This window comes from Dactylosporangium sp. NPDC005572 (assembly GCF_040605515.1).
GTDB lineage: Bacteria > Actinomycetota > Actinomycetes > Mycobacteriales > Micromonosporaceae > Dactylosporangium.
In genome coordinates this window covers 1-57,671 of record NZ_JBEXCY010000039.1, presented here as the reverse complement: position 1 = coordinate 57,671, position 57,671 = coordinate 1, and the positions used below count along the sequence as shown (strand labels likewise).

Sequence of the window (57,671 nt, the reverse complement as noted above, 5' to 3'; positions counted from 1 at the left end):
TGAGGAAGAGCGTCGAGGAGATCAACGCGGCGGCCGTGGAGCGCTGGGGCCGGAGTCTGTCCGAGGAGCGCGACCGGCGATTGGACGTGCACACCGGGGTGTCCGCCCGCCGGCTCCAGGCACTGCGCGGCCACGTCACGCGGGAACTGCTCACCGAGCTCATGCCTGACGCACGTGGCAGGCAGGCACCCGCTCAGCCAGCGCCAACCCAGGCAGAGCAACGGAGTGAAGAAGGGAGCTCCCGAAGGCAATAGGCGTACCGCCACCGGCGGTCTTTGAAGAGAGGAAGGGGAAAATGCGAACCTGCGAGGGACGGACCCGATCAAGAAGGTCACCCTGGCGGACGGAACGGTCCGCTACCGGTTCGTCGTCGATGTGGGCCGGAAGGCGGACGGCCGGCGGGACCAACGGACCTACACCTACGACACCAAGAAGGGAGCCAAAACGGAGCGTGCCCGGATCATTAGCGAGGTCGCGAAGGGCACGTACGTCCGTCCGAACCGGAGCCTGACCGTTAAGGGCTACTTGGTCGACGACTGGTTGCCGACGAAGGCCGGGAAGAAGCCGAGCACGGTCAGCTGCTACGAGACGGCCTTGGTCCAGGTCATCGCCGAGTACGGCGATCTGCCGTTGCAGGCGCTGGATGTGCCGCATCTGGAGCGGTTGAAGCGGCGCATGCTGTCTGGGGAGCTACGGCGCGTGGGCAAGCCCGGCGAGCCGCTATCACCCCGCACCGTCAACCTCATGCTGACGGTGCTGACGATGGCGCTCAAACCCGCGCTGCGGCGGGGGCTGGTGGTGCGCAACGTGGCCGAGATCGTCGAGCGGCTGGAGTCCGATCCGGACGCCGGCGCCGACCGCGGCGAATGGCAGGCAGACGACGCCAGGCGATCCCTGCGCTTTGTCTCATCGCACCGGCTGTACGCGGCGCTCGTGTTGTCGCTGCTGGGTCTGCGGCGCGGGGAAGTAACCGGGCTGCGCTGGGACGACATCGACCTGACAGGCGACCAGGCGCTGGCCCGCAACCGGACGCGCTCCATCGGGGAGCGGTCCATCTCCCCCTCGTCGACGAGCCACCGGAAGAACTGCTGCAGCCCTTTGTGCTTGTTCAGCGCGGTCGCGGCGGCGCGGGTCTCGATCATCCAGGCCTGGAACGCCTCGATGTGCGCCTTGGTGCTCTCGGTCGGGTCCTCGGCCGCGTCGTCGGCGTCTGGATCGGGTGAGTGCTGGGCGAAGTAGCGGCCGAGCTGGGCTGCGGCAAGCAGGTAGTTGTAGCGGGTGGTCTCCGGATGGTTCGCGGCGCGCAGGGTCCGGTCCCAGTCGCGAAGGTAGCCGGCCCACTCCCGGGCGAGGCCTTCGGTAAGCTTTTCGATCTTGAGCAGGGGCATCTCGTCACCCGTCGAGTCAAGGGGTCCAACAACGGCGTGCTCGACCTCGACTAACGGCTCAGACACGAAAAGAGGGCCTCCGCAAGTCTGTGACCTGCGGAAACCCTCGCGCTGTCGGGACGGCGGGATTTGAACCCACGACCCCTTGACCCCCAGTCAAGTGCGCTACCAAACTGCGCTACGTCCCGGTGCTCCCGCAGCTCTCGCCCGCGGCAGCCAGCACACCATACCGTATCCCCCCACCGCCCCGCGCAGCAGTATCCCGCACCCCGCCTACGCTCGGTGGGGTGCGGATTGATCTCGTCACCCTTGTTGTCCCTGAGTATGACCCCGCCATCGAGTTCTTCGTCGGCGTCCTGGGGTTCGAGCTGGTCGAGGATGTTCCCTCGGTTACCACCGACGGGCGGCCGAAGCGGTGGGTCGTGGTGCGGCCGTCCGGAGGCGGGGCCGGGCTGCTGCTTGCCCGGGCCGACGGGGAGCACCAGGAGCGGCGGGTCGGTGACCAGACCGGCGGACGGGTCGCGTTCTTCCTGCGTGTGGACGACTTCGACAGCTGGTACAACACCCTAATAAAGAATAATGTTCAGTTTGTCCGAGAGTCGAAGACCGAGAGCTACGGCACCGTCGCCGTGTTCCGGGACGTTGCCGGGAATCTGTGGGATCTGATCGGCGCCTAACGGGAAACCAGCACCTGACACCGCAAGGGTGAGGCCCCCGACCTGCGCGGGACGGTGGCGTACAAGCTGGTCAAGGCCGGCTACGAGGTCATCGGAACCGGCACGGACTGGCCGTCGCCGCGTGCTGCCGTACCTGGCGATTCCGGACATCATCATGCAGGGGCAGGACGGGCTGAGGCGTTGCAGGACGGATCCCGAGACCGCGCTGATCCCGGTCACGGCGGGCGCCGTGCACCATATGTCGAGCAGTGCCCAGTCGCTGCCGCGGGTACGCCCGTCGATCCGCCTACCGGGCACGACCTGGGATAAAGCTTCCGCTGGTGACCGGCGCGGCGCTACCCTGGGCCGCGAACCGCTCATATCTGCACTGGCACAGCCGAACGGATCCGACGGCCAGGAAAGGCGGTGACGGCGGCCGGTGGAGCAGACGGGGCGCGGCATGCGCGGGCTGGCGGCCGTGTACGGGGTGCTGCTGGCCGCGGCCGTCGCCTGGGGCGTCGCCCGGTTCGCCGGGGCCGACCCGCCGACCGTGTTCGGGTGGTTGCCGGGAGCGGTCGGGATCGCGATCGGCGCCGGGTATCTCCTGCGGGCCTCGCGCACGACGAGTCTCTCCCCCGCCGGGCGGCGGTTCTGGCGGTCGTTGGCGGTGGCCGCGTTCCTCATCGCGCCAGCGACGAAGCCGCTGACCGAGGCCAGTCTCGGCGGGCGGCGGACCGGGCCGGTGCTGACCGGGGCCGTCGTGCTGCTGAGTATTGCGCTTCTGCTGGTGCTGTTGGCCCTGTTGCGCCTGCCGACGCGCAGTCGCAGCCGGGGCGACTGGCTGCGACTGGGCCTGGACGCGGCGACCGTGCTCGTCTGTTCCGGGACATTTCTCTGGTACTTCGTGCTGCGCCCGCTGGTCGAGGCGGACGCGGAGCTGCCGAAGGTGCTCGGGATGCTCATCCTGAGCCTGTTGTGCCTGCTCGCCGTGCTCGCCGTCGTGAAGCTCACCCTCGTCGGCACGGGTGCGGTCGACATGGTGGCGCTGCGCACGCTCGGCGGGGTGGTGCTGCTCGGTGCGGCCGGGTCGGCGCTGGTGCCCGTGCTGCAGGACCCGCGCCTCGCCGGGGTATCCAACACCATCACCACCCTGGAATCGGTGCTCGTCGCTCTCGCCGGCGTCGTGCAGGCCCGCCGGGCGGTGCCGATGGCGCCGCCGCCCGAGCGGCGCCGGCCGTACAGCGTCCTGCCGTACCTCGCCGTCGCGGCCGTCGACGCGCTGCTCATCGGGGTCGCCGCCCGGGGGGAGAGCTCGGTCCCGGTCGTGGTCGGTGCCGTCGCGGCGACGGCCGCGGTCGTGGTGCGCCAACTGCTCGCGTTCCGGGACAACGACGCGCTGCTGGGCTCGCTGCGGGAGCACCAGCGGCTGCTGCACGAGCAGGCCACGCACGACACATTGACCGGGCTGCCGAACCGGGCGCTGTTCAACGCGCGGCTGGAGTCGGCGCGGATGGCGGTGCTCGTCGATCTCGATGATTTCAAGGCGGTCAATGACACGCTCGGCCATCCGGTTGGCGACGCGCTGCTCGTGGAGGTCGGGCGGCGGCTGACGGCGGCGGTGCGCGGCGAGGACCTGGTCGCGAGGCTGGGCGGTGACGAGTTCGCGGTACTGCTGCCGGACGCCGAATGCGACGGTGTGGCGGAGCGGATCCTGGCCGCGCTCGGCGAGCCGGTGCGGGTGCACGGGCACGTGCTCACGGCCGGGGCCAGCGTCGGGGTCGCGGTGCGGGAGCCGGATGAGGACGCGCATGCGCTGCTGCGCCATGCCGACATCGCGATGTACGCGGCCAAGCAGCGCGGAAAGGGCCGCTCGGCGCGGTACACGCCGGATCTGGCGGGGCTGCTGACGACGCCGGAGGCGGAGACGCGGGCCCGTGAGCTGCGCCGGGCGCTCGCCGCCGCCGACGGGGCGTCGCCGGTGACGCTGGAGATCGGCCGGGCGATGCTCGTCGCGCCCGGGTTCGCGAACGACCTGACGAAGGTGCTGGCCGAGGCGGGTGTGCCACCGACCCGGCTGACGCTGGCGATTCCCGCCGCGCAGCTGGCCGACGATGATGTGGTACGGGCGGCGCTCGCCGAACTGCGCGCCCACGGCGTGGGGCTGGCGCTGGACCATACCGGCACGCGGAAGGTACGACTGGACCTGCTGGCGGCGCTGCCGTTCACGCGCGTGGTCCTCGATCCGGCGTTCCTGGGTGCCGGCGGCCGGGAAGGTGCGCTCGCCGACGCCGTCGTGCGGTTCGCACAGGACACGGGTGTGGAGTGCACGGTCGCCGATGCGGAAACCCTGCCAGCACAGACGGAGAGCGCTCTCCAAAATTCGTCGTGACCTCTTGACAGCCGGGCCCCGGGGCGTGAGGCTCACTCTTTGGAGAGCGCTCTCCCACACCGCCCCGAGATGCTCCGCGGCCACCGCCATGCGGCCCGGAGCCTGACCCCCACCGGCCGGACCACCGCACCCTCGCGGTGGCGCTGGCGCCTGCCCTGACACCGGGAGCACAGCATGCGAACCGCCGTACCGCCGACGGCCCTCCGCCACCGGCGCCGAACCCTGCTCATCTCCGCCGTCGCCACATTCGTGCTGCTCGCGACGTACGCGGTGACGACCACCCTCTCCGCCAGCGCCGCCGACACGCTCATCTCGCAGGGCAAGCCGGCCCTGTCGTCCTCCGACGAGAACGGCGGCACCCCCGCATCGGCGGCCGTCGACGGCAACACCACCGGCACCCGCTGGTCCAGCGCGGCCGCCGACCCGCAGTGGCTGCGGGTCGACCTCGGCGCGACCGCGAGTATCTCCCAGGTCAAGCTGTACTGGGAGGCCGCCTACGCCACCGCGTTCAAGATCCAGACGTCGCCCGACGGCAACACGTGGACCGACATCAAGACCGTCACCGGCGCGACCGGCGGCACGCAGACCTACGACGTGACGGGCAGCGGCCGGTACGTGCGCATGTACGGCACGACCCGCGGGACCGGCTACGGCTACTCCCTGTGGGAGTTCCAGGTCTACGGCTCGTTCGGCACCGGCCCCACCGCGGGCCCGTGCAACACCGCCGTGAACGCCGCGCAGGGCCGCCCGGCCGACGCGTCGAGCACCGAGAACGCCGGCGCGAACCCGGCCTCGGCCGCGGTCGACGGTAACGCCGGCACCCGCTGGTCGAGCGTGTTCGCCGACCCGCAGTGGCTGCGCGTCGACCTCGGCTCGGTGCAGAGCATCTGCCAGGTGACGATCAACTGGGAGGCCGCGTACGGCAAGGACTTCCAGCTGCAGACGTCGACCGACAACGCGAACTGGACCACGATCAGGACGGTCACCGGCGGTACCGGCGGCAACCAGGTGCTGTCGGGTCTGTCCGGCTCGGGGCGCTGGCTGCGGGTCTACGGCACGGCTCGCGGGAGTGGCTACGGCTACTCGATCTGGGAGCTGGTCGTGAACGTGGACGGCACGGTGCCGACGTCGAACTCGCCGTCGCCGTCGACGTCTCCCAGTGGGCCGCAGCTGCCCGGCGGCGGTGACCTCGGCTCGAACGTGATCGTGTTCGACCCGTCGATGTCGAGTGCTTCGATCCAGGCGAAGCTGGACGAGATCTTCACCCAGCAGGAGCAGGCCCAGTTCGGTCCGGGCCGCTACCAGTTCCTGTTCAAGCCGGGTTCGTACAGCGGGCTCAACGCCCAGATCGGTTTCTACACGTCGATCAACGGCCTCGGCCAGAACCCGCAGGACGTGCAGATCCACGGCGACATCACGGTCGACGCCGGCTGGTTCGGCGGCAACGCCACGCAGAACTTCTGGCGCTCCGCCGAGAACCTGTCGATCTACCCGGTCAGCGGTGTCGACCGCTGGGCCGTCGCGCAGGCGGCGCCGTTCCGTCGCATCGATGTGCACGGCGGTATGACGCTCGCGTCGCCGAACTGCGGCTGGGCGTCCGGTGGTTACATCGCCGACAGCCGGATCAGCGGCAACATCAACCCGTGCTCGCAGCAGCAGTGGTTCACCCGGGACAGCACGATCGGCAGCTGGAACGGCTCGGTGTGGAACATGGTGTTCTCCGGCGTGCAGGGTGCCCCGGCGACCAGTTTCCCGAACCCGCCGTACACCACGGTCGCGCAGAGCCCGATCAGCCAGGAGAAGCCGTACCTGTACGCGGACGCGAGCGGCGCCTACCGGGTCTTCGTCCCGTCGCTGCGGACCAACTCCAGCGGCGCGACCTGGATCAACGGCCAGACCCCGGGCACGTCACTGTCGATCAACCAGTTCTACGTCGCCAAGCCGGGCGTCACGGCCGCGACCCTCAACCAGGCCGTGGCGCAGGGCCTCAACCTGCTGTTCACGCCCGGCGTCTACCACCTGAACCAGACCGTCAACATCAACCGCGCGAACACGGTCGTCCTCGGCCTCGGCTACGCCACCATCGTGGCCGACAACGGCGTGCTGCCCATGCAGGTCGGCGACGTCGACGGCGTCAAGATCGCCAGCCTGCTCTTCGACGCGGGCCCGACGAACTCCCCGGCGCTGCTGCAGGTCGGCCCGGCCGGCGCCACCGGCAACCACGCCGCCAACCCGAACCTGCTCTCCGACGTGTTCCTGCGCGTCGGCGGCGCCGGTCCGGCGAAGGTCACCAACGCGCTCGTGGTGAACAACCACAACACGATCATCGACCACATCTGGTCGTGGCGCGCCGACCACGGCGACGGGGCCGGCTGGACCACCAACCCGGCCGACACGGGTCTGGTCGTCAACGCCAACAACGTCATGGCCTACGGCCTGTTCGTCGAGCACTTCAACAAGTACAACGTCATCTGGAACGGCAACGGCGGCCGGACGATCTTCTTCCAGAACGAGCTGCCCTACGACCCGCCGAGCGCGGCCGCCTGGTCGCACGACGGCATCGTCGGCTACGCCGCCTACAAGGTCGGCAACAACGTCACCTCACACGAGGCGTGGGGCCTGGGCAGCTACTGCGTGTTCACCAGTGATCCTTCCATCGCCGCGTACCACTCGTTCGAGGTACCGGTGAACCCGAACGTCAAGTTCCACAGCGTGCTGACCGTGTCGCTCGGCAAGGGCTCGATCACGCATGTCATCAACGACACCGGGGCGGCGGCGCAGGCCTCGAACGTCGTACCGTCCAATGTGGTGAGTTTCCCGTAGGTCCGGCTCGGTAGCAGGGCGGGGGCCGGTCGCGGTCCCCGCCCTGTGCCGTTCGGCCGTCACACCGGCGGCCGGTCGAGCGGGAACTCGGCGAGCAGGCTGGTGCCGTGGCCTCGCCAGCTGTCGATCGTGATCCGGCCGCCGAGCGCCTCGACGCGGTCCTTGAGGCCGAGCAGGCCGGTGCCGCGGGAGAAGTCGGCGCCGCCGGTGCCGTCGTCGCGGACCTCGAGGTGCAGGGCCGAGCCGGCGGTGTCGACGGTGTCGACGGTGACCGTCACCTGCGAGGCGTGCGCGTGCTTCGCGGCGTTGGTGAGCGCTTCGGCGACCACGTAGTACGCGCTGACCTCGACGTGCTCGGGCAGCCGGACGTCGGTGCGCACGTCGAGGTGGACCGGGACGGGGCAGCGGCGGGCGAGCGTGCGCAGTGCCGTGCCGAGGCCGCCCTCCGACAGGATCGCCGGGTGGATGCCGTGGGCGACCTCGCGCAGTTCGTCCAGCGCCCCGGTCACCTCCCGGACGGCGTCGTCGAGCCGGGTGGCGAGCGGGTCGAACCCGGCGGGCAGCGCCTCCTGGGCCGAGCGCAGGTCCAGGGCCAGGGTCACGAGGCGCTGCTGGGCGCCGTCGTGCAGGTCCCGTTCGATGCGCCGGCGGGCATGGTCGGCGGCGGCGACGATGCGGGCCCGTGAGGTGGTGAGCTCCGCCCGGCTGTCGGCGTTGGCGATGGCGGTGGCGACGAGCTCGGTGAAGTCGGCGAGTCGTTGCGGCTGGAGCCGCCGATCGCGGGACCCGACGGTGATGGCGCCCCAGACCCGGCCCTCGACGACGATCGGGCTCGCGACGGTCGCCGCGTGCAGCTCGGCCGGGGGTCCGTGCCGCCCCATGACGGTTGTCGATCCGTCGGGCTCGTGCCGTACGATCACCGCCTCCTCGGCGCCGAAGAGCGCGCAGATCTCGTCGGCCACCGCGGTGAACACTTCTTCGGGCCGTGTCCCGCGGGCGACCAGGGTCGCCACGCGCCGCAGTGCGGTCTGTTCGTCGGCGATGCGGCGGAAGTCGCCGTACACCTTGATGTTGTCGAGCGACACCGCGAGCTGGCCGGCGATGAGCCGCACCGCCTCCAGCCGCCCGGCGGTGAACGCGCCCCGGATGAGCCGGTTCTCCAGCAGGAGCATCGCCCGCAGCGTGCCGCGGCTGACGATCGGCACGGCGAGCAGCGCGCAGTAGGCGACGCCGGTGAGGTACGGGTCGCGGGCGAAGCGGTCGTCGCGGGTGGCGTCGTCGACGACGAGCGGCTCGCCGGTCCGCTGGGCGTAGCGGACCACGGACATCGGCTGCGCCCGGTCGCCGCCCGGCGCCGGCCGCAGCCAGTCCTGCCGGTCCTCGCTCCACAGCAGCAGCTGCACGTCCGTGGCGCCGGTCATCGCGCTCACCACGCTGGTCACCCGCGAGTGCAGCCGCTCCAGGTCGGTCTCCGAGCTCAGGGCCTGCGAGGCGGCCAGGATGCCCAGCAGGTCGAGCGTCCCGGTCGTCATCACGGCCCGCTGCTCGCCGGTCTCGGCGGGCGACGGTGGCTGCGGCCCCCGCGCCGGGTACGCCCAGTCGAGCTGGTCGACCTTCGCGGTGGCGCCCCATTCGAGGTACGCCTGGCGTGCCTCGGTGAGCAGGGCGCGGCCGGTGTGTTCGAGGCCGTGGGTGAGGTGGAACCGGGCCGCGCGTTCGGTGATGAGCGCCCGGTGCCAGGGTCGTTGCCGGTCGGCCGCGGCGCGCAGGGCCGCGTCGTAGGTCAGGGCGGCGGCGTAGAAGTCCCCGACCGCCCAGGCCCGTTCGGCCTCGACCAGCCGCAGCAGGTGCAGGAAGTTCCCGGGCGCGTCGGCGGCGCGGGCGGCCAGCCAGTCCGCCACGTCGGCGAGCTCGGACAGTACCGCCGTGCGGTCGCCGTCGTCGCGGTCGCGGGCCTGCCGGGCGAGGGCGAGGCCGCGCAGCAGGTAGGCGGTGTCCGTCGGGTACGGGCCGAGGCCGGTGTGCAGCAGCGCCATCGCCGCGGCGCTGTGGCGGGCCAGGCCGGCCCCGTCGTCGAAGATGGCGGCCGCGGTACCGCGGGTGAGATGCTCCGGCAACGCCACGGTCGGCTCCTCGGTGGCGACGTCGGCGACGTGCTCGCCGCGCAGCACCCCGACCAGCCACCGGTAGCTGTCCAGCACCCGGCCGGTCAGTTCGTTGCCGGTCCGCCGGACGAATGCGCGCCCGGCCTCGACCTCGGCGGCGAGCTCCGCGAGCGTCGGCGCGACGTCGATCAGCTCGGCCACGATCTGGTAGTAGGTGTAGCCGGCGAAGGCGAGGTCGCCGCCGGAGATCAGTTCCTCGCGGGCCTGCTGGCAGGCCCGCACGCCGTTTTCGGCCGACTCGAACCAGTGGCACTGCGCGGCGTACAGGACACGCGCCCGCGCGGTGCCGGGCTCGTAGCCGCGCGCCGCGCTCTCGGCCAGCAGCCGCCCGCCGGCCCGGTACCCGGCGGCGAAGTCCCCGAGCAGGACCGCGGCGGTACAGGCGACCGTCGCCGGTCCGATCAGGGCGGGGTGCGGGCCGTGCTCGTCCCAGATCCGCAGCGCCTCCAGCCCGAGCCAGCAGTGGGTCGCGTAGTCCTCGCCGAAGTAGGCGGCGGCGATGACCGCGTTGAGCACGTGCGCGGTGGCGAGCAGCGTCGGGTCCGTGAGCTCCGCCCGGTCCGGGTCGGTGGGCCGCTCCAGCCAGTCGTGCAGGTACCCGAACTGGCGGTCGAGCTCGGCGGGGAGCCGGTCGGCCGGCGGCACGGCGGTGCCCAGCGCGCGCAGCGAGTCGACGCCGAGCCGGACCGCCTCGGCGAAGCGGGTGCGGTGGGTGAGGCTGCTGATCTGTATGCCGGTCGCGGACGCCCGGTCGACGACGTCGGGGCGCAGCCGCTCGATCGTGCGGTACTCCTCGTCCGCGTCGTCGAGCTGCCCGAGCCCGAACAGTGCCGCGTGGCGGGCGGTGTGCACCTCGGCCAGCACGTCGGTGTCCGCCGGGTCGATGAGCGGCAGGGCCGCCGCCAGGTTGGCGTCGACCGCCGCCTGGTCGCCGATCGCCGCGGCCTGGGCGGCGGTCCGGCGCAGCAGGGCCACGACCCGGCGCCGTTCGGCCGGCTCGCGGACCGCGTCGATCACCGGCAGGTAGTGGTCCGCGGCGACGGCGGCCAGCTCCGGGACGGGCGCCAGCCGGCGGGCGATGGCGAGCCGCACGGCGCGGCGGTGCCGGTGGGTCATCGACCGCAGGACGGCCTCGCGGGTCTGGTCGTGCCGGAAGCGCACCGCCGCCTCGAGGCCGGAGCCCATGACGAGCAGCCCCTCGTCGAGCGCGGGGAGCAGCGAGCGCTCCACCGCGTCGGCCGTCGCCCCGGTCGCGGTCTGCAGGAGGCGGACCTCGGCCCGCCCGCCGAGGCACGCCATCGCCTCCAGCACGTGCTTGGAGCGGGCGGGCAGCGCCGCGAACCGCGCCGCCAGCAGGCCCGTCGGCTCGGAGCGGTGCAGGTGCTGTCGCGTCGCCGCGTCGTCCCACTGCCAGCCGTCCGGCCCGGCGGTCAGCACACCTTCGGACCGCAGCACGTTGAGCAGCTCCACCGTCCGGTGCGGGTTGCCGGCGGTGTACGGGCGGATCGTCGCGGCGAGCCCGGCCGCCCGCGCCGGGTCCACGTGCAGCACCTCCGCGACGAGCGCGCCGAGTCCGGGTTCGTCCAGGTCGGTCAGTTGCAGGTGGCGTACCGCGGGCAGCTCCCGCCAGCGGGCCAGCGCCGGTGCCAGCGCCGGTGCGTCATCGTCGCGGTACGTGCCGACGAGGAGCAGACCGTCGACCGGTTCGGCGCAGAACAGCTCGTCGACGAGGCCGAACGCCATCGGCGCGGCCCACTGCAGGTCGTCGATGAACACCACGAGCGGGCGCTCCCGGGAGGCCACCGCACGCAGGACCTCCGCGGTGGTCTGCTCGACCCGGGCCCGCGCCGTGAGCGGGTCCCCGGTGTCGGGCGGCACGCCGAGCAGCGTCGCGAACTCCGGCAGCATCGCCGTCAGCAGCCCGGCGTTCGTCCCGGCCGCCTCGAGGATGCGCCCGCGAACCTTCGCGAGCGTCTCCTCCGGCTCCGCCAGCAGCAGCCGGCCGAGCGCGTGGAACGCCTGGTGCAGGGCGTTGAACGCGGGGTCGCGGCGGTACTGGTCGAACTTGCCCGCCACGAACCAGCCGTCCCGCCCGGCGACCAGCGGCCGCAGCTCGTCGACCAGCGCCGTCTTGCCCACCCCGGCCGGTCCGGCGACGAGCAGGCCGCGGCACCGGCCGGCCGTCGCGTCCTCGAACGCCGCCCGCAGCGCCGCCACTTCCGGGTCGCGACCGACCAGGCGCGACGGCGGCAGCAGCCGCAGCGGTACGTCGTGCGCGCCGATCCGCAGCCCGGCCACCGCGTCCGGGCCACCGGCCAGGAGCCGCTCCAGGTCGTGGACCACGCCGTCGGCCGTCTGGTAGCGGTCGTCCGGCTCCTTCTCCAGCAGGTGCATGATGATCTCGGACAGCGGGACCGGCACGGCCGGGTTCACCCGCGCGGGCGGTACCGGCACCCGGGCCAGGTGGTCGTGGGTGAGCCGGAGCGGGTCGCCGGCGCCGAACGGCGGGGCGCCGGTGGCCAGCTCGTACAGCGTCGCCCCCAGCGCGTACAGGTCGGCGCGCTGGTCCACCGAGCGGCCGGTGCGCCCGGTCTGCTCCGGCGCCAGGTACGCCAGCGTGCCGACGATCTGGGTGTGGTGGGTGAAGTCGGGCCGGATCTCGGCGAACGGCGTCGCGAGGAAGAAGTCCACCAGGCACGGGGCGCCGTCCGGGGCGATGAGGATGTTCGCCGGGGTGATGTCGCGGTGCATCACCCCCCGGTGGTGGATCGCCGCCACCGCCCGGGCCAGCCGGGTGGCGAGGCCGAGCAGCTCACGCGCGGCGAGCGGCTTCGCCAGTCCGGCCAGGGTCGTGTCACCCGCGTCGACCATCGTGACCGCCCCGGAGTGCGGCGCGGCGTCGACCAGCTGGGCGACGTCCGGCACCCCGCGGAGCCGCTGCAGCATCGCGGCCTCGTGCTGCACCCGCCGCGGCGCGTCCGGGCCCAGCGGTTCCTTGCGGATCAGCGCGTGCCCGGCGGCGACGACCCGGGTGACCCTGGTGTGCTCGCTGTCGTGCACGACCTCGGCCCGGCTTGCGCCTGTTCCCATATGGTGCCTCCACACGCCTCTCGCGCTCGCTACCCCGATTTGTGCGATCTCGAACGGCCGACCGCCACCGCCGGGTCACTCGCCGCCGCGGCGGTCGCCTGGACGTCCGCCAGCCCTCACTCAGCCAGAAGGCGTTTTTGTCGTACCCCTGGTGCAGACTGCGTGGCGTGGACCTGACGTTTGCGTTCGCCGTCCTCCTTGGACGGTCCGACTTCCCCGCCGGCTCCTACGACGCCTACTACGGCGGCGACACCCTCGACGAGTTCCTGCTCCCGGCCCGCTGGCTCACCCCGGCCGCCCTCGCCTCCTCCGCCCCGGTCGCATTACCGGCCGTCGACGCCTGCTATCTCGACGACGACCATGAGGCCCTCGCCTGGGAGTTCGACCTGGCCAATTCGCTGTTCGCGGTCGAGTGGGCCGACGACGTGCTGCCGGCGGCGTTCCTCGCCGACGTGCGCTCCGCCGACGCCGGCATGCTCGTGCGCGGCGCCGACCTGGGCGAACTGCTCCCCCGCCACGGCCTCGACCTGACGGCCCGCTCGGCGAAGCGGCTCAACTACCACATCTCCGCGCTGCTGCGCCTGGCCACGGACGGCACCCTGCACGACGCCATGCGCATGGCGACGTTCACGCACCGCCTGCCGGCCCTGGCCTCGTTCGCCTCGGGAGGGATGCGGCGGGTCGAGGAGGGCTGGGAGACGGCACTGGCCGCGGTCGAGCCGCCGGAGCTGCGCGACCACCTCCGCCTGCACTGCCTGGAGCCGTTCTGGTCGCGGGACGCGGGCGCCTGCTATCTGGGCGCCGACGAGTGGCCGACCGGCACGACGGCCCTCGACGGCCGCCGCAAGCTGCTGGCGGGCTGGGAGTTCGGCGAGTCCCAGTCGGGGGTGGCCGTGGTCGCCTAGTAGGCCTGACAACGTATGACGTGTCGGTCTCGGCGTCGATGCTGCGTTGGCTGCGCGGGTGGCTGCGGCGTTCGCCGCGCTCGCCCGAGCGATCTGACCGTGGAGCCCAAACACGGGCGTTCAACGACGTCCGTCGATCGACAACGCAACTGTGCCCGGCAGGCTACGCTGTCGCGGTGACTCCGGGGAGTTCCCTCAGCGAGGATCGGCCATGGCGCTGGATGTCGTAGCCAGGCCGCGGGTGCTGCGGCACTCAGCCGGTTCCTGGTCGACGAAGGAGCCGAAGGGCTGCGCAGGGTGAGCCCGCCCGCCTCGGTGGTTGCCGCCATTCCGAGCCCGGCCCAAGGCGTCTGGCACCTCGGGCCGCTGCCGGTGCGGGCCTACGCCCTCTGCATCGTGATGGGCATCATCGTTGCGGTGTGGCTCACCGAACGCCGGTGGAGGCAGCGCGGCGGCCGGCCCGGTGTCGTCCTGGACATCGCGGTCTGGGCGGTCCCTTTTGGAATCATCGGTGGTCGGCTGTACCACGTCGTGACGTCGTGGCAGCCGTACTTCGGCCCCGACGGCCATCCGATCGAGGCACTGTACATCTGGGAGGGCGGCCTGGGCGTCTGGGGTGCCATCGGCCTCGGCGCGCTCGGAGGCTGGATCGGCGCCCGGCGCGCCGGCGTGCCGCTGCCACCGCTGGCCGACGCGGCGGCTCCGGGCATCGCGCTGGCGCAGGGCATCGGTCGCTTGGGAAACTGGTTCAACAACGAGGTGTACGGCGGCCGCACCGACCTGCCCTGGGGCCTGCGGATCCACCAGTGGGACCAGTCCGCCGGCCAGGCCGTCCTCGGCCCGGACGGCCGAGGTCCTGGGGACGTTCCACCGTTACCTCTCAGTGCGCTGTAGTGAGCGTGCGATTGGTAGTTCTACCTTGCGGTGGAACGGTCCCGGTCTGACCGACTGGTGTCGTGCCGGGTTCACGCTTCTTGGCCTCCTGCCCGCGTACGCGGGTCTTGTGGTTGGCTCCACGTGCTGTCACCGGGCCACTCCCGGCGGTTGTTACCTCAGCTGCTGACTCTGCTTCCGCGGCGGTGGCGAGGGCGGCGAGGTTGTGTGCGGCGTTGAGGTCCCGGTCGCGGGTCAGGCCACAGGTGTCACAGTGGTATTCGCGTTCGGTCAGGGCCAGTTTGGTTTTCACTGCGCCGCAGCCCGAGCAGGTCTTCGAGGACGGATACCAGCGGTCAGCCACGACCAGCCGCCCGCCATTCCAGGTGGTCTTATAGGCGAGCTGCCGGCGCAGTTCGGCGAACCCGGCGTCGGCGATATGCCGGGCGAGGCGCCGGTTGGCGAGCATGCCCGACACGTTGAGATCCTCAACCACAACCGTGCCATGCTCCCGTGCGAGTCGGGTGGTGAGTTTGTGCAGGCCGTCGCGGCGCAGGTTCGCTACCCGGGCATGCGCCTGGGCGAGCCGGTCCGCGGCGCGCCGCCACCGGTTTGACGGACGCTGGCCGGTCCTGCGGTCGGGTCCGGCCTTGCGTGACAGCGCCCGGCCGAGTGCCCGCAGCCGGTCCTGCGCGCTGGTGAGGTGGCGTGGGTTCGCCACCAGCTCGCCGGTGGAGAGGACGGCGAGGTGTTTGATGCCGACGTCGACACCCACGGTCGAGCCTGACCGGCACGGTGTCCGGTCAGCGCGTTCGACCTCGACGGTGAACGCTACGTGCCAGCGTCCGCCGTCCCGCCGCACTGTGGCGGACATGATCCGCGCCGTGCCGTTGGTGACGCGGCGGGCGAGTTTCCGGGCGGACTCGTGCAGCTTCAACCGGCCCAGCCGGGGCAGCACCACATGCATGCGATCAGGGTCAATCCGGATGGTGCCGGTGGTGAACCGCACGCTGGGGGTGCTGCGGTGCCGGGACTTGAACCTGGGAAACCCGACCGGCCCACCAGCGCGTCTCCCGTTACGGGAGTCAGCCCAGTTCTTCAACCCACGTGCCAGGGCGTCGAGGCCGGTGCTGAACGCCTCCTTCGAGCATTCGGCCCACCACGGCGCCACCTCGGCCTTCGCCGCGTTCCACACCTTGCGCAGCGCCGGCAACGACCACGACATCGACGGGGTCAACTGCCCGTCCGGGACCCCGTAGCTACGCTCGGCGGTGCGCTGGTCCATGACCGCCTTCACCCTGGCGAGGGCCCAGTTGTGCGCGACCCGCGCCGCCCCGGCATGCGCAAGCACCACCCGCTCCTGCACCGCAGTCAGATCAAGCGCGAACCGATACGCCTGGAACGTCCTCACACCGCGCCACCCAGGCCGTCGGGATACGGGGGAACGGGCAGAGTCCCAGCCGCGTACCGCCGACACGCGGTCACATCAGCGACACCGTCTGCCGCCGCCCGTTCCCTCACATTCACACCGCTGACCATAGGGCGCTCAATGCCGCCAAAGACGACCCGACACACGAGACGCTGCTACCCCCACGTTCCTCTACGAGTTGCTGTGTGACTTCGGCGTGGCCGCTGTGGTGATCTGGGCGGACCGCCGGTTTCGGCTCGGGCACGGCCGCGCCTTCGGGCTGTACGTGGCGCTCTACACGGCAGGCCGGTTGTGGATCGAAGCGCTCCGCGTCGATTCGGCGAATCATATCCTCGGCCTGCGCCTGAACATCTGGACCGCGCTGATCGTGGGCGCGGTGGCCACGGCGGCGACACTCCTGTCGGCGCGGCGGCACCGCGGCCGCGAACAGTCGCTGCTCCGGGCAGGGGCCGCCGAAGCGGACGTCGCCGGTCTGGCGCGGCAGGCGGACGCACCGGACGACGACACCGAGTCGCGCGGCCCCCGGTCTTCTGCCATCGAGGGCGCCGAGGCCGAGTACAACGGCGGCAAGAGCCCCTGACAACGTCGTACGACGTCCCGGAAGCCGGGCGCCTCGGGCCGGCGAACTGCCCGCTCTCGGCGGACGTCCGCTGGGACAGCCGGTGGTTCCCGCAGCCGCGGTGGTGTACGGCGACAGCTGACGGCAGGCACCGTTTCCCCGCAGGGGCCCGATCTCGCGTCCGATCCACCGACTGCGCGTCAGCGGACCTGCGGCCGCGGGCTGGCCTGGCCGCCCACCTCCCGGGAAGCCTCGCCAACGAGCAGGCCGGGGAGCAGAACGCGCCGGGCGTGCGGGGCGGGGTGCACGTCGATCGCGGACAAACGTGCCTGCCGCCGGGTGTATGTCCCCGAATTGGGTCGGCCGTTCGGTCACACTCGACGCCGCCGGGTTTGTACATGCACGTGCGGGTAGCCAGGTCTCGCCGGGCCGGGCTACACCGCCCGCCCCGGTGCCTGTGGTGGCCCAACGACGCGCCGCCACAGCCGGCGGGCAGGGTCCACGGGGTGTTGGAGACCCACCCGCCGGCGCCCAACCCGGAACGGGCGGGTCTGAACGGCCCGGATCCGCGCGGGTCGGCGTGCCACAGGTGACTCCCACCGGGAACCACCGCCTCCCGCAGCACGGCCGTGGCCACGCCGACCCACCGGACCCGAACAGCACGACTCCGGCCAGCAACTCCTGAGTGGGTGGCCCGAGCCTCGGCGGGCCAGCCACTCGTCGTACCGCTTCCGGCTCGAGCGCCTATGTGCAGCGTTGGGTGAACGTGGCCAGGACGGACTTCGCGGAGGGGCTGGTGGCGCGCAGCGTCATCGTGTGTACACCCGCGACGACGGGGACGGGGATGGACACCTCGGTGACGTAGGTGCCGGCGCTGTCGGTGGTGGCTGCGTACGGCGAGCCGTTGACCTCGAAGCGGACCGGGACCGCGGGGCGATCGGTGCTCACCCGGATCTTCGCCTTGATCGGCACGGTGGACCGGACCTGGGTGCAGTAGCCGGCGTAGACGGTGGGGTTCAGCACGAAGTACACGCTGATCACCTTCGGGCCAGCGGTCGAAGGCGACGGGGCCGGAGACGCGGCCGCGGAACTGGGAACGGGGCGCCCCGTCGAAGCGGGCGTCCGGGAGGCCGGCGGCGCAGCGGCGGGCGACGAGGACGCGGATGAGGAAACGGATAGCGTCGGGGAGCCGACGCCGGGCGACAGCGGCGGGGCGGAGACGCGGCGACTCGCGATGCCGTCGGAGGGCGAGGAGCAACCCGCGACCGCCCATACGGAGATGGCCATCGCGGTACCGCCGAGGAGCCGAACGTGTCGTCGCATGGAACGGCAGTCTAGGTGTCCTGCCGATCATGTCGAGCCGAGACGAAATCTGGGCCCGTCGCAGGCCGGCATGATCGGCAGGACAGGCCTAATCGATACCGGATGCGGTGATGCCGGCCTGCGCGGCGGCCGGCAGCCACAGCAGTGCGGTGGTCGCCGCCACGCTGAGCGCGGCGAGCAGCCAGCGACGGGTGCGTCGGGTCATGAGGGTTCCTTCCGTCGGATGATGTGACGGCAGGGATTCGAGTCCCGAGACGGATCGGATTGGTGCCCCCGTTCCCGAAACCGGTGGGCCGTTCGGTCACACTCCCGCGCGGCTGGAGCACGTCGCCGCCGGCGGCTACCTGCCGCTGCGCTGGACCGAGGAGGACCTGGAGATGGACGACGAGGCCGGTGTCGTCGTGCTCGTCGGGGCGGACGTGACTGCGGTGCTCGACGTCGACCTGATGGTCTGACCCGTCTGCAGGACCACGACGGAGGCCAGGACGAGGCCGCCGCCGGCGAGTTGGACCGTGGTCAGCGACTCGCCGAGCACGACGGCGGCCAGGCCCGCTGTGACCACCGGCTCGAACGTCGACAGGATCGCGGCCGTCGACGGGCCGGTCCGGCGCAGGCCGGCGAAGAACGCGAGCACCGCCGTGACGGTGGACACGACCGCGATGCAGGCCAGCCACCACCAGCCCGCCGGCCGGAAGCCCAGGCCGAGGTCACCGGTGAGCAGCGCCCGCACGCCGAAGGTGCCGGCCGCGCCGGTCATCACGAGCGTGGTGAGCAGGACGGGCGGCAGTTCGTCCACGATGGTGTCGGCGACGAGGATGTACACCGTGTAGGTGATCGCGGAGCCGAGGCCCAGCAGTGCGCCGAGGGGCCGGAAACCGCCGCCGGCGGCGCCGAGCAGGACGAGCAGCGTGCCCCCGGACGCCGCCACCAGCGCGGCCGTGCGCCTCGACGTCAGGCGGTCCCTTCCCAGCAGTACCGCGCCGACCGTGACGAACACCGGGTACGTGTACAGGATCAGGGACAGCGGCGCCGCGTCCATCACCTCCAGCGCGGCGAAGTAGAAGCCGGACTGCGCCGCGTAGCCGACCGCGCCGAGGCCGAGGGCGATGAGCACGGCGCGGCGGCGCAGCGCCGTGCCTGTGCGGCGGAGGGTGGGGCGCAGCACCAGCAGTACTGACAGAATCACCGCTGCCATGGTGAAGCGGACCAGCAGTGCCGTGGCCGGGGTGACCCCGGCGGCGTAGGCGAACTTGCCGAAGATGGCCATCGCGCCGAAGCACGCCGCGGAGAGCAGACAGAGTGCGGGTCCCACGGCGTCGAGCATGGGCCACCGGACTCATCGGGTCCAGTGACGATTCGTGGAGCTGATTCGTTAGATTTTGTGCATGGACCTTCGCCGTCTCCGGTTGCTCCGGGAGTTCGAGGAGCGCGGCACGCTGGGCGCGGTCGCCGCAGCGCTCGGCTACAGCCCGTCCGCGGTCTCCCAGCAGCTGACCCTGCTGGAGAAGGAGACCGGCGCGCGGCTGTTCGAGAAGGCCGGCCGGGGCGTGCGGCTCACCGACGCCGGCCGCCTGCTCGCCGGCCACGCCCGCCTGCTGCTCGCCGCGGCCGAGGCGGCGACCGCCGACCTGGCGGCGCTGAGCGGCGAGGTCCGCGGCACGGTCCGCGCGGGCGGCCTGCAGTCCGCGGCCCGCCGCCTGCTCATCCCCGCCGTGGCCCGGATGCAGGCCGAGCACTCGCGGCTGCGCGTGGAGATCTTCGAGCTGGAGCTGGAGCAGTCGCTGCCCGGCCTCCGCCTGGGCACGGTCGACCTGGTGATCGGCGACGAGTACGACGGCCACCCCCGCCCCCGGGCCGAGGGCCTGCGCTTCGAGGTGCTGTACGAGGAGCCGCTCCGGCTGGTCCTGCCGGCCGCCCACCCCCTGGCCGCCCCGGCGACCCCGGTCCCGGTGGCGGCCCTGCGCGCCGACGTCTGGACCGCGTCCGCCGAGGGCACGGGCCACCACGCGATGGTGGTCGGCACGTGCCGCGCGCTCGGCGGCTACGAGCCGGACCTGCGCCACCGCTCCAGCGACGCGGACGTCCAGCTGGAGCTCGTCCGCGCCGCCGGGGCCGTCGCCCTGCTGCCGCCGCTGACCATCCCCCGCGACGACCCGGCGATCGCCGTCCGCCCGATCGCCGAGACGGACCTGCGCCGCCGCCTGTTCACCGTCACCCGCGACGGCCCCCGGACCCCGGCCCTGACCGCCTTCCTGGAGGCGGTAAGAACCGAGGCGTCCCGCCTCTACTGAACCAGGGCCGCCGTCACTGCATCCACTGGACGAGCTGCCAGACGATCCCGTTCGGATCGGCATACTGGCTGTACCGCTCGCCCCACGGTTCGGTCTCCGGCTCCGTGACCACCGTGATGCCCTCGCCGACGAGGCGCTGGTGCTCCGCGTCGAGGTTCTCGACGACGAACGCGATGAGCAGGCCCTGCCCGGCCGGACCCGCGATGTGCTTCGGCTTGAACGTGCCCAGCCCGGTGGCCAGGAAGATGACGTTGACGCCGGCGGTCGGATGGGCCAGCGACACGAAGCCGTCGGCGGACATGGCCTCGGTGAAGCCGAAATGGGTCCGTGCGAACTCGGCGGACGCCGGGACGTCCGGCACGTTGAGCGAGATGGCGGTGGCACTGATCTGCATGCAAAACCCTTCACTAGGCGTCATAACTTTATACATAGTACAGAGTTATTGCCAAACGAGCCGCGAGCTCAGAGGCCCGCTCCGCCGGTGGCGTCGATCACCCGGCCGGTGACCCAGCGGGCGTCGTCGGACACGACGAACGCCACGATGTCGGCGATGTCCTCCGGCTGCCCGACCCGGCCGAGCGCCGCGAGCGACGCCGCGTGGGCCTGGGCCGCCGGGTTGCCGCGCAGCCAGCCGGCGTTGACGTCGGTGTCCACGATGCCGGGCGCCACCGAGTTCACCGTGATGCCGCGGGGGCCGAGCGCCTTGGCCAGGTTCAGCGTCAGCGTGTCCAGCGCGCCCTTGGTGGCGCCGTACGCCAGGATCTCCGGCATCGCCAGGCGCGCCGCCCCGCTGGAGATGTTGACGATCCGCCCGCCGTCACGCAGCCGGCGCACGCCTTCCCGGACGATGAACAGCGGTGCCCGCACGTTGACCGCGAACACCTCGTCGAAGCCCTCCTCGGTGAGGTCCTCCAGGCCCGCGCTGCGGCCGATGCCGGCGTTGTTCACGATGATGTCCACGCCGCCGGCGGGCGCGTGGGCGGTGACCCGTTCGTCGAACGCACCCCACAGTGCGGCGGCGTCCCCGTGTGTGCCGAGCGGCCCCGGTACCGCGAACGCCCGCCCGCCGTCGGCCCGGATCCGCCGCACGACGTCGTCGGCCGCGGCACCGTCCTGCGCGTAGGCCACCGCGACGAGCACGCCGTCGCGCCCGAGCCGCAACGCGATCGCCCGCCCGATACCCCGGCTGCCGCCGGTGACCAGCGCGACCTTGCCCGTGAGCCCGTTCATGATCCACCCCAATTTATTGGTCGGTTGACCAACAAAGCATATTTGTTGGTCGACCGCCCTACAATTGCCGGGTGAGTGAGACCACAGGCGCCGCCCGCGGACGCCCACGGACCTTCGACCGCGCGGCGGCGCTCGCCACCGCGATCCGCCTGTTCTGGGAGCGCGGCTACGAGGCCACCTCCATCGGCGACCTGGCCGAGGCGATGGAGATCCGCTCCGGCAGCCTGTACGCGGCCTTCGGCGACAAGCGGTCGCTGTTCCGCGAGGTCGTCGACGCCTACGGCCGCTCCCCCGAGGGCGCGTTCATCGGCGCGGCGCTCGCCGAGGAGCCGACCGCCTACCGCGCGTTCGCCCGAATCCTGCGCGAGGCCGCGGCCGTCTATCCCGATCCGGCGCACCCGCCGGGCTGCCTCACCATCAGCGCCGCGACGAACGTCAACCCGCGCGACGCCGAGGTGCGGGCGTTCCTGCGGGAGCTGCGCGCCGCGAACCTGGACGCCTTCACCGCCCGGCTCGCCGCCGCTCGCCGCGACGGCGAACTGCCGCCGGACGCCGATCCGCGCGCCCTCGCCGGCTACCTCGCCACGCTGATCCAGGGCCTGTCGCAGCGCGCCCAGGACGGCGCCGACGCAGACGAGCTGCGCGCCGTCGTCGAACTGGCGCTCGCCGCCTGGCCCGGCGGGCCCGCCCGCGAAGCCTGAGCCGGCAACCCAGCGCGCGACCATTCGGTGTGGCCGTCGCCGGCACACCGCCGGACCTTCCAATCCGCCGGCCGACGCCGACGGCTGAGCGCGAGTCGAAACTCGACGCTCGGCCGCCGAGCGGGCTGGTGTCAGTCGTCGATGGACTGATAAAGAGTCGTCCAGAAGTCGTGGATCAGGCGGGCCGAGTCGGGGACCGACATGCCGACCTGGGTGAGCAGGATGCCCGTGAGCCCGTGGTGCGGGTCGGCGTAGGTTGATGTGCCGCTGCCGCCGTCCCAGCCGTACTGGCCCAGCGGGGCGTAGTCGCCGCGGTGGGTGCGGACCGCCATGCCGAAGCCCCAGCCGCCGTGCTGGCCCTGGCCGAACGAGATGTGGACGTTGTTGGTGGCCATGGTGTGGCGGGCCGCCTGCTGCTCGGGCGTGAGGCGGTTGGTGGTCATCAGCTCGACGGCGGGGCGGGACAGGATTCGCTCGCCGTTGTGGACGCCCCCGTTGAGCAGCATCCGGAAGTAGGCGTGGTAGTTGTCGGCGGTGGAGTTCAGGCCTCCGCCGCCGCCCGGGAACGCCGGTGGGCGGCTGTGGCGGCCGTCCTCGGCCGGGTCCCACACGTGGAACTCGCCGGTCTGCGGGTCGGGGGCGTACAGCGGCGGCAGCCGGTCGATGTCGCCGGCCGGCACGTGGAAACCGGTGTCCCGCATACCGAGGGGCTCGAACAGGCGCTCGCGCAGGAACGTCTCGAACGGCTGGCCGGTGACCCGGGCCACGAGCACGCCGAGCAGGTCGCTGGCGATGTGGTACTGCCAGCGCTCCCCCGGCTGGTGCATCAGCGGGAGCGTGCCGAGGCGGCGCATCCACTCGTCCGGCTCCGGCATCGGCGTCGGCAGGTCCGGCGTGAGGCCCTGCTCGAAGACCGCGTTCATGATCGGGGTGCCGAGCGACGTCAGGTCCATGCCGAGGCCGAACGTCGAGGTCAGCACGTCCCGCACGATGATCGGCCGGCGCGCCGGCACCGTGTCGTCGAGCGGGGCGTCGATCCGGGTCAGCACCCGCCGGTCGGCGAGTTCGGGCAGCCACGTCTCGACCGGGTCGTCCAGCCGCAGCCGGCACTCGTCGAGCAGGATCATCGCCGCCGCGACCGTGACCGGCTTCGACGTCGACGCCATCCGGAAGATCGTGTCCCGCCGCATCGGTGGGCCGCCGTCGTGGCTCATGGTCCCGAGCGCCTCGACGTGCGTCTCACCGCCCCGGCCGACCAGGGCGACCAGGCCGGGAATCTTCCCCGACTCGACGTGCCGGGCCAGCGCGCCACGGAGCTTGCGCAGTCCGGCCTCCGAGAAGCCGCCGTTGTTCTGTCCCATGGTGAAACTCCTTCTGTCGGAAGCGGCGAGTCAGAGGCTGCGGGCGGTGATGTCGCCGTACGAGGTGGTGGCGCGGATGTCGAGGTCGGGGCTGCCGGTGTTCTTCAGCGCGTTGCTGACGCGGCCGTGGCCGGTGCCCGCGTCCAGCGCCGCCGAGACGCCGGCGGCGGCGGTGACCGAGATGTTGCCGGACTGGGTGGTGAGAACGACCGCGCCGCGGACGGCTTCGGCGATGCGGATGTCGCCGCGGGCGGTGCTGATCTGGGCCGGGCCGGTGAGGCGGCCGATCTCGACGTCGCCGTCGATCGCGGTCAGGCGCACGGCGGCGGCTTCATCGAGTTTGATCTGCCGGTAGGCGCCGTCGAAGGTGACGTCGCCGAGGCGGCCGACGCCGCGCAGTTCGGTGCTGGCGGCCTTGACCTCGACGCGGGAGCCGGCGGGCAGCTGGACGGTGACGTCCAGCGAACCCGAGGGGCCGAACAGTTGGCTGCGGGGCTCGGGGGCCTGGATGCGCAGGACCCCGTCGGTGTAGGCGACGGAGGCCTGTTCGGCGGCCTGCACGTCGCGGGCCTTGCCGGGGTTGGTGGGGCGGACCTCGACGGTGGTGTCGGCGCGGTCGGCGGCGATGAACTGCACCCGGCCGGCGGGGATGTCCAGGACAGCCGCGATGGGGGCGGGGGTGGCGTACTGCTGCATGGTGTGCTCCGGTCCTCGATGCGGTGTTTCTGATGTGCGAAACGCTACGTTGCGTTCGAGATTCCGGCAACACAAACATTGCACAGATACAGCATCACAGCAGCTCAAGAGCTAGAAATTGTTGCAATAGATCTGGAGATAACGCAACGCAACCCCAATGACGTTGCAATGGGTCAGAGTGAACGCCACGGCCGGTTGACTCTCCCCGCGTGGGAGACATGACGATGGCCCGGTGTTGTTGAGCATCGGGGAAGTTGCCGAGCGGACCGGCTTGTCGGTCAAGCTCGTCCGGCACTGGTCGGACATCGGAGTCGTGCCCGCCTCCGGGCGGAGTGCGGGTGGGTACCGGCGGTTCGACGAGGCGGCCGTCGGGCGGCTCGAGCTGGCGCGGAGCCTGCGGGAGCTCGGGCTCGGGATGTCCGCCATCCGGGCGCTGCTCGACGGGGAACGCAGCGTCGCCGAGGTCGCCGCGCTGCACGCCGACGCGGTGGCGGCGCAGATTCGGGCGCTGCGGGTGCAGTGGGCCGTACTGCGGGCCGTTGCGCGGCGCGGGGCGACGGCCGAGGAGCTCGCCGCCGTGAGCAACCTTGCCCGGCTGTCCGCGGAGCAGCGGCACGCGATCGTGCAGGAGTTCCTCGCGAGCACCGTCGGGGACATCGACGCCAGCGGATACCGGGACGGGCTGCTCGCCGTCACGCCCGAACTGCCCGACGAACCCAGCGACGAGCAGATCGACGCCTGGATCGAGCTCGCCGAGCTCGTCCGGGATCCGCTCCTGCGGCACGCCGTCCGGGGCATGGCCGAGTACGCCGCCGCGCACGCGCCCGCGACCTACGACGAGCACGACGTGGAGACCGTCGAGGCATTGACCGACCTCTGGGTGGGGAAGGTCGCCGCCGCCATCGACAGCGGTATTCCCGCGGACTCGCCGGCGGCCGACCCGGTCGTCGCCGAAGTGGTCGAGGCGTGGCTGCCCCTGCAACCCGACATTGATGCGGACGAGAATCCGCGGCAGCGGCTGCTCGAACAGCTGGAGATGGCCGCCGATGCGCGGGCCGAGCGGTACTGGCAGCTGCTGTGCATCATCAACGGACAGCCGGTGCGGGCGAGCATCGCGCGGGAGGGACAGTGGCTGATGACCGCCCTGCGGGCCAACCCGACGCCCGGCGCCCTGGCGGACAGCATCGCCAACGCGGCCCAGGAGGCCGGCACCGACGTCCTGGCGGCCTACGAGCGGGTGGTGGCCGAGGTGGACGCGATCGTGGCCGCCGTCACCCGGGAACAGTTCACGGACCCCACGCCCTGCGCCGCATGGACGGTCGCGGAACTGCTGAACCACCTCGTCTACGAGAACCTCATGTGGACCAGCCTCGCGGAGAGCAACCCCCGCAGCGACTTCACCGCGGACCACCTCGGTGGCGACCACGTGGGCGCGTTTCGCGAGGCGGCGACCAAGGCCTTCATCGCGTTCCGCCGGCCCGGCATGCTGACCCAGGAGTACGGGCCGGCCAGAGGGTGGCGGATCGTCGAGCAGCTCACCATCGAGCTGCTCGTCCACGGCTGGGACCTCGCCGCCGCGACCGGCCAGGACACCGACCTCGCCCCCGGCGTCGCGACCGCACTGCTCGGCACGGTCCAGGAGATCTACCGCGACCTGCCCCGCACCCAGGGCGGCTCCTTCGGCCCCCTCCAGCCGGTCCCCGCCGGGGCGACGGCCGCCGACCGGCTCGCCGCGTTCCTGGGCCGGGCCTTCCCCAACAGTTCCTGATGCGGGAAGGCCCGGAAACAACCTACGGAATGTACTTGTCCACGTAGTCGTAGCTGCCGTCAGCGTTGCCCAGCAGGAGCGGTACGAAGTTCATGTCGCCGGTGACGGCCACGTCGGTGCGGCCGTCGTTGTTGAAGTCGCCGGCGATCACCGTGGTGTACGGGGCGAAGCCGAGCAGGCTCGCGAGAGCGAGCAGCGACGGCCCGCACTGGTAGTGCGCCTGGAACCGGTGTTTCCGTACATGAATGCCGGTCACGGTCGACCGGGCCCCGGCGACGCAGTAGTCGTCGTCGCCGAAGGCGGTGTGGGTGCTGAATGCGGCCAGGTCGGCCGTGCCGTCGTTGTTGTAGTCGCCGGCCACTGTCTGCACCGTCCGGGGCTGGCCGAGCGGCGCCGCTGCGTCGCGGGCGCGCTGGGCGAACCAGGCGTTCGCGTCGTCGCGGACGGTGAAGCCCATCGGGACGTACTGGTTCATCGCGCCGCTGTTGCTGTACGCGACGGGGATCGTCGACCAGCCGTCCCCGCCGACCAGCGCGATGTCGTCCTTGCCGTCGCCGTTGTAGTCGGCCGCGAGCGGCGTGACGTGCGGGTGATGGACGGGGCTCGCCCAGGTCAGGAACTGCGGGCAGCCGTCGGTCCGCGGCGCCGGCACGGCGCAGTTGGTGTCACCGGCCGCCTGCGGCTGGTGAGTCTGAATGGTGAACGTGCCGTCGCCGTTGGAGTGCGCGACCGGGATCGAGGTCCAGGTCGGCGTGCCGAGCAGCGCGATGTCGTCGCCGCCGACGCCGTCGAAGTTGCCCACGACCGCCCGGGTCCCCGGTTCCGCGGCCCACGCGGCGAACGACCCCGCGATCGGCAGGTTGGTGATGTGTGTTCCCCACTCGATGTACCCGTCGGCCCGCCCGGGCGAGAACGCCACCGGCAGGGTGCCCCAGCCGGCGCCGCCGACGAGGGCGATGTCGTCCTTGCCGTCGTTGTCGAAGTCGCCGATGGCCTTCTTGACGTTCGGCGCGGTGCCCGGCGCCCGCCACGGGTCGGTGGACCAGTACATGAACTGCGCGAACGGGCCGAAGTACGGGTGCGCCGGGTCGATGCTGCCCGTCGCGAGATGCTCGGCGACGCTGAACGAGCCGTCCCCGTTGGAGAACGCGACCGGCAGGCACTGAAGGCCGGAACAGGTGACGCCGAGCGCCGCCAGGTCGTCGCGCCCGTCGCCGTCGAAGTCGGCCCGGACGACCTCGTCGGCCCGGGTGGCGTAGCCCTGCCACGCACTGCCCCGGGAGTCCAGTTCGCCGCCGTCGCCGGTGCGCCGGGCGAAGATGCTGCCGAACGTCCGCTCGCACGAGTCGCCGTTCGGGTTCTGGCGCCAGCGGCTCATGACCGCTCTGGCCTGTGCGAGGTCGGCGTCGGTGAACGCCTTGTTCTGCCAGGCCCGGTCGAAGATCGCGTCCATCTCCTTCTGGAGGGCGAAGCAGTGGAGGGTGAACGAGTCGTTGCGGACCTCGACCACCCTGGCCTGTGCCGGTGACGTGAGGACGACGGTCGCGGCGACGACGGTCGCCAGCGCGGCCGACATGCGAAGCATTCTCATCGACGGACCCCGATCGCCTCGAGGTACGCGCCCGGCGCGAGGAGCGTGCCGTCGACGGCCTGGTTGAACGGCTGGGGTACCGCGGTCAGGTCGGCGGTGAGCCGGGCGCGGGTGTCCTCGTCGAGGCTCGCCGACAGCCGGGTGATCGGGCCGTAATGCTGCTGGAACCACTCGGCGAAGTGCGCCGCGGAGTGGTAGCAGAACTCGAACGTCCGCGGGCGCAGCGACGTCCACTCGACGGCGTCGCCGAACAGTTCGGCGAGCCGCTCCTGAGCGCCCCACAGCATGGGTGAGCGCACGCCGGCCGGCGGCGGCGCGTACGTGGCGATGGTCCGGAACAGCGACCCCACGAGCGAGTCCGGCGTCCAGCTCGCCAGGGCGATCCGGCCGCCGGGGCGGGTGACGCGGACGAGCTCGGCGGCCGCCTGGGCCTGGTCCGGGGCGAACATGACGCCCACGGTGCTCAGGACCGAGTCGAACGACGCGTCCGGGAAGGGCAGCCGCTCGGCGTCGCCCTCGACGAAGGTGACCGGCAGGTGCTCGGCCTGGGCCCGCTCGCGGCCCTGGGCGAGCAGGTTGGTGGCGTAGTCCACGCCGGTCGCGGCGGCGAACCGCCGGGCGGCGGCCAGCGCGGCGTTGCCCTGTCCACATGCGACGTCGAGCACCTGCTGGCCGGCCCGCACACCGGCGGCCACGACCAGCCGCTCGGCCATGATCTGCAGGGTGTTGCCGACCCGGGGGTAGTCGCCGGACTCCCAGCCGATGCGCTGGCGTTCCTTGAGGGCTTCGAAGTTCACGGTGTCTGTTGAAGTCATGCCGTCCGTTGTACGGACGGGCCGTGGCCGCCCGCATCGCTCAGCGCGGCCATTGCGGTGCACGCCGGCGCATGGCCCGTTCCGGCCATGCCGCCTATGCGATGTGGTGGCGGGTGGCGTACGCGACGGCCGCCGCGCGCGAGGGCTGGCCCAGCTTGGTGCGGATGTTGGCGACGTGCCGGTGCACCGTGTGCGGGCTGAGCACCAGCCGGTCGGCGATCTCCCGGTCGTTGAGCCCGGCGGCGACGAGCCGCAGCACCTCACGTTCCCGGGCGGTCAGCGGCTCCACCGCGCCGGTGCCGGTGTCGCCGGCTGCTGGAAGGCGGTCCAGCCAGCGCCGGCCGGCACCGATCCGGGTGTACAGCTCCGCAGCGCGCCGACCCGCTGACTCAACCTCGGCGGCGGCGGGGCAACCGCTCCAGTCCCGCAGCGCCAGCGCCTGCTGCCAGGGCAGGCGGGCAGCGCCGAAGGTCTGCACGGCCTCGGCGTATGCGGACCCGGCCAGTGCGGCGTCGCCCCGCGCGGCGGCCACGGCGGCGCGGGCCAGGGCCACGTGCCCGGCCCGCCCGCGCCAGTCCTCCCCCGCCGCGACGATCGCCTCGCAGGCGGCCAGGTGCAGGGCGGCCTCATCCGGTTCGCCGGAAAGGGCCAGGATGCGGGCGAGCTCGGCCCGCACCATCAGCTGCGCCGGCACCTGAGGCCCGTCGAGACTCCAGGCGAGCGCCCGGCGGAGGCTCGCGTCGGCGTCGGCGTCGCGGCCGAGCAGGTGCTCCACGTGCGCCGTCCAGGTCGCGTTGAGTGTCGCGTCGAGCAGGTCACCGGCCGCCGAGTCGGCCTCCAGGGCGGCCGCCCACGACCGCAGCGCCGCCTCCCAGTCGCCGTCCCACAGCAGCAGGAACCGCCGCACCACCGCGTCGGCGCCGAGCAGCGCGGCCGCGTCGCGGGCGGCTGCCGGGTCGCCGCCCAGCCCCCAGGCGAGGGCCCGCAGGTCGAGCAGGTCGGCGCGCTGGCGCACGAACGGATCGAGCTGCCGCAGGGCCAGCGCACGCTCGCACCACTGCTCGACCACCCCCGGGTCGGGCACGAACGCGGCGTGATGGAACGCCAGGATCCGGGCCGCGCCCCAGGCCAGATGCGGGTCGCCGAGGTCCACCCCCTCCTGCCAGGCCGCCTCCTGCAGCCGGCGGGCCGCGGCCAGCTCACCGCGGTAGAAGCGGAAGTAACCCTCGGCGGACCGGCTCCAGGCACGCAGGTCCCGGCGTCCCGCCCGGGTCGCGATCCGCCCGGCGCGCTCGGCGGCCTCGCCGAGCTGTGCGGTGCGCAGCCCGAACAGGCAGGCGCTGGCGATGCCGTTGTGGACGTGCCAGGCTGCGATGCCGCTGGGCCGGCGGGACTCGGCGGCGGACAGGCACTCCAGGGCGCGGGGAATGTCCATGACCGCCGGGTGGGTGGTCAGGGCCACGCCGAGCCGGCCCAGCACCCGCCCGACGGACCGCTCGTCGCCGAGGCGGCGGTAGTCGGCCAGCGCGCCCTCGAAGTGGCCGACCGCGCGGTGCAGGTCCGTGCTGGCGACCCAGCGCAGCGCGCCGGCCAGCTCCGCGATGCCGGCCCGGCGCCCGGTCGGTGCGCCGGTGTCGTCGAGGCGGGCGAGCGCGGCCTCGGCGTGGGTGGCCGCCTCCTCCCAGGCGTACAGGTCCCGGGCCGCCTCGGCCGCGCGGATGCTGCAGTCCACGGCCTCGGCGCGGTCGGCGAACGGACCGGCGGCGCGCAGGTGCACCGCCGCGGCGGACAGGCGGGCGGCCGGCGGCCCGTCGCCCGCCTGCAGCGCCCGCGCGACGCGCAGGTGCAGGCGCTGCCGGCGGATCGTCGGGATCTCGTCGTAGACGGCGTCGCGGACCAGGGCGTGCGGGAACATGTACGCCGCCGACCAGGACCCGCCCACCTCGACCAGCAGGCCGGTGCGTACCGCCTCGTCGAGCGCGTCCAGCAGCGCGTCCCCGTCGGTCTGCATGGCCGCCTCCAGCAGCGGGAACTCCACCTCGCCGCCGACGACGGCCGCGCACGCGAGCAGCTGGCGGGTCTCCTCGCGCAGGTCCGCGACCCGGTGGCGCAGCACGTCGCGCACGCCGGTCGGCACCTCCGGGCGGAACTCGGCGAGTCCCGCGCCGTCGCCCAGGTACCGCATCATCTCGGTCGCGAAGAACGGGTTGCCGCCGGTGTGCTGCCACAGTGCGCGGACGACCGGCCCGGGCGGCTCGGCCCCGGTGGTCGCGGTGAGCAGCGCCGCGACCTCGGCCTCGTCGAACCGCTCCAGCGGGATCCGGTCACAGCCACCCTGACGTTCGACCGCGACCAGCAGGTCCCGCAGCGGCGGATGGCGGCTGCCCGGCGGGTCCCGGTAGGTCAGCACCAGCTGTACCCGCCCGGGCAACGCGCGGATCAGATGCTGCAGCAGCATCGAGCCGGCCGGGTCGCAGCGCTCCAGGTCCTCCACCACCAGCAGCACCGGAGCCGTCGCCGCCAGGTCCGCCAGCACCCACACGACCGCCTCGAACAACGCGAAGACGCTGGTGGCGCCCGGCGCGACCGGCGCCGGGTCGTCGCCGCCGAGCAGCCTGGTCAGGTACGCCCGCTGCGCACCGGGCCCGGCCGCCACGGCGGCGGTGGCCGCCCGGCTGGTGCGCAGCGCCTCGACGATCGGCTGGTAGGCCACCAGCGAGGTCTGGTCGCAGCGGCCGACGAGCAGGTGGACCCGCGGCGCCACCTGGCCGGCGAACTGTGCGACCAGCCGGGTCTTGCCGACGCCGGCCTCCCCGGAGACCAGCACGACCCGGCGCCGGCCGGCGCTGACGTCCGCCCACGCTTCGCGCAGCAGGGCCAGGTCGCCGCTGCGGGCCACGAACGGGGTGCGCTGCACCAGATCCAGCAACGCCGACGGGATCTCAACCGGAGCCGGCGCCACCGGCGGCGCAGGTGTCAGCGCCGGGTCCTGCCGCAGGATCGCCAGCTCCAGGTCACGCAGCGCCGGGCCCGGCGCCACGCCCAGTTCGTCGTCCAGCCGCCGCCGCAGGTCGCGGAACACCTCGAGCGCCTCCGCCTGCCGACCGGACCGGTACAGGGCGCGCATGAGCAGACCACTGAGGTGTTCGCGGTACGGGTACGTGCTGACCAGCTGTTCCAGCTCCCCGACGACGGAGGCGGGCTCGCCGCAGGCCAGGTCGGCCTCGACCCGGCCCTCCAGCGCGGTCAGCCGCAGCTGCTCCAGCCTGGCGGCCTCGGCGTCGGCGGACGCCGGACGGTCGGTGCCGGCCAGCAACGGACCGCGCCACAGCGCCAGCGCCGCCCGCAGCAGCCGGGCCGCGTCGGCGGCACGCCGCTCACCCAGCGCCGCCCGGCCCTCGCCGACCAGCCGCTCGAACCGGACCAGGTCGACCTGGTCGGGATCCGGGCACAACGCATAACCCCGCGGCCGGGTCTGCAGCGCCTCGGCCGCCCCGGCCCGGGTCAGCGCCCGCCGCAGGTCGGCGACGTGCGAGCGCAGCGTGGCCCGCGCGGTCGAGCCGGCCCGGCCGTCCCACAGCGCGTCGATGAGCTCGTCGGCCGTGACGGTCTCGCCCGCGCGCAGCAGCAGGACACCCAGCAGCGCCCGGACCTTGGGCCCGCCGACGTGGACCGGCTGGTCGTCCCGCACGACCTCGACCGGGCCCAGGATGCGGAAGTCGGGCGCCATGGCACGCATTGTCGCACCGGGATCCCCACAGAATTTGCACGCCGCGGTACCAGACTGGGCCCATGGATGTCGACGCTGTCGTGGTTGGTGCCCGCTGCGCCGGGGCGACCCTGGCGACGCTGCTCGCGCGGGCCGGCCGGCGCGTGCTCCTGGTCGACCGGGACCCGTTGCCCAGCGACACCGTCTCCACCCACGTGCTGTTCCCGCACACGCTGCACCGCCTGGACGCCCTCGGTGTGCTGGCCCGGCTGCGCGCCGAGCACGACATCCCGGCGCTGCGGTACAGCTGGCGGGTCCTCGGCCACGAGGTCGCGGGCCGGTTCACCCCCGTCGGCGGCTTCGACCGCAACAGCTGCGTGCGCCGCAGCGTGCTCGACCGGGCCCTGCTCGACACCGCCGTGGCGGCCGGCGCGAACGTCCGGTCCGGCCGGTCGGTGCGCGACCTCATCGGCACCGGGACCGCCGCCGACCCGGTCCGCGGCGTCGTGCTGGACGACGGCGAGCCGGTGACCGCGCGGTGGGTCTTCGCCGCCGACGGCCGGACCTCCACGATCGCCCGGCGGCTCGGCCTGCGCAACGGGCGGCAGCTGCGCGGCGAGCAGTCGTTCCTGTTCGCGTACTGGCGCGGCCTGCCCGCCGCCGACGCGACCCGCATCGACGCCCACGAGTCGCTGATGCTCATGTCGACGCCCTGCGAGGACGACGTCCACCTGCTGTGCCTGGCCGGTGGCCCGCAGCTGACCCGGGGCACGCCCGCGCAGCGGGAACGGCGCTACGCCGAGGGCCTGCGCCGTTTCCCCGCGACGCTCAATCCCCGGCTGCTGGAGCACGCGGAGCGCATCTCGTCGCTGACCGTGGTACCGGAGACGATGCTGCGCGGCTACTTCCGCCAGGCCACCGGGCCCGGCTGGGCCCTGCTCGGCGACGCCGGTCACTTCAAGCACCCGGTGACCGCCCAGGGCATCGGTGACGCCGTCGAGCACGCGCACTACGTCGGCGAGGCGGTCACCACGCACGGCAGCCTCGCCGGGTACCAGCAGTGGCGCGACGACCGGGCCGGCGAGCACTACGAGTGGTCGTACCGCCTGGCCGGGGCCGGCGCCCCCACCAACGCCGAGGCGGTCTACGCGGGCCTGGCCGCCGACCCGGCCGCCGCCCAGCAGTGGCGCGACATCTTCACCACCCGGCTGCGCCCCTCCGACGTGCACACCCCCGAGCGCATGCACCGCTGGCGGGCCGCCTCGGCGTACCAGGACGGCCGGCGGCGGGTGAGCACCCTCGTCGCCGAGCTCGACGAGCGGCACCTGACCACGCCCGTGCCGTCCTGCCCTGCCTGGACCGTACGGGACCTGCTCGCCCACCTCGTCGGCGTCGCCGCCGACACCGCCTCCGGCGACGGGTTCTTCGCCGGAGCGGCCGCCGCCTGGCACCGGCCGGACCTGGCCGCCGCCCGGGAGCGCTGGACCGCCGGACAGGTCGACGCCCGCCGCTCGCACGACGTCGCCGCGCTGCTGCGGGAGTGGGACCGGCACGGCGGTGCCCTGGAGACCGCGCTGCGGCGCGGCGACGGGTTCACCGGCGGCGCCCCGGACTGGATGCTGAGCGCGCCCGCCGCCGACCTCGGCGTGCACCTGTTCGACCTGTACGAGGCGCTCGGCTGCCCCGGCGACGCCGACGCCCCGGTGGTCCGCCTGGCCGTCTGGGTGTACCGGCAGTGGCTCGGGCAGCGGCTGACCGCCATGGGGCTTCCGGCGCTGCGGCTCGACGACGGCCGGACCGCGGCCGTGCTCGGCGCCGGCGAACCGGCGATCAGCCTGCGGGGTGCGCCGCTGGAGCTGTTCCGGACCCTGAGCGGGCGGCGCACCGCGGCCCAGATCCGGGCCATGGACTGGGACGCCGACCCGTCCCCCTACCTCGACGTGATCTCCCCCTACCCGTTGCGCACCGAGGCCACGACCTAGCCCGGCTCGGCGTGATCACCCACCTGCGGGGCGGCTCCCACGAGCCGGCGGCGTAGCCGGCGAAGAGCGTCCTGAGAGCGGCGGCTGCGAGGCTGGCCGCGCTTGGGGACGACCAGCCGGGGGGATCGGGGCCGGCCGCGCTGCGGCCGGCCCCGCCGAGGCAGCGTTTCGTTCTCCGCACCCCAGCCACCGGAACGCCGGAGCGCCGCATGCTGGGCATGCGGCGCTCCGGTTTCTTGCCACGACTGAGTCAGCGGCTGCGGACGTTCTCCGCCTGGGGACCCTTCTGGCCCTGGGTCACCTCGTACTCAACCTTCTGGCCTTCCGTAAGCTCACGGTATCCACTACTGGCGATGGCGGAGTAGTGAACGAAGACGTCCGGGCCGCCGTCGTCCTGCTGGATGAAGCCGAAGCCCTTTTCGGAGTTGAACCACTTGACAGTACCGCTAGCCACACTTTCCTCCTGATAGCGAAGCCCGTTCGTCGCCAATTGTCGGCGATGAACTTCCGGCCCCCGCCGAACCTTACCTGCTGCCGACCTGAGCCGCGCTACCGGTACACGCCGCGCCTGCGCTGCGTGATTTACAGCCCGCCTCAGGACCCGATGATCCGGGCGACGGTCTGGTGGTGGTCGACGATGAAGTAGTCGTACCGATCCAGCCACTCCCCCACGCCGAACGCCGCCCGGACCGCGTCCGTCACCGTCCCCGGCGAGCACTGGGAGCGCGACCGCAGCGTCCGCCGCTCCTCCGGGGTCGCCTCACGGAGCCAGTTGCCGAAGTGGTCCTCGACGAACGTCCCCATCGAGGTGACGCTCATCTTGAACACCGGCCACGGCACGTCGTCGGGGACGGCCCGGCGCTCGACGATCGGCCACTCGCCGTCGGCGAGGCAGTCGTCGAAGGTGAGCGCCATGAGGAGCATGTCGGGCCCGTCGAAGATCACGACCAGGACCGCGTGGCCGGACTTCGCGACCACCTGCCCGAGAGCGGACCGCGATCCGTCGACCGGGACGCGGAACACGTCGCCCTCGGCGGCCCGGATCCACCGCCGGGCCGGGGGACGCTCCGGCGGCAGGTCGGCGTCGAGGTCGGCCTCCCGGTAGACCTCGTCGTACGGGTCGCCGTACCGCAGCCGCACCCGCGCCGGCCGGTAGGGCAGCTCGCGCAGCAGCCCCGAAACGGCGGCGTAGACCCGGTCGGCGTCCGGCCCGTACAGGAAGAGCGCGACCTCTCCCCCGCCGAACTCGTTGCCGCCGAACTCCCCCACCCCGTCGAGCGCCGCCGCGAGCCGCTCCTGCAACGCGTAGACCGCGGCCCGCTCGGACTCCGTGCCGTGGAAGTCGCTCAAGGTGTACCGGACGACGAGCCCGTCCCCGGTCACAGGTCCACCAACTCGACGGTGACGGACGCGACGTCGCCCGGGGCGAGGGACTCGGCCTTGCGGATGGCCCGCTTGATCGGCAGGACGTAGGCGCCCCGGGCACTGTCCGGGAAGATCGAGGTCGACCAGGTGCTGCCGCCGAGCGACACCCGCACCCGCAGCGAGCCGAACCCGCGGCGCAGCCCGCCCGCCCGGTCGCGGATCTCCTCCGAGGCCTCGACCGGCAGGCTCACGAACGTCCAGCTCTCGTCGCGCCGCGCATCCCACACCCACAGCTCGGCGTCGAACGCCACCTCCACGATGATGCCCCCCGGTGCATTCAGAACGGCCACCGACTCGATGAGGGAAATCATCGCAAACGCGCCGTCCGGCAGCGGTGGTGGCGGATCACGGGAGCGCGGGCGGGCCGCGACCGGGTGGACGGCAGGCTCGACACCATACGCAGCGCGCGATGGCCGCACAAGGCCCTTGACGGTACTCATCGTCATCGGTTTACTGTCAATCGTTAACGGTAAACGGGAGGTTTCAGAGTGGTCACGTCGAACCGGCCGACCCGGGCGCCGGCGCTGGGCGACCAGCTCGCTGAGGTCATGCGCGACCAGATCGTGCGGCGGGCGGTCCAGCCGGGAACGCATCTCGTCGAGGACGCGCTCGCCGCGCAGTACGACGTCAGCCGCGGTCCCGTGCGTGACGCGCTGCGGCAGCTGGAGTCGCAGGGCCTGGTCGAGTCGCGCCGGCGGGGGTACTTCGTCGTCGGGCTCAGCCAGCGCGACATCGAGGACCTCTACGAGCTGCGCGAGGCGATCGAGGTCGTGGCCGTGACCAGGGCGATCGAGGCGGCGACGCCGGAGCAGATGAAGGCCGGGCGGGACATCGTCAAGGCGATGATCGACGCGGCCGACCGCTCGAACGCCGCCGACTTCGCACGGGCCGACCTGCGCTTCCACGCGCTGCTGTACCAGATGGGCGGCAACCGGCGGCTGACCGGCGTGTGGGCCGACTACGAGCCGGTGTTCGCGAGCCTCATGCAGCTCACCGTCGAGGAGGACCGCGACCTGCACCCGTCGGCCAACGACCACGGCCTGCTACTGGACCTCATCGTCGCCGGCGAGCCCGGCCCGCTCGCCGCCGAGATGCGCGAGCACCTGCGCGGCGCCCGCGAGCGCATGGCCCACGCCATGGTCGAGGCCGGGCTGATCCACAGCAGGCGGGCGTCATGACGGCCGTCGCGACCGAGCCGCCACCGGTCGCCGACGCGCCCGCTCGGGCGACGAAACGACAAAAACGATTCAACCACCTGATCTGGTTCACCCTGCCGGCCCTCGCGTTCTACGGCTTCGCGGTCGTCGTGCCGACGATCAGGGGCGGCCAGCTCGCCTTCACCGACTGGGACGGGCTGTCCAGGACGTACGAGTACGTCGGCCTCGACAACTTCGAGCGCATCTTCACGTCGGAGAGCTCGCTCAACGCGGTCAAGATGACGCTCATCTTCGCGTTCGCGATCACGATCCTGCAGAACGGCGTCGGGCTGCTGCTCGCACTGGGCGTCAACAACGGTCTCAAGTCGCGCAACTTCCTGCGCGTCGTGCTCTTCTCGCCCGTCGTCATCACCCCGGTCGTCGTGGCGTACCTGTGGAAGTTCATGCTCACCCCGGACGGCGCCGTCGACAGCGGCCTCGGCGCGATCGGGCTCGGCGCGCTGCGCCAGAGCTGGCTCGGCGACCCGACCTGGGCCGCGGTCTCGGTCGTCATGGTCGTGGTGTGGCAGCACGCCGGCTACTCGATGGTGATCTACCTGGCCGGTCTCCAGTCGGTACCACAGGAGCTGCACGAGGCCGCCGCCGTCGACGGCGCCGGAGTGTGGCGGCGGTTCCGGTCGGTGACCTGGCCGCTGCTGGCGCCGGCCACGACGATCAACATCATGCTGACGATCATCGGCGGGCTGAAGATGTTCACCGAGGTGTTCGTCCTGACCGGCGGCGGCCCCGGCGGCGCGACGGAGACGCTGTCGACACTGCTGTACAAGTCGGCGTTCCAGTTCGACGAGTTCGGCTACGGCATCGCGCTGGCCCTCGTCCTCGCGGCCGCGGTCGCGGTGTTCTCGGTGACGCAGTACCGGCTCGCCGGTCGGAAGGGCGGCGAGTGATGTTCCGGTACACCAAGAAGACGTTCCTGCGCGAGGTCCTGCTGTTCCTCGTCGCCGTCGTGTTCGCCTTCCCGCTGTACATCCTGATCAACCTGTCGCTGCGCCGCGACGGCGACATCTCCTCGCCGCTGCTCCCGCCGGGCAGCCCGACCCTGGACAACTACGTCGCGGCGTGGCGGCAGGCCGGGCTGGCCCACGCGCTGCTCAACAGCGCGATCGTCACCGTCACCAGCGTGGCCCTCATCGTGGTCATCTCCGCGACGGCCGCCTACCCCCTCGCGCGGATCACGTCGCGGCTGTCGTCGGGGGTGTTCTGGCTGGTGATCGGCGGGATGCTGGTGCCGTTCCAGGTGGCGCTGATCCCGCTGTACCAGAGCATGCGCGACCTCGGCCTGCTCGGCTCGCTGTGGTCGCTGGTCATCTTCTACAGCGGCGCGCAGGTGCCGTTCTCCGTCTTCCTGTACACCGGCTTCCTGCGGGCACTGCCGCGGGAGTTCGAGGAGGCCGCCGCGATCGACGGCGCCGGCGCCCTGCGCACCTTCCGCAGCGTGGTCTTCCCGCTGCTGCGGCCCGTGACGGGGACAGTGGTGATCCTCAACGCCATCACGGTGTGGAACGACTTCCTGGTACCGCTGCTGTACCTCAGCGGCACGCCGCAGCAGACCGTCACCGTCGCGCTGTACGCGTTCGTGGGGCAGTTCGTCTCCGACTGGCCGATCGTGTTCGCCGGGCTCGTCATCAGCGTGCTGCCGGTGCTCGCCGTCTACTTCCTCATGCAGCGCCAGATCATCCGCGGCTTCGCCGGAGGGCTGAAGGGATGAGCGGGCTACGTCCGTACGCGCTGCGCACCGACGGGCAGCACGAGCCCCTCGGGATCGTGGCCGCGCCCGGCTTCACCTGGCGGCTGGACAGCGACCGCCGGGGTGCGCGCCAGCGCTCGTACCGCATCCGCGTGCGCCACCGCTCGGCGACCGTCTGGGACTCCGGCGACGTCGACGAGACGCTCACGGTCGGCGCGCGGTACGACGGGGCGCCGCTGGTGTCGTCCGCGGACTACGAGTGGGAGCTGGAGGTCACCGACGAGACCGGCGCCCGCACCACGGCCCGGTCGCGGTTCGGCACCGGCGTCGTGCACCCCGACGAGTGGCGGGCCGCCTGGATCGGCCGCAACCCGGTGTACCGCCAGGTCGCCACCCCGCCACAGGACACCGACATCAGCTACACGGTGAACAAGCTGCAGCCCGTGCGCCGCTTCGTCCACGAGTTCGACCTCCCCCAGGCGCCGGCGGCGGCCCGGGTGCACACCTCCGCCCAGGGCGTCTACCGCCTCTACGTCAACGGCGTGAAGGCGGGCCGCGACGAACTGGTCCCAGGCTGGACCGAGTACCGGCAGCGCATCACCTACCAGACCTACGACGTAACGGACCTGCTGCGCCCCGGCCGCAACACGGTCGCGGCCCTGCTCGGCGACGGCTGGTACACCGGCTTCATCGGCACCGACCGGCGCCACCAGGCCCAGCACTACGGCACCGAGCCGGCCCTGCTCGTCCAGCTCGTCGCCGACGGGGCGGACGGCTCCCGGCGCTCGGTCGTCAGCGGCGACGGATGGCGGGAGGCGCCGAGCGACATCCTCTACGCCGACCTGCTCATGGGCCAGTACGAGGACTCCCGCCGGGCCGACCCGGGCTGGCAGCTGCCCGGCCACGACCGGGACGAATGGTCGGACGCGGTCGTGGTCTCCCGGGACACCTCGCTGCTCGTCCCCGAGACCGACCCGGCGGTCCGCGCGACCCAGCGCGTTCCGGCCGTCCGGGTGACCGAACACGCCCCGCAACAGCACATCGTCGACTTCGGGCAGAACCTCGTCGGCCGGGTCGCGCTCACCCTGCGCGGCCAGCCCGCGGGCACCCGCGTGCAGCTCACCCACGCCGAGGTCCTCGACGAGCGCGGCGAGCTGTACACCGCGAACCTCCGCACGGCCGAACCGGTCGACGTGTTCTGGACCGACGGCTCGCCGGTGCAGGTCTTCGAGCCGCGCTTCACCCTGCACGGGTTCCGCTTCGCCGAGGTCGCCGGGCTGACCGGCGAACTGTCCGAGACGGACGTCGAGGCGGTCGTGCTGCACAACGACTTCGACCGCGACAGCGTCTTCGAGACGTCGAGCGCCGACCTCAACGCGCTCGCGTCGAACATCGCCTGGAGCCTGCGCGGCAACTTCGTGTCGATCCCGACCGACTGCCCGCAGCGCGACGAGCGCCTCGGCTGGCTCGCCGACGCCCAGGTCTTCGCCCCGACCGCGCTGCTGTTCGCCGACGTGGCCCCGCTGCTGCGGCGGTGGCTCGTCGACGTGCGCGGCGCCCAGACCGCCGGCGGCGCGTTCCCCGACATCGCACCGCAGCTCGTCCACCGGCGCGAGGGCGCACCCGCGTGGGGCGACGGCGGGGTGACGGTCCCGTGGCACGTCTACCGCGCGACCGGCGACCCGCAGGTGCTGCGCGAGGCGGCCGACTCGATGGTCCGCTGGGTGCGCCACGTCGAGCGCCACAACCCGGGCCTCGTCTGGCGCGAGCGGGTCGGCAACAACTACGGCGACTGGCTGCAACTGGGCGAGGAGACGCCGAAGGACCTCCTGGCGACGGCGTACTTCGCGCACAGCACCGACCTGACCGCCCGCACCCTGACCGTGCTCGGCCGCAGCGCGGAGGCGGCCGAGCTGACCGCACTGTTCGAGCGGATCCGGCACGTGTACCGCGAGGAGTTCGTCGGCGGCGACGGGCGCGTGCACGGCGACACCCAGGGCGCCTACCTGCTGACCCTGGCGTTCGGGCTGTGCGCGGAGGAGGAGCGGGAGCGAGTCGGCGCGCGGCTCGTCGAGGCGATCGAGCGGCGCGGGGTGTCACTCACCACCGGGTTCGTCACCGTCGGCCTGCTCTGCCCGGTCCTCACCGCGATCGGCCGCGCCGACCTGGCCTACGCGCTCGTCACCGACGACCGCTACCCGTCCTGGCTGTTCTCGATCCGCAACGGCGCGACGACGATCTGGGAGCGGTGGGACGGCTGGACGCCCGAGCGCGGCTTCCAGTCACCGCGGATGAACAGCTTCAACCACTACTCGCTCGGCGCCGTCGGCGAGTGGCTCTACACCGGCGTCCTGGGCATCACCCAGGCGCCGGACTCCGCCGGCTACCGGCACATCCGCCTCGCCCCGAACCTCGACCCGGCACTGGACCGGGCCGCAGGGGCGATCGAGACACCGCGGGGGCGCATCGAGAGCTCCTGGCGCCGCGACGGCGCCGAACTGGAGTGGACCGTGCGCATCCCGCCGGGGGAACCCGCCGAGGCCGTCCTTCCCGCGCCCTCGGACGCCATCAGGGAAGGAGGCGAGACCGCAACCCGTTCGGAAGGAATCTCTCTGCTGGCACAACAGCGGGAACACACCCTACTGCGAGTGGAACCCGGAAGTTACCGCTTCCGGATTCCGGCCGGAGTTCCCGCTGCGACGCCGACTCACTGAACCGCCCGGGGCACCCCGCCCCCTTCCTGACATCGGAGTATACCCAGCATGGACCACCGGAAAGCCGTCGCCGCCATCGCCGGCGCCGTCGGGCTGGCCCTCGCGTTGACCGCGTGCGGCGGGTCCGACCCGTCGCCGTCGGCCACCGAGAAGACCAACGCGCTGACCATCGCCACGACGTCGAACAACAAGGCGCCGATGGAGGCCGTGATCGCGGCCTACAAGGCGAAGACCGGCCTCGACGTCAACCTCACCGTCGCCGACACCGCGCAGTACCAGACCACGATCCGCACCCAGCTCTCGTCGGGCACCGCGCCCGACGTGTTCACCGTCTGGGCCGGCTCCGGCAACCCCGGCGCGATCGACATCCTCCAGAAGGCCGGCTACCTCGCCGACCTCTCGGACCGCTCCTGGGTCGGCAGCGTCGAGCCGGGCACCGCCGAGACGCTCAAGGTGAAGGGCAAGACCTACGGCCTGCCGTCGAAGCTCGACGCCGTCGGCACCATCTACAACGTCGCCACCCTCGAGGGCCTGGGCCTGAAGGTGCCGACCACCTACACCGAGCTGCTGCAGTACTGCAAGGACGTGAAGGCCAAGGGCAAGGTCGCGTTCGCCCTGGGCATCCAGACCGACTGGGTGACCCAGATGATCCCCTACGCGTTCGTCGCGTCGACCGTCTACGGCAAGACGCCCGACTTCGACGACCAGCTGGAGGCGAAGAAGGCGAAGTTCGCCGGATCGGGCTGGAAGGACGCGTTCGACAAGTACCTCGAGATGGACAAGGCCGGCTGCTTCAACGCCCAGCCGCTCGGCACCGACGTGAACGCCTCCTACAACCTCCTCAACACCGGCGCCGCCGTCGGCGTCGTGCAGGTCCTCGCGTCGTACCCGCAGATCGCGTCGACCGCCCCGGCCGGCACGAAGTTCGGCTTCTTCCCGCTGCCGGGCGGCGACTCCGGCAAGAACCCGATCCCGCGCGGCATCGGCGTGAGCTTCGCGGTCAACGAGCAGGCCAAGAACAAGGCCAACGCGTTCGACTTCGTCGACTGGCTGGCCTCCGCCGACGCCATCACCACCTGGTTCAAGGCGGCGCCGGGCATCCCCGCCATCAAGGGCGCGACGATCACCGCCACGCCGGTCGTGCAGGCGGCGGCCGACATCATCGCCTCCGGGGCCACCGCGCCGTTCCCCGACCAGAGCTGGCCCAACGCGAAGGTCCAGGCGGCCCACCTCAAGGGCATCCAGCAGATGTTCTCCGGCCAGGCAACGGCCGAGCAGGTACTGAAGTCCATGGACGAGGCGTACGGCGCCTAGCCGCCCGGCTCACACCTTCGACACCCGGGTGCGGATGCCCGCACCCGGCCGTCCTGCCCGCCCGTCACGCCCGACACCATCGCGAGAGACACATGCCCAAACTGTCCCATGAGGTCATCACCGCCGTCCCCGTGTCGTTCCAGGACGACGGTGCGCTGGACCTCGCCGGCACCCGCGCGATCCTGCAGTACGTCGCGGAGTCCGGCGTCCAAGGCGCACTCGTGCTCGGCACCACCGGCGAGTTCCCGGCGCTGTCGATCCCCGAACGCAACACCGTCGCGGCGCTCGCCGTCGAGGTCCTGCGCGACATCCGGGTGATCGTGCACGTCGGCGCGGCCAGCCTGTACGAGGTCGCGCAGCTCATCGCGGGCGCTCGGGCCGCCGGGGCCCGCGAGATCGCCATCCTGACCCCCTTCTACCTGCCCACCCCGCCGGCCGAGGTGTTCGCGTTCTTCCGGGACGCGAGCACCGAGGCCGACGGGCTCGACGTCTACGTCTATCTGTTCGAGGCACGCACGGGCGTGCGGGTGGACGAGGAGCTGCTGCGGCAGCTCGCCGGCCTCCCGAACGTCGTCGGGGTGAAGGTGAGCGGCGAGTCGCTCGACCGGATCGCCGAGTTCCGGGCCCACCTCCCCGCGGATTTCCGCATCTACACCGGCAGCGACCGCGAGTTCGCCGCGGCCGTCGCCGCCGGCGCCGACGGGGTCGTCTCGGGGGTGGCGTCCGCGTTCGCCAAGCCGTTCGTCGCGATGCGGACCGCGCTGCAGCACGCGGACACCGCCGCGGTGACCCGGCTGCAGGAGGACGTCGACGAGGCCGTCGCCGCGATCCTCGGCGAGCCGACGCGGATGCGCGCCGTGCACCGCATCGCCGGCCGGCCGGTCGGCCGGTCACGCATGCCGATCCCGGAGCCCGACCCGGAGGCGCTGCGGCGCCTCGCCCGCGCGTTGCCCCGCTTCCACTGAATACCTCGTACCGGCCCGGGCCGTCCTGTGTGGACGGTGCCGGCGCTGGACGCTGAGCAGACGGAGCTGTCCATGCACCGCACAGCGTTACGTTCAGTCATCGCCACCCTGACCGTCCTGTCCGCCACCGCGCTGCCCATCGCCCCGGCCACCGCGGCCGACGCGCCGCCGCTGCGCGCCGCCGACGGGCTCGTCAACACCGCAGACCCGGTCGCGGTCGGCCTGCCCCGCGCCGCGAACGCGCAGACCGCGACGATCTTCGCGCCCGGCGACACCGACCTGAAGTACAACCACGGCGTCGTCCTCATCCCGTTCAAGCACCGCCTCTACGCCCAGTGGCAGAGCTCGGCCCGCGACGAGGACGCGCCCGACACGATCGTCACCTACGCCGTCAGCGACGACGGCGTCGCCTGGTCGGCGCCGATCCCGCTGACCGCGCCCCGCACCGACGGCTACACCTCCAGCGGCGGCTGGTGGACCGACGGGCAGACCCTCGTCGCGTACCTCAACGTCTGGCCGGCCGGGCTCACCCCGCGCGGCGGCTACGCCGAGTACGTCACGAGCACCGACGGCGTCCACTGGAGCGCCCCGCAGCGGGTCATGGGCGCCGACGGGCAGCCCGTCAACGGCATCATCGAGCAGGACCCAAAGGCGCTGCCGGGCGGCCGGGTCCTCACCGCCTTCCACGTGCAGCCCGGCCTGTTCGTCAAGCCCTACTACACCGACGACCCGCTCGGCGTGTCCGGCTGGACCCAGGGGCAGTTCACCAACCAGCCGAACAACTCCGGCATGGGCCGCGAGCTCGAGCCGAGCTGGTACCGCCGCGCCGACGGCTCGATCGTGATGGTCTTCCGCGACCAGGGCGGCGGCACGTTCCGCAAGCTGGCCGCGGTGAGCACCGACAACGGCGTGACCTGGTCGAGCTCCGTGCTCACCAACGTGCCCGACTCCCGCACCAAGCAGAGCGCCGGCAACCTGCCCGACGGCACCGCCTACCTCGTCGGCAACCCGACCGGCACCCGCAACCGCTACCCGCTCTCGGTCCTGCTCAGCGCCGACGGCGAGACCTTCGGCACCGGCTACAACCTGCGCACCGCCGAGGACCTGCAGCCGCTGCGGTACACCGGCCAGTTCAAGTCCGCCGGGTACAGCTACCCGAAGAGCGTGGTGTGGAACGGGCACCTCTACGTCGGCTACGGCACGAACAAGGAGGACGTCCAGGTCAGCCGGGTCCCGCTGGCCGACATCTCGCTGCGCAGCGGCCCGGACACCGCGACCGCCGCCCCGGCCCGGGGCGTCCTGTCGCACGACAACGGCTGGGACACCGGCCTGCTCGACGGCGACTACACGGTCACCATGAACCTGTGGTGGGGTGCGAACGCGAGCGCCCTGCGGCTGTACGAGAACGGCGCCCTCATCGCCACACGGCAGCTCACCTACGGCGGCGTCGGCCCGCAGTCGGCCGCCGTGCCGGTCACCGGCCGCGGCAACGGCACCTACGTCTACACCGCCGAACTGCTCAACACCCGGGGCGTCACGGCGACCGCGCCGGTCACGGTGACGGTCACCCAGGCGGCGCCGGGCACACCGGTGCTCAGCCACGACAACGTCGACCGGGACGGCACGTACCGCGTCACCGCCAACCTGTGGTGGGGCACGAACGCGACCGCCTACCGCTTCCTGGAGAACGGCGCCGTCGTGGCCGAGGGCCCGCTGACCGCGGCCACGCCCGGGGCGCAGGCGGCGGTGCTCGACGTGACCGGGCGGGCGCCCGGCACCTCCACGTACGTCGTCGAGTTCGTCAACGCCGCCGGCACCACCGCGAGCGCGCCGCTGACGGTCACCGCAGACCACTGAACCTCAGCCGGCCGCGGGCTTCGCCGCCCGCGGCCGGCGACTTCCAAGAAAGGCGTGTCGACGACCATCGCCTACGCGTTCCGTTACCTTTCAGTGCGCTTGAGTGTGCACACGGTTGGTAGCCCTGCCTTGCGGTGGGACGGTCCCGGTCTGACCGACTGATGTCGTGCCGGGTTCACGCTTCACGGCCACCTGCCCGCGTATGCGGGTCTTCCGGTCGGCTCCACGTGCTGCCACCGGGCCACTCCCGGCGGTGTCGTACTGGGCCGCGTGCGCGGCCAGATTCTCGGCGGCGTTGCGGTCACGGTCCAGGACCAGGCCGCACGCCTCGCAGTGGTATTCGCGCTCGGATAGGGCCAGCTTGGCTTTCACCGCACCACAGCCCGAGCAGGTCTTCGACGACGGGTACCAGCGATCGGCCACGATCAGTCGGCCGCCGTTCCAAGAGGTCTTATATGCCAACTGGCGGCGGATCTCCGTAAACCCGGCATCGGCGATGTGCCTGGCCAGGCCTCGGTTGGCGAGCATGCCGAACACGTTGAGGTCTTCGACCACGACCGTGCCGTACTCAGTCGCGAGCCGGGTGGTGAGCTTGTGCAGGCCGTCGCGGCGTAGGTTCGCCACCCTGGCGTGCGCCCGGCCGAGCCGGTCGGCGGCACGATGCCACCGGTTCGACGGCCGTTGCCCGGTCCGCCGGTCCGGGCCAGCCTTGCGGGACAGTGCCCGGCCCAATGCGCGCAGCCTGAGGCGTGCGGCGCTCAGGTGGCGCGGATTGCCGACCAGTTCACCGCTGGACAGGACGGCGAGGTGCTTGATGCCGACGTCGACACCGACTGTGCTGTTCTGTCGTGCCGGGGTCCGGACGGCGCGCTCGACCTCCACGCAGAAGGCGACGTGCCAGCGTCCGCCGTCGCGGCGCACCGTGGCGGACATGATCCGGGCGGTGCCGTTGTCGAGTCGGCGGGCGAGCTTGCGGGCAGACTCGTGCAACTTCAACCGGCCCAGCCGGGGCAGCACGACGTGCATGCGGCCGGTCTCGACCCGGATTGTCCCGGTGGTGAACCGCACCGATGGGGTGGTGCGGCGGCGGGACTTGAACCGCGGGAAGCCGACCGGACGTCCGGCGCGCTTCCCGGTCCTGGAGTCGGCCCAGTTCTTCAGGCCGCGGGCGAGCGCGTCAAGGCCGGTGTTGAACGCTTCCTTCGAGCACTCCGCCCACCACGGGGCGACCTCCGCCTTCGCCGCGTTCCATGCCTTCCGCAGCGCGGGCAGCGACCATGACAGCGACGGCGTGAGTTGGTTGTCGGCGACGCCATAGGAACGCTCGGCGGCCCGCTGGTCCATCACCGCCTTCACCCTGGCCAGCGCCCAGTTGTGCGCGACCCGCGCCGCCCCGGCGTGGGCGAGCACTGCCCGCTCCTGGGTCGGGGTGAGGTCCAGCGCGAACCGGTACGCCTGGATCGTCTTCACGCCGGGACGGTACCGGATAACAGCGTCGATCGCCCGGCGGGCACCGTTCTGCCCGGCGGGCCGTACGGCCCGGCCCACAGCGAGGTCAGGATCTCGGTGACGTCGCGGACCAGGTCGTCGCGGACCTCGGCCGGGTCAACCACCAGGAGCCGGCGGCCCTGCGCGGCCAGTGCCGCTGCAACGTACTCGCCACCGAACCAGCCGAACCGGTCACGGTGCTCAGCCACGATTGTCGACACGGCAGGGACTCACAGCAGGGCGATAGACCTCTTCCGGTGCCCGTTCAGCGCCGAACCGACCTCGGTCACCACCCGCGATACGGCCAAACGTTGCCGGTTTCCCAGACGGTGACCCGGGCGACCCGCCGGTCCAGATCCGATTACTGATCGACCGACGACGCCCAGGCGTACACACGACCTGCCCGGGAACAGCCAACGCGCCGGTCATCGGCTCGCCAACCATGAACAATCGACCGAGCCGATACGTGGGAACGGGCAGCGCCCCAGCCTCGTAACGCCGACGTGGGGTCGAATACACTAGCCAACTCATCAGCGCTAACGCTAATCAACACCAACAGTTCGCTCCCCGTCCCGGCCCGGCGGCGGGGCCGCGCACCGCGTACCTCATCGCCTCCGGCGACCTGCGCGAGTCGGCCAACGCCGCCGGCTGGCCCACCCAGGTCGCCATGGAGGCGGCTGTCACCGCCGCCCTCGCCGAGCTCGGCTGGTCGGTCGTGCGCCTGCACGAGGGCTTCATCGACAGCCAGCGGATGGGTCTGGAGGTGTTCAAGCGCATCCCGCCCGACGCGCCGCTCGTCGTCGCCGAGGCCGTGTGGCAGTACAGCCACCACGTCCTGGCCGGTCTGCGCACCCATCGCGGCCCGATCCTCACCGTCGCCAACTTCGCCGGCGACTGGCCCGGCCTCGTCGGGCTGCTCGGCCTCAACGCCGGCCTGACGAAGATGGGCGTGCCCTACTCCACGATCTGGTCGGTCGACTTCACCGACGACTGGTTCCTCGCCGGTCTGCGGCAGTGGACGAAGTCAGGAACGATCGTCCACGACGACTCGCACGTGCGGCTGCTGCCGCCGCTGCCCGACACCCCGGAGCGCCGCCTCGGCGAGGCCCTCGCCGAGCAGCTGCTCGCCGACAAGGCCATCATCGGCGTGTTCGACGAGGGCTGCATGGGCATGTACAACGCGATCATCGACGACGAGCTGCTCAATCAGGCCGGCATCTACAAGGAGCGGCTGTCGCAGTCCGCGCTCTACGCCGAGATGCTCACCGTGCCCGACGCCGAGGCCGACGCGGCCCGGCGCTGGCTGGAGGAGCGCGGCATGCGGTTCCGCTTCGGCACCGACGAGAAGACCGAGCTCACCGAGGAGCAGGTCCGCTGGCAGCTGAAGATGTACGTGGCCGCGCTGCGCATCAGCGACGACTTCGGCCTCAACGCGGTCGGCATCCAGTACCAGCAGGGCCTCAAGGACCTGGTGCCGGCCTCCGACCTGGCCGAGGGCCTGCTCAACTCGACCGACCGACCGCCGGTGCGCTCCCGCGACGGCGCGCGCGAGCTGTTCCCCGGCCGGGCCCTGCCCCACTTCAACGAGGTGGACGAGGGCGTGGCCGTCGACGCGCTGGTCACCGACCGGGTCTGGCGCGCCATGGGTCTGCTGCCCGACAACACGCTGCACGACGTGCGGTGGGGCGAGGAGTACGAGGGCCGCTTCGTCTGGGTGTACGAGATCTCGGGCTCGGTGCCGGGCTCGCACCTCGGCGGCTGGGACCGGGCCGAGGGCCTGCGCCAGGGCCCGGTGTACTTCCCGGCCGGCGGCGCGACGATCAACGGCGTGTCGAAGCCCGGCGAGGTCGTGCTGTCGCGGGTCTTCATCGCCGAGGGTGTCCTGCAGGTGGACATCTTCCGGGGTACCGTGGTCGAGCTCCCGGAGGAGGAGACGGACCGGCGTAAGCAGGCCACGACCCCGGAGTGGCCGATCGCCCACGTCGTGTTGCACGACGTGACCCGCAACCAGTTCATGGCCCGCCACAGGGCCAACCACGTCCAGCTGGTCTACGCCCCGGATGCGGCTGCGGCCGACCGCGCGCTGCTCGTGAAGGCCGCGATGTTCGCGGCCCTGGGCCTGCGCGTCAACCTCGTGGGCCGCGTGCACATCTGACCGCCCCGGCGGCGCGGTGGCCTCCCCGCCGCGCCGCCCCGGCAGCTCGCCATCCGAGTTCGCCCGCTTGCGTCGGGCTCTTGCGTCACACCGGCCCGGTTGTACGATGTATGTCGTATGTTGACTGTTGTTTTTCGCATGGAGGTAGCGTGACCTTCGTCAGACGCTGCACGACCGTTGTGTCAGCCACCGCGCTTGCTCTGGGACTGGCCGTCGGCCTCACGGCGACGCCGGCGTCGGCCGCGACCTATCCGAGCTGCACCCAGGTGGCCTACTACGGGGCCGGCGGACTCGTCCGGCCCGAGCCGGCCGTGGCGACCGGCAACCATGCCTGCACCCTGGGCAGGGGAAACCAGGGGGAGCCGGTTCGGGTCCTGCAGAAGGCCCTGAACCTGTGCTACGGCCAGAACATCCGGGTGGACGCGGTCTTCGGCCCGCAGACAGAGACGGCGATGCGCAACGTCCAGCAGTGGATCAAGACATACGTCGACGCCGGGCTCACGGTCGACGGCATCTTCGGCCCTCGCACCCACACGAGCACGTTCTTCCCGGAGTACTGGTACGCCATGAGCAAATACCGGTGCGGCAACAACCTCGATTTCAAGCCCTTGCCGGCCGGCTACTGACCGGATCGGATCCGGCTCGCGCGAAGGGAGGCCACACTTCGCCGCAAGAGCGTCCGAAACGGGCGAACAACACGTTCACCGCGAAGGCCCCCGCAACGGCATCTACCTGCGGGTAGGCGCACGGAAGCCGTTCGTCAAGTTTTGCTCAAGGTCGCCGCCCGGACCGTAACCCGTGTCGACTTCGCACAGCCTGCATGCGAATGTGTCGATCTACTGTACGCGCTACATGGACGCACGGGGAGCACATCCATGTCGTCGCAGGCCGACATCACCTTTCTCATGCTGGGACCGCTGCGCGTCGAGGCGCGCGGCGGCCCGCCGCAGGCGTCGCTCGACCCGCTGCACGAGCGGGCGCTGGCCGCGCTGCTGGTCGACGCCGGGCACGACGTGACCGTCGACCGGCTCGCGGCCGCCGTGTGGACCGACGAACCGCTCGCCCGGCCCCGGCACGAGGTCGACGAGGTGGTGTCCGGGCTGCGTCAGGTGCTCGCCGCGCTCGGCGCGCACGATCAGCTCATCGGGGCGGGCAGCGGCGGCTACCGGCTCGCGCCGGACCGCTGCACGGTCGACGCGCTGGAGTTCGACGCCACCGTCGATGCCGCCGTCGCCCAGCCGCACCACGGCCGGACCCACATCACGCTGCTCCGCCAGGCGCTCGCGCTGTGGCGCGGCCCGGCCCTCGCGGGCCTCGACGTGCCGGCGCTGAACCACGCCGTCGCGGCACTGGAGGAGCGGCGACTGTCGGCCTGGGAGCACTGCCTGAGCCTCGAACTGGACGCCCGCGCCGGAGCGGAGGTGCTGGCGGAGCTCATCGAGTTCACCGACAACCACCCGGCCCGGGAGCGCCCCGCCCAACTGCTGATGCTCGCGCTGCACCGGCAGGGGCGCAACGCCGAGGCGCTCAGCGTGTTCGACCGCACGCAGCGACGGCTGCTCGGCCACCTGGGCCGCGAGCCGGGGGCCGGGCTGCGCAAGGCGCGCGACCTGGTGGTGCGCGGGCTGGTGCAAGCGGCCCAGCCGTCGCGGCGGGTCGCGGCCCGCAGCGGCGCGGTGCGGCTCGTTCACCAGGTGACGCCGGTCCGCCCGGCCCAGCTGCCGGCCGCGACGCCCGGGTTCACCGGACGGCTCGCCGCGCTGCAGTGGCTGGACGCCGGCACCGCGCCGAGCCTCGTGTGCGGCGCGGCGGGCGTCGGCAAGACCGCGCTGGCCGTGTTCTGGGCGCGCCGCGCCGCGGCCCGCTTTCCCGACGGCCATCTCTACCTCGACCTGCGCGGCAGTGGGCCGGCACCGCTGGCGCCGCTGTGCGCCCTGTGGCGGCTGCTGCCGGCGCTGGGCGTGCCGCGGCACCTGCTCCCGGCGGACCTGGAGGAGGCTTCCGCGCTGTACCGCAGCCTGCTGGACGGCAAGCGGATGCTGGTCCTGCTCGACGACGCCGTCTCCGCCGAGCAGGTCCGTCCGCTGCTGCCCGGTGAACCCGGCTCGGTCACGCTCGTGCTCGCCCGCCACCCGCTGGCCGAGCTGGTCGCCCGCGAGGGTGTCCGCCTGCATGACCTGCCCCCGATGACCGCGGCCGAGTCGCGCCAGCTGCTCGCGACGCGCCTCGGCCGGGAGCGGGTGCAGGCGGAGCCGGAGGCCGTGGCGCAGCTCGTCGAGCTGTGCGGCGGCTCGCCGCGCGCGCTCGGCGCGGTCGCCGCAGCCGTATCGACGCGGGCTCCCGCCGCGCTGGCGGCAGTCGCCGCCGAGCTGCGCCAGATCCCGTTCGGCGCCCTGCTCACCATGCCGGCGGCGACCCGTCAGCTGTAGCGACGCCCCGGCCGCCCACTCTGGCGGCGGCCCTGCCGCCAGAGTGTCAGGACCACCAGCGCCACCGCGACCACGGCGAAGGCCGTGTCGCTGGCCAGCTCGACGCCCGGGGACACCCGATGCCAGGGGTGCAGGCTGTAGCCGTTGACCGCATAGGTGACCAGCGCGCCGCCGGCGACCGCCAGCACGTGCATCGGCGACCAGCGCCGGCTGGCCGACCACTGGCGGACCGCCACCGCGGCGAGCGCGAGCAGCGCCACGCTGAGCGCCACGCCGACCCAGCTGCCGGGCCGCCACAGCACGAACGACACGACGAAGGAGAGCACCAGCACGACCGGCCACGGCGGCGGCCCGGGCAGCAGCCGCGCCGCCCGGCCCGGCACCAGCGGACGACGGGCCCGCCGGTCGCGGTGCCGCAGGCCCACCGCGGCCGCTACGAGCGCCGCCGCGACCAGCCCGGCGGCGGCCAGCTGCGCGGGTGCGGCCATGAAGTGTTCGCCGGCCTGCAGGTCGGAGAAGACGAGCCAACAGCCGACCGCGTAGACGGCGGCGATGAGCAGCAGGACCGGACGGCTCGTCCAGGGCTCGTCGCGCAGCCGGCCGCCGAAGGACTCCACGACCGCGACCGGCACGCCGACGCTCCACACGGCGTGCCCGACGACGAACGCCAGTGCCCAGAAGGCGCTGATCCCGGCGCCGTCGACGTGCGCGATGCTCTGGAAGTCCTCGCCCAGGTAGTCGGGGTTGAACATCGACTGGTCGACCAGGCCCGCCTCGATCACGCCGTAGGCGAGCCCGAGCAGCAGGATCGCCGGCCAGCCGCCGCCCAGGTGACGGGCGACCTCGCGCACCAGCACCGCGCCTCCGCCGTACAGCGGCACGAGGAAGACGATGAGGGGCAGGTCGAGCACCGTGTGGCTGCCGACAAGATACTCGGCGACCCAGGGCGCGAACAGCGCGAGCGCCACGACCGACGCTGTGCGCCGCGTCCAGTCGCGCGACCTCAGCACGAGCCTGCCGGGGCCTGGGCGGCAAAATATCCGTGCAGGAACTCCGCCTGTTCGCGCAGCGTTCCCGGCGGCACCTCCCGGAAGCAGCCGACCGCGTCGGACTGCTCGCCGCCGACGACCGCGCCGTCGGCCACGGCGACCTCGAACGCGATGCCGACCGGCCAGCCCCGGTAACCGTCGCGCAGCATGTGCGGGTATTCGATGTAGCCCAGCAGCCGGCCGACGTCGACGGTGACGCCGAGCTCGTCGCGGGCGACGCGGACGACCGCGTCGCGCAGGTGCTCGCCGAAGCGGACCGTGCCGCCCGGCAGGTGCCACTGCCCCTTGCACGGCTCGATCGAACGGCGGGTCAGCACGACGCCGCCGGCGGTGTTGCACACCACCTCGACGGTCAGGCGGGGCACCTTGCCGAAGATCTCGGCGAACTGCGCGGCCGAGAACGGATGCGGTCCCATCTGGTTGATCTACCTCTCGCCGACGGGGCTGCCGCTGTCATGCTACCGGCCCGGCGTGCGGCCCACCGCCAGGCACGCGGGCCGCCCGCCGCCGCGGATCAGGAGTGCACCAGCGGCCGCCACTGCTGTTCCTTGCCGGCGTCGCGCACCACGTAGCCCATCGACTCGGCCACCTTGCGCAGGTCGCGCGCCTCGTCGGCGGCCTTGTGCCGCAACGCGCCGGCGCGGGCGCTGAGCACCTGGTCGGCCTCGGGCGGCAGGTCCGGGCTGCCGGGGACCCACGCGCGGAACAGCTCGGCATACGGGTCGGCGTCCTGCCAGGGGTAGCCGTGCGCGCGGAACGCCGCGGCGAGCGCGCCCTTCGACGTCTGGGTGCGCTCCCGGAACAGCTCGCGCGAACGGTCGTCGAGCAGCACGAGCCGGGCGCCGTCGGCGAAGGCCGCCGCGACGTCGGCGCGCGGCACGGTCGTGGTGGCGTCGCCGAGCGTCATCCGCGCCTCGTCGTCGGTCAGCGTCACCACGGCCGCGTCGCGGTATGAGGCAACCGCCACGACGACGCCGATCACGAGCCAGATCGCGAGGTTGACCGCGATTTTCCACGGGTTGTCGATCGCGCCGACCACCCGGACGACGGGCTTGAGCGGCAGCGCCGTGTCCCAGCTGAGCATCCAGCGGGCGAGCACGGGCAGGACCGCGCCGACGGCGACGAAGAAGGCGGGGACGCCGACGTTGACGACGAACCGATCGATGGCCGAGAACCGCAGCGTGGTGGAGTTGTCGTTCGGCATGCGCCCACGATATGGGCGGCCCGAACGGTTCCTCCAGTCGCCGAAAGGCGATCCGGCCGCGGTCACGGTCATACTTTGGAAGACTTCGCCTCGGTGTTCATCGATGCCACACTGGCCGCGTCCAACCCAACCGACCGCCGCGCGGCGCGCCCGGCCGTGCCCATCGGCCGCCGTCCGCTCCCGGCGCACCGTCCAGGGGGAACCGAGATGAGCGAGACCGAACAGCCACCCGCTGCCCGAGCCGAGGGGGTCCGGAAGGTGTACGGCACGGGCTCGGCCCAGGTCGTGGCACTCGACGATGTCACCCTGGAGGTGCCGCGGGGCCGCTTCACCGCCGTCATGGGGCCGTCCGGCTCGGGCAAGTCCACCCTGATGCACTGCCTCGCCGGGCTCGACACCGTCGACGGCGGTGCGGTGTACGTGGGCGACGTGGCCCTCGGCGGGCTCTCGGACACCGCGCTCACCCGGCTGCGGCGCGACCGCATCGGCTTCGTCTTCCAGTCCTTCAACCTGCTGCCCACGCTGACCGCGCTGGAGAACATCACGCTGCCGCTGCGCGTCGCCGGGCGCCGGCCCGACCCGGAGTGGCTGTCCACGATCATCGACACCGTGGGCCTGCGCGACCGGCTCGACCACCGGCCGGCGCAGCTGTCCGGCGGGCAGCAGCAACGGGTCGCCTGCGCCCGGGCGCTGGTCGGCCGGCCCGACGTGGTCTTCGCCGACGAACCGACCGGCAACCTCGACTCCCGCTCCGGCGCGGAGGTGCTGCGGTTCCTGCGGGACGCGGCGCGCGACGGGCAGGCGATCGTCATGGTCACGCACGACCCGCTGGCCGCGGCCTGGACCGACGACGTGGTCTTCCTGTCCGACGGGCGCATCGTCGACCGGCTCGCGGAGCCCACCGCCGACGCGGTACTGGAGCGGATGAAGTCCTTCGACCGGCAGGGCGCCGACCTGGAGCCGGTGGCCGCCCGATGATGTTCAAGCTGACCCTGCGCAACCTCACCGCGCACCGGCTGCGGCTGGTGTTCACCACGGTCGCCGTCGTCCTCGCCGTCTCCTTCGTCGCCGGGACGATGATCTTCCGGGACACCGCCGCGCGGAGCTTCGACTCCACCTTCTCCGGGCTGGAGAACGCACGTGAGGTCTTCGTGTACCCCGAGCAGACCTTCACCGGCGAGGGCACCCCACGCCGGCTCGTGCCCGCGTCGCTGACGGAGACGGTCCGCCAGGTACCGGGTGCCGCGGCGTACATCGGCTCCAGCGAGGGCTACGCGGCGATCGTGCGCGCCGACGGTGAGGTCGTCGGCGGCGAGACCGCCGCGCACCTCGGGCGCGAGTTCGTCGAGCGGACCGGTAGCCGATCGTCGATCAAGCTCACCGCGGGGCGCGCCCCGGTCGGCGACGGCGAGATCGTCGTCGAGGCCCACACCGCCATCGGCGGCCCGGTGAACATCGGCGACGAGGTCACCGTCGTGACCGAGCGGGCCGAGGTGAAGGTGCGCGTCGTCGGCATCTTCGAGCTCGGCGGCGAGCAGCTCGGCGACGTGGTCACGTTCGTCGGCTTCGCCCCCGACGTGGCCCAGCGGATGCTCACCGAGCCCGGCTACTACTCCTCCATCTGGGTGCGGCCCCGCGACGGCGTCACCCCCGAGCAGCTGGCCGACCAGCTGCGCGCCGCGCTGCCGGCCGGCTACGAGGTGAAGACCGCGCAGCAGCAGGCGGTCGACACCAAGCGCGAGATCCAGCAGATCTTCGACGTGCTCGGCCGGATCCTGCTCGCCTTCGCCGGGGTGTCGGTGTTCGTCGGCTCGTTCATCATCTTCAACACCTTCACCATGCTGGTCGCGCAGCGCATCCGCGAGATGGCGCTGCTGCGGGCGGTCGGTGCCAGCCGGGCCCAGGTGACCCGGGCCGTCCTCGGCGAGGCGGTGGGCATCGGCCTCGCCGGCTCGACCATCGGGCTGATCGCCGGCGTCGGCGTCGCGCTGGTGCTGCGGCTGCTGTTCGAACGCTTCGGCGCGCAGCTGCCCGCCCGCGCGCCGGTCATCGCCCCCGCCACGGTCGTCTGGTCCTACGCCGTCGGCGTCGTCGTGACGGTCCTCGCCGCCTACCTGCCGGCCCGGCGCGCGGCGAAGATCCCGCCGGTCGCCGCGCTGCGGGCCGACGTCACCCCCACCGCCCGCCGGATGCGGCTGCGCTCGATCAGCGGCATCGTCGTCGGCACCCTCGGCGGGCTGTCACTGGCCGGCGGCCTGTCCGACGGCGGGGACGAGGGAGCCGGGCTCATCGCCATCGGCGGGGTACTGCTGTTCGTCGCCGCCTTCCTGCTCAGCCCGCTGCTGAGCCGGCCGTTGCTGCTGCTGCTCGGCTGGCCGCTGTCCAGGCTGGCCGGCGCCGTGGGCCACCTCGGCGTCGAGAACGCGCGGCGGGACCCGCGGCGCACCACCGCAACCGCCTCCGCCCTGATGATCGGGCTGACGCTCGTCTCGCTGGCCACCGTCGTCGCCAGCTCGATGAGCGCGTCGGTCGACCGCCGGCTCGACCGGCAGTTCAGCGCCGACTTCAGCCTGGAGCCCAGCGGCCTGACCGGGTTCGGCCAGGCCGCCGCCGACGCGGTGGCGCGGGTGCCCGGCGTGCGCAGCGTCACGCCCGTGCAGTCCGGCACGCTGCGCATCGGCGACCAGGAGACGCCGGTGCTGGTCGCCGACCCGGCGGCGCTCGCCGGCCCGGTCAGCCTCAAGACGAACGCCGGCAGTACCGCCCTGCGCGCCGACGAACTGCTCGTGCAGCAGTCCACCGCCGACCAGCGGGGCTGGCGCCCCGGCTCGACGATCCCCGGGCAGTACCCCGACGGCACCCGCGTCACGTTCACCGTCGCCGGCGTCTTCGCCGACAACGAGGTGGTCGGCCGGCCCTACCTGGTGGCCCCGGACGGGTATCGGGCGCACGCACCGGCGACGCTGATCCAGCGGGCGTTCGTCGACCTCGACGACGCCCAGCAGGCCACCGCCCGCGCCGGCATCGAGCAGGCGCTGCGCGCCTACCCGAGCGTCAAGCTCAAGGACCGGCAGGACGCCAAGCAGGGGGCCCGGGCCGACATCGACCGGGCGCTGAACGTGATCATGGTCCTGCTGCTGCTGTCCATCGCGATCGCCGCCGTGGGCATCGTCAACACCCTCGGCCTGGCCGTCATCGAGCGCACGCGCGAGATCGGGCTGCTGCGGGCGGTCGGCATGACCCGCCGGCACGTACGGTCGATGGTGCGCTACGAGTCGATCGTCATCGCGCTGTTCGGCGCCACGCTCGGGCTGGTCCTGGGCGTGGGGCTCGGCGCGGCGGCGCAGCAGGTGATGCGCGGTGACGGCGTGGAGGTGCTGCACATCCCGGCCGGCCGCCTCGGCGTGTACCTGCTCAGTGCGGTCGTCATCGGTCTGCTCGCCGCCATCTGGCCGGCCTGGCGGGCGGCCCGGATGAACGTGCTGCGGGCGATCCACCAGGAGTGAGCGGGTGGGGCGGCCCCGCGGTGGGCCGCCCCACGCACCGGCGCACCACGCTGGTGTGCCGTTGCTAGATTGCTGGCCACTGATGGTCCATTGACGCGGGGCGGTGGCATGTGCTGGGCGAGCAGACGCGGATTCGGCTCCTGGGCCCTATCACCGTCACGATCGAGGGCCGCGAGGTGCAGCTCGGGTCGCCCCGCCAGCTCGCGCTGTTCGCCACGCTCGCCGCCAACGTCAACCGCGTGGTCAGCCGCGAGGAGCTGGTCGACGCGGTCTGGGGCCTCGAGGCCCCGGCCACCGCGATCAACAGTGTCTACACGTACGTCGCCCGGCTCCGCAACGCGCTGGAGCCGTCCCGGCCGCAGCGCACCCCGTCGCGGCGGCTGCTGTCGGAGGGCGACGGCTACCTGCTCGCACTGCCCGACTCGCACGTGGACCTGCGCACCTTCGAGGCCCACCTCGCCGAGGCGCGGCGGCTGCAGACGACCGCCGCGCTGCACAGCGCCCTGGGCGAGCTCGACAGTGCCCTCGCGATGTGGCGCGGCACGCCGTTCAGCGGCGCGGCCGGGCCGTTCATCACCACCGAGCGCACCCGCCTCACCGAGCTGCGCCTGGCCGCCATGGAGGGCCGGGCCGAGCTGCTGCTGGAGCTCGGCCAGCACGCCGAGCTGGTCGGCGAGCTGTTCGGGCTGGCTCGCCGCCACCCGCTGCGCGAGCGGCTGCGGTTGCAGCTCATGCAGTGTTACCTGCGGCTGGGCCGGCAGGCCGACGCGCTCACCGAGTATCACGACCTGCGCGCCACGCTCGCCGACGAACTGGGCATCGGCCCCAGCGAGGAGCTGCAGGAGCTGTACTACAACGTGCTCATACCGAGGGGCGCGTCCACCACGGCCAGTTGCGCATTGGCGGCCGCCTCGATG

General features: G+C 72.5%; 42 protein-coding genes, 1 tRNA gene and 3 pseudogenes (1 of these 46 running past the window's edge). 25 read left to right on the top strand and 21 right to left on the bottom strand.

Going from position 1 to position 57,671, the window contains the following annotated elements; genetic code table 11:
* Positions 1-254, top strand: partial view of a helix-turn-helix transcriptional regulator gene (locus ABZS66_RS20935; RefSeq protein ID WP_354760006.1) — the end only. Its footprint begins 442 nt before the window's first position; only the last 254 of its 696 coding nucleotides appear in the window; its start codon lies beyond the left edge, outside the window; it ends in the stop codon at positions 252-254.
* 327 nt (positions 255-581) lie between these two features.
* Here ABZS66_RS20935 and ABZS66_RS20930 read toward each other — a convergent pair whose 3' ends face one another.
* Complete coding sequence (locus ABZS66_RS20930) at positions 582-1,388, bottom strand: phage integrase N-terminal SAM-like domain-containing protein (RefSeq protein ID WP_354760004.1); 807 nt, start codon at positions 1,386-1,388, stop codon at positions 582-584.
* A 114-nt stretch (positions 1,389-1,502) separates the two neighbouring features.
* A tRNA-Pro gene (locus tag ABZS66_RS20925) sits at positions 1,503-1,576 on the bottom strand.
* Between the two features lie 99 nt (positions 1,577-1,675).
* Between ABZS66_RS20925 and ABZS66_RS20920 the strand changes: the two genes are divergently transcribed.
* The 4 genes from ABZS66_RS20920 to ABZS66_RS20905 all read left to right on the top strand — a co-directional run bounded on the left by ABZS66_RS20920 (position 1,676) and on the right by ABZS66_RS20905 (position 7,256).
* A complete protein-coding gene (locus tag ABZS66_RS20920; protein ID WP_354760002.1) occupies positions 1,676-2,065 on the top strand; it encodes a VOC family protein in 390 nt (129 codons plus the stop codon).
* Positions 2,066-2,186: 121 nt separating this feature from the next.
* Positions 2,187-2,474: a hypothetical protein gene (locus ABZS66_RS20915; RefSeq protein WP_354760000.1), complete on the top strand. Its 288-nt coding sequence runs from the start codon at positions 2,187-2,189 to the stop codon at positions 2,472-2,474.
* Positions 2,475-2,483: 9 nt separating this feature from the next.
* Positions 2,484-4,433: a diguanylate cyclase gene (locus ABZS66_RS20910; protein WP_354759998.1), complete on the top strand. Its 1,950-nt coding sequence runs from the start codon at positions 2,484-2,486 to the stop codon at positions 4,431-4,433.
* Positions 4,434-4,607: 174 nt separating this feature from the next.
* Entirely contained in the window at positions 4,608-7,256 is a 2,649-nt protein-coding gene (locus ABZS66_RS20905) for a discoidin domain-containing protein (RefSeq protein ID WP_354759996.1), read from the top strand.
* Between the two features lie 59 nt (positions 7,257-7,315).
* Here ABZS66_RS20905 and ABZS66_RS20900 read toward each other — a convergent pair whose 3' ends face one another.
* The gene (locus ABZS66_RS20900; protein ID WP_354759994.1) at positions 7,316-12,511 is read right to left on the bottom strand and encodes an AAA family ATPase; all 5,196 of its coding nucleotides are present in this window, start codon (positions 12,509-12,511) and stop codon (positions 7,316-7,318) included.
* A gap of 167 nt (positions 12,512-12,678) precedes the next feature.
* Between ABZS66_RS20900 and ABZS66_RS20895 the strand changes: the two genes are divergently transcribed.
* Together ABZS66_RS20895 and ABZS66_RS20890 are read left to right on the top strand one after the other, a co-directional pair.
* Positions 12,679-13,416 carry a hypothetical protein gene (locus tag ABZS66_RS20895; RefSeq protein ID WP_354759992.1) on the top strand — a complete coding sequence of 246 codons (738 nt, stop codon included), beginning with the start codon at positions 12,679-12,681 and terminating at the stop codon, positions 13,414-13,416.
* Positions 13,417-13,713: 297 nt separating this feature from the next.
* Positions 13,714-14,250: pseudogene (locus ABZS66_RS20890) on the top strand (prolipoprotein diacylglyceryl transferase family protein); the annotation flags it as partial.
* Between the two features lie 46 nt (positions 14,251-14,296).
* Here ABZS66_RS20890 and tnpB (ABZS66_RS20885) read toward each other — a convergent pair.
* Positions 14,297-15,700: an IS607 family element RNA-guided endonuclease TnpB gene (gene tnpB / locus ABZS66_RS20885; protein WP_354759990.1), complete on the bottom strand. Its 1,404-nt coding sequence runs from the start codon at positions 15,698-15,700 to the stop codon at positions 14,297-14,299.
* Between the two features lie 184 nt (positions 15,701-15,884).
* Between tnpB (ABZS66_RS20885) and ABZS66_RS20880 the strand changes: the two are divergent.
* Positions 15,885-16,298: pseudogene (locus ABZS66_RS20880) on the top strand (prolipoprotein diacylglyceryl transferase family protein); the annotation flags it as partial.
* Positions 16,299-17,021: 723 nt separating this feature from the next.
* Here ABZS66_RS20880 and ABZS66_RS20875 read toward each other — a convergent pair.
* The gene (locus ABZS66_RS20875) at positions 17,022-17,309 is read right to left on the bottom strand and encodes a hypothetical protein (RefSeq protein ID WP_354759988.1); all 288 of its coding nucleotides are present in this window, start codon (positions 17,307-17,309) and stop codon (positions 17,022-17,024) included.
* 631 nt (positions 17,310-17,940) lie between these two features.
* Complete coding sequence (locus tag ABZS66_RS20870) at positions 17,941-18,912, bottom strand: DMT family transporter (protein ID WP_354759986.1); 972 nt, start codon at positions 18,910-18,912, stop codon at positions 17,941-17,943.
* A 73-nt stretch (positions 18,913-18,985) separates the two neighbouring features.
* Here ABZS66_RS20870 and ABZS66_RS20865 point away from each other — a divergent pair, with 73 nt between their 5' ends.
* Complete coding sequence (locus tag ABZS66_RS20865) at positions 18,986-19,891, top strand: LysR family transcriptional regulator (RefSeq protein WP_354759984.1); 906 nt, start codon at positions 18,986-18,988, stop codon at positions 19,889-19,891.
* A 13-nt stretch (positions 19,892-19,904) separates the two neighbouring features.
* Here the strand turns inward: ABZS66_RS20865 and ABZS66_RS20860 are convergent, their stop codons facing one another.
* Together ABZS66_RS20860 and ABZS66_RS20855 are read right to left on the bottom strand one after the other, a co-directional pair.
* Positions 19,905-20,285 carry a VOC family protein gene (locus tag ABZS66_RS20860; protein WP_354759982.1) on the bottom strand — a complete coding sequence of 127 codons (381 nt, stop codon included), beginning with the start codon at positions 20,283-20,285 and terminating at the stop codon, positions 19,905-19,907.
* 68 nt (positions 20,286-20,353) lie between these two features.
* Complete coding sequence (locus tag ABZS66_RS20855) at positions 20,354-21,121, bottom strand: SDR family oxidoreductase (RefSeq protein WP_354759980.1); 768 nt, start codon at positions 21,119-21,121, stop codon at positions 20,354-20,356.
* A 71-nt stretch (positions 21,122-21,192) separates the two neighbouring features.
* On the opposite strand from ABZS66_RS20855, the gene ABZS66_RS20850 reads away from it, so the two are divergent.
* Positions 21,193-21,822 carry a TetR/AcrR family transcriptional regulator gene (locus ABZS66_RS20850; RefSeq protein WP_354759978.1) on the top strand — a complete coding sequence of 210 codons (630 nt, stop codon included), beginning with the start codon at positions 21,193-21,195 and terminating at the stop codon, positions 21,820-21,822.
* A gap of 131 nt (positions 21,823-21,953) precedes the next feature.
* Here ABZS66_RS20850 and ABZS66_RS20845 read toward each other — a convergent pair whose 3' ends face one another.
* Both ABZS66_RS20845 and ABZS66_RS20840 read right to left on the bottom strand, forming a co-directional pair.
* A complete protein-coding gene (locus tag ABZS66_RS20845) occupies positions 21,954-23,183 on the bottom strand; it encodes a serine hydrolase domain-containing protein (RefSeq protein WP_354759976.1) in 1,230 nt (409 codons plus the stop codon).
* Between the two features lie 30 nt (positions 23,184-23,213).
* Positions 23,214-23,879, bottom strand: coding sequence for a DUF4097 family beta strand repeat-containing protein (locus ABZS66_RS20840; protein WP_354759974.1), 666 nt, complete (start codon positions 23,877-23,879; stop codon positions 23,214-23,216).
* A gap of 232 nt (positions 23,880-24,111) precedes the next feature.
* Here ABZS66_RS20840 and ABZS66_RS20835 point away from each other — a divergent pair, with 232 nt between their 5' ends.
* The gene (locus tag ABZS66_RS20835; protein WP_354759972.1) at positions 24,112-25,647 is read left to right on the top strand and encodes a TIGR03086 family metal-binding protein; all 1,536 of its coding nucleotides are present in this window, start codon (positions 24,112-24,114) and stop codon (positions 25,645-25,647) included.
* 22 nt (positions 25,648-25,669) lie between these two features.
* Here ABZS66_RS20835 and ABZS66_RS20830 read toward each other — a convergent pair whose 3' ends face one another.
* The 3 genes from ABZS66_RS20830 to ABZS66_RS20820 form a co-directional block, all read right to left on the bottom strand.
* Positions 25,670-27,223, bottom strand: coding sequence for a hypothetical protein (locus tag ABZS66_RS20830; RefSeq protein WP_354759970.1), 1,554 nt, complete (start codon positions 27,221-27,223; stop codon positions 25,670-25,672).
* Between the two features lie 11 nt (positions 27,224-27,234).
* Entirely contained in the window at positions 27,235-28,053 is an 819-nt protein-coding gene (locus ABZS66_RS20825; protein ID WP_354759968.1) for a class I SAM-dependent methyltransferase, read from the bottom strand.
* A gap of 94 nt (positions 28,054-28,147) precedes the next feature.
* A complete protein-coding gene (locus tag ABZS66_RS20820; protein WP_354759966.1) occupies positions 28,148-31,783 on the bottom strand; it encodes a BTAD domain-containing putative transcriptional regulator in 3,636 nt (1,211 codons plus the stop codon).
* Positions 31,784-31,845: 62 nt separating this feature from the next.
* Here ABZS66_RS20820 and ABZS66_RS20815 point away from each other — a divergent pair, with 62 nt between their 5' ends.
* A complete protein-coding gene (locus ABZS66_RS20815) occupies positions 31,846-33,744 on the top strand; it encodes an FAD-dependent monooxygenase (protein WP_354759964.1) in 1,899 nt (632 codons plus the stop codon).
* A gap of 250 nt (positions 33,745-33,994) precedes the next feature.
* On the opposite strand, the gene ABZS66_RS20810 is transcribed toward ABZS66_RS20815, so the two are convergent.
* The 3 genes from ABZS66_RS20810 to ABZS66_RS20800 all read right to left on the bottom strand — a co-directional run bounded on the left by ABZS66_RS20810 (position 33,995) and on the right by ABZS66_RS20800 (position 35,426).
* Complete coding sequence (locus ABZS66_RS20810; RefSeq protein WP_354760032.1) at positions 33,995-34,198, bottom strand: cold-shock protein; 204 nt, start codon at positions 34,196-34,198, stop codon at positions 33,995-33,997.
* Positions 34,199-34,338: 140 nt separating this feature from the next.
* On the bottom strand, positions 34,339-35,127 hold the full coding sequence (locus ABZS66_RS20805) for a hypothetical protein (RefSeq protein ID WP_354759962.1): 789 nt from the start codon (positions 35,125-35,127) through the stop codon (positions 34,339-34,341).
* Positions 35,124-35,426, bottom strand: a complete 303-nt coding sequence (locus tag ABZS66_RS20800) for a DUF1905 domain-containing protein (RefSeq protein WP_190249747.1) — start codon at positions 35,424-35,426, stop codon at positions 35,124-35,126. Before ABZS66_RS20800 ends, ABZS66_RS20805 begins: the two co-directional genes overlap by 4 nt.
* Before the next feature lie 231 nt (positions 35,427-35,657).
* Here ABZS66_RS20800 and ABZS66_RS20795 point away from each other — a divergent pair, with 231 nt between their 5' ends.
* The 7 genes from ABZS66_RS20795 to ABZS66_RS20765 all read left to right on the top strand — a co-directional run bounded on the left by ABZS66_RS20795 (position 35,658) and on the right by ABZS66_RS20765 (position 44,923).
* Positions 35,658-36,347, top strand: a complete 690-nt coding sequence (locus ABZS66_RS20795) for a GntR family transcriptional regulator (RefSeq protein WP_354759960.1) — start codon at positions 35,658-35,660, stop codon at positions 36,345-36,347.
* Positions 36,344-37,273, top strand: a complete 930-nt coding sequence (locus ABZS66_RS20790) for a sugar ABC transporter permease (protein WP_354759958.1) — start codon at positions 36,344-36,346, stop codon at positions 37,271-37,273. The genes ABZS66_RS20795 and ABZS66_RS20790 overlap by 4 nt, the downstream gene beginning before the upstream one ends.
* On the top strand, positions 37,273-38,094 hold the full coding sequence (locus ABZS66_RS20785; protein WP_354759956.1) for a carbohydrate ABC transporter permease: 822 nt from the start codon (positions 37,273-37,275) through the stop codon (positions 38,092-38,094). Before ABZS66_RS20790 ends, ABZS66_RS20785 begins: the two co-directional genes overlap by 1 nt.
* The gene (locus ABZS66_RS20780) at positions 38,091-40,787 is read left to right on the top strand and encodes a family 78 glycoside hydrolase catalytic domain (protein ID WP_354759954.1); all 2,697 of its coding nucleotides are present in this window, start codon (positions 38,091-38,093) and stop codon (positions 40,785-40,787) included. Before ABZS66_RS20785 ends, ABZS66_RS20780 begins: the two co-directional genes overlap by 4 nt.
* 48 nt (positions 40,788-40,835) lie before the next feature.
* Positions 40,836-42,101, top strand: a complete 1,266-nt coding sequence (locus ABZS66_RS20775; protein ID WP_354759952.1) for an extracellular solute-binding protein — start codon at positions 40,836-40,838, stop codon at positions 42,099-42,101.
* Between the two features lie 92 nt (positions 42,102-42,193).
* A complete protein-coding gene (locus tag ABZS66_RS20770; RefSeq protein ID WP_354759951.1) occupies positions 42,194-43,066 on the top strand; it encodes a dihydrodipicolinate synthase family protein in 873 nt (290 codons plus the stop codon).
* Positions 43,067-43,138: 72 nt separating this feature from the next.
* Positions 43,139-44,923 (top strand): exo-alpha-sialidase, encoded by a 1,785-nt coding sequence (locus ABZS66_RS20765; protein WP_354759949.1) that lies wholly within the window; start codon positions 43,139-43,141, stop codon positions 44,921-44,923.
* Positions 44,924-45,013: 90 nt separating this feature from the next.
* Here the strand turns inward: ABZS66_RS20765 and tnpB (ABZS66_RS20760) are convergent, their stop codons facing one another.
* Positions 45,014-46,393 carry an IS607 family element RNA-guided endonuclease TnpB gene (tnpB, locus tag ABZS66_RS20760; protein WP_354759947.1) on the bottom strand — a complete coding sequence of 460 codons (1,380 nt, stop codon included), beginning with the start codon at positions 46,391-46,393 and terminating at the stop codon, positions 45,014-45,016.
* Between the two features lie 59 nt (positions 46,394-46,452).
* Positions 46,453-46,942: pseudogene (locus tag ABZS66_RS20755) on the bottom strand (IS607 family transposase); the annotation flags it as partial.
* A 136-nt stretch (positions 46,943-47,078) separates the two neighbouring features.
* On the opposite strand from ABZS66_RS20755, the gene ABZS66_RS20750 reads away from it, so the two are divergent.
* From ABZS66_RS20750 to ABZS66_RS20740, 3 genes are all read left to right on the top strand, one after another.
* Positions 47,079-48,566 (top strand): fucose isomerase, encoded by a 1,488-nt coding sequence (locus tag ABZS66_RS20750; protein WP_354759945.1) that lies wholly within the window; start codon positions 47,079-47,081, stop codon positions 48,564-48,566.
* 149 nt (positions 48,567-48,715) lie between these two features.
* Positions 48,716-49,192 (top strand): peptidoglycan-binding domain-containing protein, encoded by a 477-nt coding sequence (locus tag ABZS66_RS20745; RefSeq protein ID WP_354759943.1) that lies wholly within the window; start codon positions 48,716-48,718, stop codon positions 49,190-49,192.
* Between the two features lie 249 nt (positions 49,193-49,441).
* Complete coding sequence (locus ABZS66_RS20740) at positions 49,442-50,995, top strand: BTAD domain-containing putative transcriptional regulator (protein ID WP_354759941.1); 1,554 nt, start codon at positions 49,442-49,444, stop codon at positions 50,993-50,995.
* Here the strand turns inward: ABZS66_RS20740 and ABZS66_RS20735 are convergent.
* The 3 genes from ABZS66_RS20735 to ABZS66_RS20725 all read right to left on the bottom strand — a co-directional run bounded on the left by ABZS66_RS20735 (position 50,986) and on the right by ABZS66_RS20725 (position 53,248).
* Entirely contained in the window at positions 50,986-51,963 is a 978-nt protein-coding gene (locus tag ABZS66_RS20735; protein WP_354759939.1) for a hypothetical protein, read from the bottom strand. The two genes, ABZS66_RS20740 and ABZS66_RS20735, sit on opposite strands and share 10 nt — an antisense overlap.
* Before the next feature lie 35 nt (positions 51,964-51,998).
* Positions 51,999-52,460: an NUDIX domain-containing protein gene (locus tag ABZS66_RS20730; protein WP_354759938.1), complete on the bottom strand. Its 462-nt coding sequence runs from the start codon at positions 52,458-52,460 to the stop codon at positions 51,999-52,001.
* Positions 52,461-52,558: 98 nt separating this feature from the next.
* Positions 52,559-53,248 (bottom strand): hypothetical protein, encoded by a 690-nt coding sequence (locus ABZS66_RS20725; RefSeq protein ID WP_354759936.1) that lies wholly within the window; start codon positions 53,246-53,248, stop codon positions 52,559-52,561.
* Between the two features lie 207 nt (positions 53,249-53,455).
* On the opposite strand from ABZS66_RS20725, the gene ABZS66_RS20720 reads away from it, so the two are divergent.
* The 3 genes from ABZS66_RS20720 to ABZS66_RS20710 form a co-directional block, all read left to right on the top strand.
* A complete protein-coding gene (locus tag ABZS66_RS20720; protein ID WP_354759934.1) occupies positions 53,456-54,226 on the top strand; it encodes an ABC transporter ATP-binding protein in 771 nt (256 codons plus the stop codon).
* Positions 54,223-56,754 carry an FtsX-like permease family protein gene (locus ABZS66_RS20715; RefSeq protein WP_354759932.1) on the top strand — a complete coding sequence of 844 codons (2,532 nt, stop codon included), beginning with the start codon at positions 54,223-54,225 and terminating at the stop codon, positions 56,752-56,754. The genes ABZS66_RS20720 and ABZS66_RS20715 overlap by 4 nt, the downstream gene beginning before the upstream one ends.
* A 110-nt stretch (positions 56,755-56,864) precedes the next feature.
* Positions 56,865-57,671, top strand: an 807-nt coding sequence (locus ABZS66_RS20710) for a BTAD domain-containing putative transcriptional regulator (protein ID WP_354759930.1), incomplete at its 3' end; no start/stop codon positions are given.

Excerpts from the sequence above, each read along its gene's own strand:
- ABZS66_RS20720 (WP_354759934.1), top strand. The coding sequence starts at position 53,456 with ATGAGCGAGACCGAACAGCCACCCGCTGCCCGAGCCGAGGGGGTCCGG.
- ABZS66_RS20725 (WP_354759936.1), bottom strand. The coding sequence starts at position 53,248 with ATGCCGAACGACAACTCCACCACGCTGCGGTTCTCGGCCATCGATCGG.
- ABZS66_RS20845 (WP_354759976.1), bottom strand. The coding sequence starts at position 23,183 with ATGGGACAGAACAACGGCGGCTTCTCGGAGGCCGGACTGCGCAAGCTC.
- ABZS66_RS20825 (WP_354759968.1), bottom strand. The coding sequence starts at position 28,053 with ATGACTTCAACAGACACCGTGAACTTCGAAGCCCTCAAGGAACGCCAG.
- ABZS66_RS20815 (WP_354759964.1), top strand. The coding sequence starts at position 31,846 with ATGGATGTCGACGCTGTCGTGGTTGGTGCCCGCTGCGCCGGGGCGACC.
- ABZS66_RS20740 (WP_354759941.1), top strand. The coding sequence starts at position 49,442 with ATGTCGTCGCAGGCCGACATCACCTTTCTCATGCTGGGACCGCTGCGC.
- ABZS66_RS20830 (WP_354759970.1), bottom strand. The coding sequence starts at position 27,223 with ATGTCGGCCGCGCTGGCGACCGTCGTCGCCGCGACCGTCGTCCTCACG.
- ABZS66_RS20865 (WP_354759984.1), top strand. The coding sequence starts at position 18,986 with ATGGACCTTCGCCGTCTCCGGTTGCTCCGGGAGTTCGAGGAGCGCGGC.
- ABZS66_RS20730 (WP_354759938.1), bottom strand. The coding sequence starts at position 52,460 with ATGGGACCGCATCCGTTCTCGGCCGCGCAGTTCGCCGAGATCTTCGGC.
- ABZS66_RS20790 (WP_354759958.1), top strand. The coding sequence starts at position 36,344 with ATGACGGCCGTCGCGACCGAGCCGCCACCGGTCGCCGACGCGCCCGCT.
- ABZS66_RS20855 (WP_354759980.1), bottom strand. The coding sequence starts at position 21,121 with ATGAACGGGCTCACGGGCAAGGTCGCGCTGGTCACCGGCGGCAGCCGG.
- ABZS66_RS20770 (WP_354759951.1), top strand. The coding sequence starts at position 42,194 with ATGCCCAAACTGTCCCATGAGGTCATCACCGCCGTCCCCGTGTCGTTC.
- ABZS66_RS20780 (WP_354759954.1), top strand. The coding sequence starts at position 38,091 with ATGAGCGGGCTACGTCCGTACGCGCTGCGCACCGACGGGCAGCACGAG.
- ABZS66_RS20775 (WP_354759952.1), top strand. The coding sequence starts at position 40,836 with ATGGACCACCGGAAAGCCGTCGCCGCCATCGCCGGCGCCGTCGGGCTG.
- ABZS66_RS20785 (WP_354759956.1), top strand. The coding sequence starts at position 37,273 with ATGTTCCGGTACACCAAGAAGACGTTCCTGCGCGAGGTCCTGCTGTTC.
- ABZS66_RS20905 (WP_354759996.1), top strand. The coding sequence starts at position 4,608 with ATGCGAACCGCCGTACCGCCGACGGCCCTCCGCCACCGGCGCCGAACC.
- ABZS66_RS20900 (WP_354759994.1), bottom strand. The coding sequence starts at position 12,511 with ATGGGAACAGGCGCAAGCCGGGCCGAGGTCGTGCACGACAGCGAGCAC.
- ABZS66_RS20930 (WP_354760004.1), bottom strand. The coding sequence starts at position 1,388 with ATGCCCCTGCTCAAGATCGAAAAGCTTACCGAAGGCCTCGCCCGGGAG.
- ABZS66_RS20860 (WP_354759982.1), bottom strand. The coding sequence starts at position 20,285 with ATGCAGATCAGTGCCACCGCCATCTCGCTCAACGTGCCGGACGTCCCG.
- ABZS66_RS20820 (WP_354759966.1), bottom strand. The coding sequence starts at position 31,783 with ATGGCGCCCGACTTCCGCATCCTGGGCCCGGTCGAGGTCGTGCGGGAC.
- ABZS66_RS20765 (WP_354759949.1), top strand. The coding sequence starts at position 43,139 with ATGCACCGCACAGCGTTACGTTCAGTCATCGCCACCCTGACCGTCCTG.
- ABZS66_RS20715 (WP_354759932.1), top strand. The coding sequence starts at position 54,223 with ATGATGTTCAAGCTGACCCTGCGCAACCTCACCGCGCACCGGCTGCGG.
- ABZS66_RS20840 (WP_354759974.1), bottom strand. The coding sequence starts at position 23,879 with ATGCAGCAGTACGCCACCCCCGCCCCCATCGCGGCTGTCCTGGACATC.
- ABZS66_RS20750 (WP_354759945.1), top strand. The coding sequence starts at position 47,079 with ATGGAGGCGGCTGTCACCGCCGCCCTCGCCGAGCTCGGCTGGTCGGTC.